Raw genomic sequence first — 53,931 nt, 5'->3', positions numbered from 1 at the left:
CGCCGCGCTGCTGTGGCGGGGGTTCCTGGCCGTAGGTGCCGCCCTGGTCGTACCCGCCGGCCGGTTGGCCGCCGTAGCCGCCCTGGTCGTAACCGCGGTCGTCGTAGCCGCCGCGCTGCTGTGGCGGGGGTTCCTGGCCGTAGGTGCCGCCCTGGTCGTACCCGCCGGCCGGTTGGCCGCCGTAGCCGCCCTGGTCGTAACCGCCGGCCTGCTGGCCGCCATACCCTGCGGTCGGCTCGGCGGCCCGACCGCCGTACGGGGCCGAGTCGGGCTGGCCGCCGTACCCCTGCCCCTGCTCCGGCTGGTAGACGCCTGTGGCGTACGGATCGGCCGGTGCCGGGTACTGGGTGTTGTCGCCGGTGTAGCGGCCGGTCGGCTCGTCGTACCGCTCGCCGTAGGGCGCTCCGCCGGCGGGAGCCGGCGGGTAGGCGGCGGTCCCTGCCGGGCCGTTGTAGTCGCGGCTGCCGTAACCGCCGCCGGAGGCCGGCGCGTTGCCGTAACCAGCGCCGGAACCGGGCGCGTTGCCGTAGCCGCCGCCGGAGGCCGGCGCGTTGCCATAGCCGGCGCCGGAACCGGGCGCGTTGCCGTAGCCGCCAGCGGGAGCCGGAGCGCCGCCGCCGTAGCCGGCGCCGGAACCGGGAGCGGCGCCGTAGCCCTCACCGGCGCCGTAGCCGCCCTCGGAGCCGGCTGGGGTGCCGTAGCCGCCGCCGGAGGCGGGAGCGTTGCCGTAACCGCCACCCGACGCCGGTGCGTTGCCGTAGCCGCCGGCCCCGTAGCCGCCGGGTGCCTGCTCGTCGCCGTACCCGGCGCCGCCCCAGCCCTGCTGGCCCGCGCCGCCGTACGCCTGCGCCGGCGCACCGTACGGGTCCGGTGGGACGTCGTCGACCACCGGGCGGTGCATCATCGTCGGCGCCTCGCTCAGCGCCGCGCCGCCGACCATGGTCGGGTCCGCCCCGCCACCGGGTCGGCCGCCGACCATCCGGGTCTGGTCGTCGGGGCTGCGGAAAGCGCCCCGCGACGGCGGCACCACACCGCCGCCACCAGCCGCGGCCGGGGCGTCGTCGTCATCGCCGCCGCTCTCCCTGCGCTTCATCCAGAGCATCACGATCGTGCCCACACCGGCGGCCACCAGAAGACCACCGAGCAGAATGATCAGGTACGGGCCGCTGCCGCCGTCGTCGCTGTTGGAGGCGTTCGCCGGAGCGCCCGGGCTGGCCTCATCGGTAGCCTGGTCCCCAGCACCCGCGTCGGCCGGGTCCTCGCTGGGGGTGGCGTCGGCGGTGGCGGACGGCGTGGCGCTGGGCGTCACCTCGACCTTGATGGCGAGGCTGATCCGTTGGCCGGTGATGGCCTGCCCGGCGGCGGCGGTCAGCGTCTTGCGGGCCTGCACGTTGTCGAAGGTGGCACCCAGGTCGATCCGACCCGGCGCGATCGGGGCACTCGTGGTGCCGGTGAAGCGGAAGTTGCCGCTCCCGTCGCTCGTGGTGTCGAAGCGCTTGCCGGTGCTGTCCAGCAGCATGACCACCGCGTTCGGCACGGCCTTGCTGTCGGCCTGGACGACCACCTTGCCGGAGATCGACTGCACGGTCTGCGTCTGCGGCGGTGGCGGCGCGGCGGCCGCCTTGACGGTCACCCGGAGCGTGCGGGAATTGCCGTCTCCCGATACCGTGATCTTCGCCGAGCTGCCGTTGGCCGCGGGCGCGTTGGCCGCTGCCGACAGGGTCAACGTCACTGCCTTCGGGTCGGTCGAGTCACCGAAGTTGACCGGCCCGCACCCGCCGCAGGAGACGCCGTCGGGCAGGTCGGTGATGTCGAGGTCGGCGGACTTCTCGTCCGGGTCCGGTCGGACCACCACGTTGACGGTGCTGCTCTTGCCCGCGTCGATCGTGACCGAGTTGTCCGCCGTGCTGATCTTGGCGGCCAGCGCTGGTGGGGCGGGGACGGCGAGCAGAGCGCCGGCAACCAGCGCTACGACCACACCGGCCCGCTGCTTCCAGGCATATCGGTGTGTTGACACGTCCACCGCCTTCCGGGCTGACTTCCCTCTGGCCGGCGGGGCGCCGGGCCGGGGATCATCACGGTACGAATACGCCGTCGGCAACTATGCCTTGTCCAACTGGATCGGCGCGACCCAGGGCCGACGTCAGGTGCGCGACCTGCGGGTCGTATCGTCCCGTCGTGTCCTCTCCGCACAGTAAGTCCGCTGCCGTTACGGCGGCGTTGTCGGCGCTCGACGAGGGGCGTACACCCGAACGGCCGGTGTTCCGTGAGGCGGTCCGGTCGCTGTTGGCCATCCTCGCGGAGCGCGCCCCCGGCCGATCGGTGGAGGTGCGCGTCCCACCATACGGTGCGATCCAGTGCGTACCCGGACCTCGACACACCAGGGGAAACCCGCCGAACGTGGTCGAGATGGCTGCGGGGACGTGGTTGGAGCTGGCTACCGGGCGGATCGGCTGGGCGGAGGCGGTCACCGAGGGTCGTGTCCAGATGAGTGGTGTCCGGGCGGACCTCTCGGCGTATCTGCCCCTCTAGTCGTCCGATGTCCCACTCATCGTGACGCTCGGCATGGGAAACGTGACTATCTGTGTCGACGGCGATTCGCGTACACTGTCAGGCGATGACAGTGGTCCCGGCAGACGAGTGTGGATCCGCCCGTGATCCCGCCCAGCCGGTCCAGACCAGCATGAGGGAGCGGTAGGTGCCCCGAGGCGACGGCCGGCTGAGCCACGACCTTGACCCCCAACGACCTGGCCCCCAAGACGCCTGTGGTGTCTTCGGTGTCTGGGCGCCCGGCGAAGAGGTCGCCAATCTGACCTATTTCGGCCTCTACGCCCTCCAGCACCGCGGCCAGGAGGCGGCGGGCATCGCGGTGAGCGATGGTTCCGGCGTGGTGGTCTACAAGGACCTTGGCCTGGTGGCCCAGGTCTTCGACGAGCCCACCCTGGCGAGCCTGCGTGGCCACCTGGCGATCGGGCACGCCCGTTACTCCACGACCGGCGCGTCCAACTGGGAGAACGCCCAGCCGACGATCCGGTCCACCACCTCCGGCACGACCATCGCGTTGGCCCACAACGGCAACCTGGTCAACACCGCCGAGCTGGAGAAGGAGGTCGCCGACCGCGGCCTCGTCGCGGACGGTTCGACGAACGACACCTCCCTGGTGACGATGCTGCTCGCCGGCCGACCGGATCTGTCGGTCGAGGCGGCCGCACTGGAGGTGCTGCCGCAGCTGCGCGGCGCGTTCAGTTTCGTCTTCATGGACGAGTCGACCCTCTACGCGGCCCGTGATCCGCACGGCGTACGCCCGCTGGTGCTCGGCCGGCTCGAGCGCGGGTGGGTGGTGGCCAGCGAGACGGCCGCGCTGGACATCGTCGGTGCGAGTGTGGTCCGCGAGGTCGAGCCGGGCGAGCTGATCGCGATCGACGAGAACGGCCTGCGCTCCACCCGCTTCGCCGCGCCGGAGCCGAAGGGCTGCCTCTTCGAGTACGTCTACATCGCCCGCCCGGACGCCACGATCGCCGGGCGCAACGTCCACGCGGCACGGGTGCAGATCGGCCGGCAGTTGGCCAAGGAGCACCCGGTCGAGGCCGACCTGGTGATCCCGGTGCCGGAGTCGGGCACCCCGGCCGCGATCGGCTACGCGGAGGCGTCCGGCATCACCTACGGTGCCGGCCTCATGAAGAACCCGTACGTGGGTCGTACCTTCATCCAGCCGTCCCAGACCCTGCGCCAGCTCGGCATCCGCCTCAAGCTCAACCCACTGCGGGAGAACGTCCGGGGCAAGCGGCTGGTGGTCGTGGACGACTCGATCGTGCGCGGCAACACCCAGCGCGCCATCGTCCGGATGCTGCGTGAGGCGGGGGCGCTGGAGGTGCACGTCCGGATCTCCTCCCCGCCGGTCAGCTGGCCGTGTTTCTACGGCATCGACTTCGCCACCCGGGCGGAGCTGCTGGCCAACGGGTTGGACAACGACGGCATCCGGCGTTCCATCGGCGCCGACACGCTGGGTTATGTCTCGCTTCCCGGCCTGATCGCCGCGACCGAGCAGCCGAAGACCCGGCTGTGTCGGGCGTGTTTCGATGGGGAGTACCCGATCGAGCTGCCGGCCGGCAACCTGATCGGCAAGCACGTGCTCGAAGGAGTGGGCCGCCGGGTCGCCAACTCGGCCCCGGAAGCACCGCACGCCAACGGCTCGTTCGTCGCCACTCCGGGTGGCGTTACCGCAAACCGCCCGTAGCACCAACCGGCGCGGCCCGGCCACCGCCGGCGCGGCACCGAGAACCAAAGGGGAGAACCGTGACGCACGTGTCCGAGCGCAGCGGCGCAGGAAGCAGCCCGACGGGCGCCGGCGGCGACCGACAGCCCTGGACTGGCGGTGCCGGCCGACAGGCTCGCAAACGCTCGGTCTCGTACGCCGACGCCGGAGTCTCCATCGACGCGGGCGATCGCGCGGTGCAGCTGCTCAAGTCGAAGGTGCGCGAGACCCGGCGCCCCGAGGTGATGGGTGACCTCGGTGGGTTCGCCGGCCTGTTCCGGCTGGACACGAAGAAGTACAAGAGCCCGATCCTGGCGTCCTCCACCGACGGGGTGGGCACCAAGCTGGTGATCGCCCAGCAGATGGACATCCACGACACGGTCGGCATCGACCTGGTCGCGATGGTCGTGGACGACCTGGTGGCCTGTGGTGCCGAGCCGCTGTTCCTGCTCGACTACATCGCCACCGGCGAGGTCGTCCCGGACAAGGTCGCCGAGATCGGCGCGGGCATCGCCGACGGCTGCCGTTACGCCGGCTGCGCGCTGCTGGGCGGGGAGACCGCCGAGCACCCCGGCGTGCTCCGCCCGGACGAGTACGACATCTCCGCGACCGGTGTGGGCGTGGTCGAGGAAGCCGACATCCTCAGCCCGGAGCGGGTCGAGGTGGGTGACGTGGTGATCGCCATGCGCTCGTCCGGCCTGCACTCCAACGGCTACTCGCTGGTCCGGCACGTGCTGCTCGGCGCGGCTCGGATGCGACTGGACATCGTGATCGACGACTTCGGTCGGCAGCGCACCCTGGGTGAGGAGCTGCTCACCCCGACCAAGATCTACGCCAAGGACTGCCTCAAGCTGATCGCCGAGGCCGAGGTGCGGGCGCTGTCCCACATCACCGGCGGCGGCATCCCCGGCAACCTGGTCCGGGTGCTGCCGGAGCACGTCGACGCGGTGGTCAACCGGTCCACCTGGAAGCCGCAGCCGATCTTCGACCTGATCCAGTCGAAGGGTCGCATCGACGACCACGACATGGAGTCGACCTTCAACATGGGCGTCGGCATGTTCGCGATCGTGTCGGCCGAGGACGCTGACCGGGCGTTGGCCACGCTGACCGGCCGTGGGGTCGAGGCGTGGCAGGCCGGCGAGATCATCGAGGGCACCGGCAACGTGCAGATGGTCGGTCAGCACACCCGAGGTTGATCACGCGCTGGTGGTCGTACGGGCACCTGATCAGGGCTTCACCCAAGTGGCCAATGCCGCCTAGCCTGAAGGGCTCGGGCTAGGCGGAGGAGGGTGATGGCTGCACGGGGGCAGGCGTTCAGCGGGATGCGCGGTCTGGCGGCAGTCCCGTCGTACGTCGTCATGCAGCCGACCACCCTCTGCAACCTGGACTGCGCGTATTGTTATCTGCCGTTTCGGGCCCTCGACCGCCGGATGCCGGTGGCGGTGGCCGCCGCGGTCGCGACAGCGGTCAACCCCTGGGCGACGGCCGGCCGGTTCTCCGTGGTCTGGCACGGCGGTGAGCCGCTGGCGGCCGGCCGGGAGCACCTGGCCGACCTGATGGCGCCGTTCGGGCCCGAGGTCGAGCATCACGTGCAGACCAATGCCACGTTGATCGACGACGACTGGTGCGCCTTCTTCGCCCGGCACGAGATGCGGGTGAGCGTGAGCGTGGACGGGCCGCGGGCGCGCAACGGCGACCGCGTCAACCGGGGTGGCCAGCCGGCGTACGACCGGATCCTGCGGGGTGTCGCCGCGCTGCGGCGGCACGGGCTGCCCTTCTCCGCGCTGGCCGTGGTCTCCCGACCGGAGCCGGGGCTGGCCACCGAGCTGTACGACTACTTCCTCGACCTGGGCTGCGACGTGTTGGGCATCAACATCGAGGAGACCGAAGGGGTCAACACCCGCGACAACAGCCACGACCCGGCGGCGGTGACCGGCTTCTGGGCCGAGCTGGTCGCGGCCTGGCGGCGGGAGCCCCGGATCCACCTGCGCGAGATCGAGTGGTCGCTGCGTTACGCCGCGGCCGTGCTCGACGACACGACCGACGGGGTGCTGCCCCGGCACCTGGACCCGATCCCGACGATCGGTCACGACGGCTCGGTGATCGTGCTGTCCCCGGAGCTGGGCGGTTTCACCGACCCCCGCTACGGCGACTTCAGCAGCGGCAATGTCCTGACGACCCCACTGGCGGAGATCCTCGCGGGTGCGGCGGCCACGCCCTGGGTCGGCGAGTTCCTGGCCGGTGTGGAGGCGTGCCGGGCCTCCTGCCCGTACTTCGGCTTCTGCGGGGGCGGTCATGCCGCCAACCGATACTTCGAGCTGGGGCGTTTTGACGGTACCGAGACCGAGCACTGCCGCAACAGCAAGATCCGCCTATTGGAGGGAGTGTTGGAGCATGCCCGAGACCACCAGTCACCGGCGCCCTGAGCGCGAAGCGGACGACGGCGTCACCGAACGGGTGCGGGAGGCGGGCCCTGCTCTCGTTGCCCTGCTGCAGGAGGCCGAAGACGCGCGGAGGCTGCGCTCCGAGGTTTCGGGAGGCGACGGCACCAGCGCGGTCTGCGCCTGGAACCACTTCGAGAACATCCCGACGTTCTACAACTGGAACAACCGCCCACGCTGAGGTAAGCCGCGATCGGGGGCCTGTCGAGCGACCGGAGTGTCGGTCGGGTCAGGCCCCTGATCGTCGGCAACTGCACAGGACGTGCGTGAGCACGCGGGAGTGCCGCGTGCTCAGTTGCGTCGAGAGGGTCAGCGGGTCGGACGGACCCAGGGATCCGGATCGTCGTCCGCGTGATCCTCATCATCGTCGTCGACGAACTCTTTAGAGTCGTCGTCGAAGTGGTGCTCAGACTTACCAGCACCCGCCAGTTCGCGCTGCAAGGCGGTGAGGTCGGTGTTCGGGGAGTGGTACTTCAACTCCCGGGCCACCTTCGTCTGCTTGGCCTTAGCACGGCCGCGCCCCATGGCTCGACCCCCTCGCACAGAATGCGGGGCAGCCCGAAGGCGGGCCCCGATGACGTCAGGCATCTCTCGTGGCTCTTACGGTACATGGGGATGCCACCGTTCGGCACCTCGGGTTACCGTCAGCCGGCTCTGCGCGTCGCGTCGATCCGGCCGTCACCCAGTGTACCGGGTAAGGAGCGGATCGGTTAGCACCCGTGACACCGGACAAACCGCATCAAAGTTGACCCGACTTCAGCTTACCCACCCGTGCCGGCCACGGAGGCCCGGAGGCGGATCCGGTCGACCCGCCTCCGGGAATGCTCAGCGCAGGTGGATCCCGCGCAGCCGGCCGATGTCCGCCATCCGCCGCTCCGCCAGCCGGTCGGCGGCCACCGCCGGCGGCACACCCTCGGCGTCGGCCATGCGCAGGATCTCGCGGGTGGTGTCGTAGATCCGGGTCGCCCGTAGCTTCGCCCGCTCGAAGTTGAAGCCCTCGATCTCGTCGGCCACCTGGATGACGCCGCCCGCGTTGACGACGTAGTCCGGCGCGTAGAGGATGCCCCGATCGGCCAGCAGCTTCTCGATGCCCGGGTGGGCGAGCTGGTTGTTGGCCGCACCGGCCACCACCTTGGCGCGCAGCGCCGGCACGGTGTCGTCGTTCAGGGCGCCACCCAGCGCGCAGGGCGCGTACACGTCGATGTCCGCGGCGGCCAGCGCGCTGGAATCGTCGATCAGGGTGACCTGCGGGTGGTTGGTGCGCACCCAGGCCAGCGCCTTCGGGTTGACGTCGGTGGCGACCACCTCGGCGCCATCGTCGAGCAGGTGCCCGGTGAGGTACTTGCCGACCTTGCCCAACCCGGCCACACCGACCCGCCGGCCCCGCAGGCTCGGGGTGCCCCAGAGGTGCTCGGCGGCCGCCCGCATGCCCTGGAAGACGCCCCAGGCGGTGAGGATCGACGAGTCACCGGCGCCGCCGTGCTCCACGCTGCGCCCGGTCACGTAGCGGGTCTCCCGGGCCACGACGTCCATGTCCGCCACGTACGTGCCGACGTCGCAGGCGGTGTAGTAGCGACCGCCCAGCGACTCCACGAAGCGACCGTACGCGCGCAGCAGCGCCTCGCTCTTGATCTGCTCCGGGTCGCCCCAGATGACGGCCTTGCCACCGCCCAGGTCCAGACCGGCGAGCGCGTTCTTGTACGCCATCCCGCGGGACAGGTCGAGCACGTCGGCGAGGGCGTCCTCCTCGCTGGCGTACGGGTAGAAGCGGGTGCCGCCGAGCGCCGGGCCCAGCGCCGTGGAGTAGATCCCGATGATCGCCTTCAGGCCGCTCTGCTTGTCCTGGCAGAAGACGACCTGTTCGTGACCTGCCGATATCGGGTCGTCGGTGCTCGCGAATACGCCCATTGTTGGCTCCTGGAGTGGTGTGCGCCCTTGTGGGACGCGGACCTGGCGGACGCCGGCGGGGATGCTGCCGGTGTGATCGAGCCTAGTATCGGCCGCCCTGCGGGCGCTCGACGCGCCGCCGCCGTCCCACGTTGCGGCGCGCGTGGTCCGGTCGCTGACCGCGTACGGCTGCGGTTCGTGGGAGGATCGCGCCGTGCCGTCGCTCTTCGCTTCTTACCTGCGCGTGTACGAACCGTTGACCGCCTTCGACCGAGACCGGCAGAGCTACTGGCGCCGCTATGTCTCGGAGGGGCGGGCGGTGGCCCCGGTCGAGGGTCCCGGTCGGCAGCGGACGGCGGTGATCGAGGCGCTGGGCGCTGGCTGGACCCGGCTGCCGGACCTGCCGGAGGAGGCGTACGTCCTGGAGACGGACGAAAGCCTGCTGGTCTGCCCGTGGAACCTGCGGATCCGGGTCGCTGAGGCCGCCCTCAGCGCTCGGGACGGGGTGCCCTCGGTGCTCGCCGACGCCTTCGTGCCGCCGGTGCTCGCCGGGCAGGCCAGGGCGGTGGTCGACGACTGGCGCAGCGGCGCCCGGGTGCTGGAGCACGGTGTGCCCCGGGTGCACGAGCAGATCGCCACCTGGGGCGTGCCGCTGCGCTGGTTCGTGCTCTTCGAGCCGGCCGAACGGGACCTGGTCACCGAGCCGGGTCGACGGGCGCTGCGCTACCGCACGGAGATCTCCAAGGCCCGCCGTCGGTCGTCCCGGGCGCTGTCGGTGTTGCGCAAGTCGGTGGGCGAGGCGCCGATCACCGAAGCGGTGGAGGAGGCGGCTCGCTGGCTGGAGGAGTTCCATCCCCGGTCGGTTGTCGAACTGGACTACGGCGGCCTGGTCGATCTTCTCTCCAACGAGACTCTCGCGGCGGACGACTCGCCCGAGTTGGTCGCCAACGGCCTGGCGGGGCTCTCGCGCGGTGAGGCCGAGGAGGCTTCCGCCGCGTACGACAAGCTGGTGGCCCGGTGGCGCGCGGTGCAGTTGCTGGAGCGGTGCAATTAAGGACATATGCCCATAGGAGCGCTCCCAAAGTGAGGCGTGCTCGTAGTTGACGCATCACGAACCGTGATCATGAGTCCGAATAAGGTGGTTTCTGCCGTGTAAAAGTCGTAAAAATCGGGCATGGTTCATCCGTCCGTCTAGGGACCTTCATCCGTTCGGCCCATGTCGGACATCGGGGACTAGCCGGACCATGGGAGACGCGTCGGCCGGCGGGACCCCGGCCGATGTCTATACATGTGGAGGAGTGACCGATGGCATCGCGAACGCACGAACCAGAGCCGCTACTCACCCCGGCCGAGGTGGCGTCGATGTTCCGTGTCGACCCGAAGACGGTGACCCGGTGGGCCAAGGCGGGCAAGCTCAGCGCCATCCGCACCCTGGGTGGTCACCGTCGATACCGCGAGTCGGAGGTCAGGGCGCTGTTGCAGGGCCAGATCCCGCAGCAGCGGCAGGGTGACTGAGCGGCACAATTTTTTCCGGTCAGGGGCGGTGGATCTCGATCCGCCGCCCCTTTCCATGCCGGCACACGCCCTCAGCGACGTCGGCCAGCATCACCCTCAGCGCCGGCCCTCAGCCAGCGTCACGCGGATGCCCACGGTGCCGCCCTCGCCGCGGCGTAGCCGACTGCCCAGCAGGCTCAACCGGCCGATCACGCGGTACTTGTGCTTGAGCAGGTCGCGAATCCGGCCGGTGTCACCGCCGCCACAGATCGTCGCGTGGGCCGGCACCTCCGCCCCGTGCGGACGCCCCCGCACGTCGCAGGGCGCCAGGGTCACGTCGCCGTTGTTGCGGATCCGTTTGACCTTGCCGGAGTCGGCCCGGGTCCAGACCGCCAGAGCCTCGCCGTCGCGGACCGCCCAGACCGGGGTCGGCACCGCCCGACCGTCCTTGCGGAAGGTCGTGAGCAGGAGGTATTTCTCGGCGGACAGCCGGTCCAGCATGGTCACGCCGCCAGGATACGACCGTTGTGGGCCGTCCAGTGGCCGGATAGCGTGAACGCCGTGACGGGCGAGCCTCAAATCGGTGACGTGGTCGGTGAGCTGCTGCGGGACACGCTTGCCGTGGCCACCGGGGTGGGCCCTCGACCGCTGGTCGGCGGTCGACTGCCCCGGCCGGTCATCGAGATCATCGAGCGGGACGACGGGCTGATCAACGGCGCGCCGGCCGCGCACTACCTGGACGGGCCGCAGGAATGGCAGCCGTACGACCACCGGGCGGTGGACCGGGTCCGCGGCGAGACGCTCGACATCGGCACGGGCGCCGGCCGGATCGCGCTGCTGCTCCAGGAGCGCGGCGTACCGGTCACCGGGCTGGACACCTCCGCGGGGGCGCTGGCGGTCAGCCGGCGTCGCGGCGTCCGGCGGGTGGTGCACGGCACCGTGGACACGCACGTCGCCGACGGTCACCGGTACGACACGTTCCTGCTGCTCGGCAACAACCTCGGGCTGTTCGAGGGCCGGCAGCGTGCCCCCGCGTTCCTGGCCGCGCTCGCCGCGCTGGCCCGGCCGGGCGCGCAGATCATCGCGCACGGCACCGACCCGTACGGCACCCGCGACCTGCTGCACACCGGCTACCACGAGTGCAACCGCCGTCGGGGCCGGCTCGGCGGACAGTTGCGGCTCCGGCTGCGTTACCGCGAGTTGAGCACCGAATGGTTCGACTACCTGGTCTGTTCGGCTGACGAGTTCGCCGCACTCGTGCACGGCACCGGCTGGCGGCTGACCGATGTGGACGACCGGGACGCCCCCTACTACCTGGCCACCCTGCGCCTCGCCGACTGAGCGACGGCCCCTGCGCGACGCTGCGCGGGGGCCGTCGTACAGCTCAGACCTGGACGGTCGGGGGAAGCTCCTCGGGCGGCATGCCGCCGTCGCCGTCGACCACCTCGTCCGGGGTGCCGTCCTCGTCGAGGTCGACCATGGTGATGTCCACCTTGCCGTCACCATCGGTGTCGAACTGGAACAGGTCGGCCTTGCCGTCGCCGTCGGTGTCCACCACCCACACGTCGGTCTTGCCGTCGTTGTTGGTGTCGGCGCGCAGCAGCTCGACCCGCTCGTCGCCTCGGGTCTCCACGATCTCGGAGTCGGTGACGCTCTCCGGTGCCTGGCTCATGTCGACTGGTTCCTTCCCTTGGTTGACGGGCCGTCATTACCCGATCCCGCGCTCCCCCAAGCATGGGCCGGGTGGTCGAGCTGTCTAGGGTCGCAGCATGAGCGAGCGGAGCGGGCGAGACACCCAGCTCGGTGTGGCGGGGACCCCGCGCGCCGACGGGCGGGACAGGGAGGCGTGATGAGCGGACGTTTCGTGGTCGTCGGTGCCGGCACGATGGGGCTCGGCATCGCGTACGTGGCGGCCGGGGCCGGGCACGCCGTCGAGTTGGTCGAGGTGGACCCGGGGCGGGGCGCCGCAGCGCTGAACCGGCTCGCCGAGCTGTGGGAACGAGCCGTGCAGCGCGGGAAGCTGAGCGCCGACGAGGCCGCCGCGCACCGGCAGCGGGTCACGCTGCGCCCGACGCTCGCCGAGGTCGCCCCCGGCCCCGACGTGATCGTGGAGGCGGTGCCGGAGCGGCTCGACCTGAAGCGGGCGGTGCTGCACGACGCCGCTGCGCTGCGCCCGGCGCTGCTGGCCAGCAACACCTCCAGCATCGCCATCGGTGAGCTGGCCGCCGGGCTGGACGCGCCCGAGCGCTTCCTCGGCCTGCACTTCTTCAACCCGGTCTGGGCGATGGCGCTCCTGGAGATCGTGGTCGGCCCGGCCACCGCCGAGGAGACCACCGCCGCGGCTGTCGCGCTCGCCGGCCGGTTGGGCAAGGACCCCGTCGTCGTACGCGACCTGCCCGGCTTCGCCACCTCCCGCCTCGGGGTGACCCTCGGGCTGGAGGCGATCCGGATGGTCGCCGACGGGGTGGCCAGCCCCGCCGACATCGACAAGGCGATGGTGTTGGGATACCGGCACCCGATCGGGCCGTTGGAGCTCACCGACCTGGTCGGCCTCGACGTGCGGCTGGACATCGCCCGTACCCTCCAGGCCGCGTACGGGGACCGTTTCGCGCCGCCGTCGCTGCTCGTGGAGATGGTGGACGAGGGGCGGCTGGGCAAGAAGTCGGGGCACGGCTTCTACCGGTGGAACGACGGGGTCAAGCAGTGAGCGCGCTCGCGGGCCCCACGGGCGCCAACGAGAGGTGGGCGGGGCAGTGAGCGGGCTGCGGATCGAGGAGCGGCCGGACCGGCTGGTGGTGACCCTGGACCGGCCGGAGAAGCGCAACGCCATCGACGCCGACCTGATCGCCGAGCTGCACCAGGTCTGCGCCGAGTTGGAAGCCCGTCCCCGGCTGCTGCTGCTCACCGGTGGCACGGCCGGCATCTTCGCCGGTGGCGCCGACATCGCCCAACTCCGGGAGCGGGGCCGCACGGACGCCCTGGCCGCGATCAACTCCGCCGCCTTCGCGCGGATCCGGGCGCTGCCGATGCCCACGGTGGCCGCCGTCGACGGCCCGGCGCTGGGTGGTGGGGCGGAGCTGGCGTACGCCTGCGATCTGCGGGTGTGCACGGCGCGGGCGGTCTTCGGCCAGCCGGAGGTGCGGTTGGGCATCCTGGCCGGCGCGGGCGCGACCCACCGGCTACCCGCGTTGATCGGCGAGGGTCGGGCCAAGGAGCTGCTCTTCACCGGGCGGCGGGTGGACGCCGCCGAGGCGCTGCGCATCGGTCTGGTGAACCGGGTGGTGGACGAGCCCGACGAGCTGCTCACGGTGGCTCACGCGCTGCTGGACGAGATCGCCCTGGGCTCGTCGTTGGCGCTGCGGTTGACCAAGCTGGCGGTGGACGCCCCCGCCGCCGCGCACCCCCACCTCGATCTGGTCAGCCAGGCGGTGCTCTTCGAGGACGAGGAGAAGCACCGGCGGATGACCGAGTTCCTGGAGCGCCGCCGGCCGCGCTGACTCCGGGAAACGAAACGGCCGCACCGACGCTCGCGCCGGTGCGGCCGTTTCCTGCTTCTGGTGGTGCTACTGCCGGATCTGCACTCCGCTGTCGGCCAGCGAGCGGATCACCGAGGCCGACTCGCCGAAGCCGATGATCAGTACGGCGTCCGCGCCGAAGTCCTTGATCTCCTTGGCGCCGCCGGAGAAGTCCACCGGGGGAGCCTTGGCGTCGGCGGGCGGCTCGTAGGTGAGCAGCTTGAGGCGGTCGCCGGAGATGCCGGCCTTCTCCAACTCGTCGCGGACCGTGCCCTGGAGGCCCTCACCGTAGGAGTCCTTGCGGGCAACGATGACGATCTTCTGCGATCCGTCGCGGAGGATGACGTCGGCGAGCGCCCGGCCCTGGAGGCTGTCCGGCGGTGCGGTGCGGAAGTAGAGGCCGCCGTCGTCCACGTCGGTCAGGCTGCTGTCGGTGTTGGACGGGGAGAAGAGGATCTTCCCGGCCTGCACCACGTCCGGCAGCACCGCCCGGGAGATACCCGAACCACCCGCGCCGATGATCACGCTGACGCCACCCGTCACGTGCCGGGCCACGGTCGCCTTGGCCACCACCGGGCTGGTGCCGTCGTCGCCCTCCACCCACGTCACCGGCTTGCCCAGTGCGCCACCGGCGGCGTTGATCTCCCTGATCGCCAACGCGGCGCCGGCCGCCATCGGCGGGTAGGCGATGGCCAGGTCACCGGTCTTCGGCAGCAGGCCGCCCAGGATCAGCGGCTTCTGGTCGGGGTCGGCGGTCGGCCGCTGCTTCTTCGGCTTCGGCGGCGTCTTGGTGCTCGCCGCCGACTCGATGCCCGCGCCGACGAACTCGGTCTTGCCGTCGTTGATCTGCTGCCCGTCGAAGGTCAGCGTGGCGTAGCTCGCGGTGGCCGGCTCGCCCTTGTCGGTGAAGCCCGCCCGAGTCAGCGAAACGCCGCGGTACTCGATGTCCTGCCCGGCACGGGCCAGCGCGAGGCAACTGGCCGCGTCCTCGCAGCGCTGCCCGTCGTTGGTCACGGCGACGATCTGCTTCGCGATGGCAGCCGGGTCGGTGCTCCCGGCCAGCTGGGCGGCGAGCACGGCAACCACCACCGCGTCGTACGTCTCGGCGGAGTACACGTAGTCCGTCAGCGCCGGATTGACGGTCCGTAGCCGGCTCTTGAAGTCGTCGGGCAGCGGAACGAGTGGCGTGGTGCCCTTCATCCCGTCGACGAGACTTGCACGTTCCTTCAACTCCGCGGGATAGGAGTTGAGCATGTTGCCGTCCGTGCCATAGAGGCGCACCTGTTGGGCGCTGGGCTCCTTGGCCTTGTCATCCCCGCAGGCGCTTGTGGCGAGCAGGATCGTCGCGCAGGCAGCCAGTGTGGCCACCCGCGAACGGCGTGATACGAGCATGGTCGTCCTTCCTCCGGCGAAGGTCCGCTGCGCACATTAGCGTGCCGTGGCCGTCGGCGGGACCGTGGAGGTGGCGTAATGCGCAGGTAGCTCGCGTTGAATACGGACAGTGACGATCTTCCGGGTCGCTTGACCGGCCGTCCTACTGTGCGCTGCGTGATGGACCTACCACAGCAGACGTTCGACGACGCGACCGCCGTGCTCCACTCGGCGCTGACCGGAGATGGGGACGCCGTGGTGGGAGCATTCGACGCGGTCGTCGACCGGGCCGGCCTCAGCGGCGCGTACGGGGTGGCCTGGTGCCTGGCCGCGACGATGGTCGGTGACGCGCCAGCGGCCAGCGGAGCGGCGCTCGACTTCCCGGGAATCGACCAGGCCGACTACGACACCCGCTGGGTGGCCCGCTTCGTCAGCGCGTACGCCAATCGCGACGAACCGACGGGCGAGGCGCTGTTCGGCGCCGCGGCGGCCGACGGGCTGCTCCCCGCCTGCCTCCTCACCCTCGCCGGCTCGACGATCGCCACCCTGCGCAGCCGCGCCGAGCCCGATGGTGTCCGACCCGTGTGATAGCTCTGTACCCATGTCCGAGGCGATGCTGAGCAAGGTGCGCAAGCTGCTCGCCCAGGCTGAGGACCCAGCCTGCACACCCGCCGAGGCGGAGGCGTTCACCGCCAAGGCGACCGAGTTGATCGCCCGCTACGGCGTGGACCGGGCGCTGCTCGCCGTCCGTGACCCGACCACCGACCCGGTCGGCGACCGGGTCCTGGAGATCGTCGCCCCGTACGCCCGCGACAAGGTCGGTCTGCTCGCCGCGGTCGCCGAGCCACTGCGCTGCCGCTGCGTACGCCGCCGGCAGGGCAACGGCTTCACGCTGCACCTGTTCGGCTTCGCCAGCGACCTGGAACGGGTCGACCTGCTCTTCACCTCACTGCTCGTGCAGGCGGCGCACGGCCTGGCCGCCACCGAGGTGCCCGCGGACGACCATCCCGCCGCCTTTCGCCGATCCTGGTTGGCCGGTTTCGCGGAGGTGATCGGGGGTCGACTCTGGGCGGCGGAGACGGCGGCGGCCAGCGAGTCGGGGGCTCCGTCGGTGGCGCTGGTGCTGGCTGACCGGTCCGACCGGGTGCAGCGGCGGCTCACCGAGGAATACCCCCGGCTGCGCACCGCACCGCCCCGCAGGCTGGGCGGCACCGGCTTCGGGTCGGGGGCGGAGGCCGGCCGCCATGCGCATCTGGGTGGTCGCGACCTCGGTGGCGACACTGCCCGGGCACGGCAACTCGGCCATTGACGAGCGCGTGCGGTTCGGCCTCGGACAGCCGGATGTCGGTTCGGCCTCCGACGACCTTTTGGCGTTGAGGGTCAGGCGGGGGTGGTGGGCTGCTGGCGCGACACCGTCGCGACGTAGCGGGTGAGCAACTCGTGCCAGCCGGCGGTGAGCGCCTCGCGGTATCCCTCGGCTGCCTCGCCGTGCCGGTCGAAGTGCCGGTGCTCCAACTCGACCCGGGTGCGCTCCGCCCCCTCGGGATGGAACAACACCTCGACCTCGCTCGCGCGGGCCGGGTCCGGCACCGGCGCCCGGTCGGGGCCGATCTGCCAGACGAAGACCAACCGGCGCGGCGGGTCCCAGGTGAGCACCCGACCCCAGTCGGAGCGGAAGCCGTACGGGCCGATCTCGTAGAGCATCCCGCCAGCCCGCGGCTCCATGCCCAGCTCAGCAAGGGCGTCCGGGCCGGACCAGGTGTATTCGGTGACCCACCAGTCGGTCAGCTGGTCGGTGAAGACCGCGAACGCGTGCTCGGCGGAGCCCGGGACGTGGAGGCTGCACCGTAAGGAGAACCGGTCGCCGTCCTGCCGGATGTCGGCCGGATCAGTCTTTTCCTGTCCCATAGGCCCGGACCATACCGGCTGATGCCCGCGTGTGCAGCTTCGTGTTGCGCCGGGTTTGGACACCGGGTGGCCGATCCGTCACGGACGGGATGCTCCGCCGGAAAGCGGGTACCCGCGCCGAACGGCCCGGACGACCGGACCGGTTTGCGGGCGGGCGGGAGAGCATGAGCGAGAGCGCGCAGCAGCGGGAGCCGGGCCAGGGGGACCCGGATGTCCTGCTCGACATTCCGAGGGTCTCCGTCGACTCGATCCGGCTGGCGGTCGACGGACTGGACGCCGACCTGTCGCTGCGGGCCCGGGTGGCCAACCTGATCCAGGTCGACGCCGGCGTACGGGTGCACCTGAGCGGCGCCGAGCTGGACATCGACGGGGTGCACGCCGAGGCGCAGCTGCGGGTGCGGTTGGAGCAGTTGACCATGATCCTCGGGCAGGCACTCGACACACTCGACCACAACCCGCAGATTATCGAGGCGCTCGCTCGGACGGCTGTCACCGCCCTCGACGACGTGAACCGCGGCGCACCACAGCCGGCCCCCGGGGCCACGGCGGTCGGGGCACGCCGCCCCGGCGGCTTACTCGACGGGCCGGGCCAGCGGGTGGGCGCGGTCGGCGCCGTCTCCGACCCGGGCCGAGCGGGCTCCGATCGACCGGGTGCCGATCGGCCAGGCGATCGTTCTGGTCCTGATCGTTCTGGTCCTGATCGGGCGGGAGTGGGTCGGCCCGGCTCTGCTGCTGAAGGCCCCACGTCTCACGCTGGTGGCCCGGGGCCCAGCGCTGGAGGACCCGGATCTCGGGCCGGTGGCCCGGCGTCGGGGGAACAGGTACGACCGGAGTCCGGCGGAACGCAGGGCCGTCACCCGACAGGCCGGCGGCACGGGGAGCGCCACCACCCCGAAGGGCAGCGGCCGGCAGGTCTGGACGGTGGGCAGCGATCGGCAGGTCCCGGCGATGAGCAGCGGCCGGCAGGTCCGGGCGGCGGACAGCGGCCGGCGGGCCCCGGCGACGGGCAGCGACCCGCAGGGCCGGGCGGTGGGCAGCGATCGGCCGGGGCGGCTTGGGGGACCGAGGGTCCGGCGGGGGCGTCGACCGGGCAACCTCGTAGCCGACCCGATCAGTCGCCCGCCCCGGGCCCGAGCGCGTCCGGAGATGGGGACGGCGGCAGTGGTCCGCTGGGTGGGGCGCAGGCCGCGGCGCAGAGCGCGGCCCAGTTCGCCGAGCAGGCGGGGGAGACACTGCGCCAGGCCGGACGCAGCGTGTGGGAGGCGATCCAGAGCGGCATGGCGCAGCACCGCCAGCAGGGCCGCGACGACTGACAGCCGCAGGGATTTGGCAAAATCGGGGCATTTTGCACGCCTGGATGCCCCGATTTGCAGGAAGTGGAGTGGATCACATTCCGGCGGGCCGAAGGTCGTCGGTGAAAAGACGCCCCAACAGCAAGATCCCCACCTGCGTTTCCGCTGGTGGGGACCTCTGTAGCCCGGCGAAAGGCTATGTGGCCAGGGGCGGGGTCGAACCGCCGACCTTCCGATTTTCAGTCGGACGCTCGTACCAACTGAGCTACCTGGCCGTACTGCTCGGCCCATGTTACCCGGCAACCGGACGAACCGGCGGCAAGGGCGACATGCTCCGATACGCAGAACGCCGCGCGAGGCGCGGCGTCAGCGCTGCGGTCCTGACGGGACTTGAACCCGCGACCTCCGCCTTGACAGGGCGGCGAGCACTCCAACTGCTCCACAGGACCTAGCTTGTGTTGCTCCGGCTTGCGCCGGTCGTGCCCCCAACGGGATTCGAACCCGTGCTACCGCCTTGAAAGGGCGGCGTCCTGGGCCGCTAGACGATGAGGGCGGCCCCGCCATCATTGCACATTGGCAACTTCAAGCGGACTTGCTCCCATCCGGCCCCGCCGGAGGCTTGGAAAGCATACGTGATGCCAGGTCGGTGAACAAAATCGGTATCGGGGTGCCCGGAGATCGGGGCGTAACCGCAGGTCAAAGGGTGTTTCAAAGGTGCCGGCCGGCCTGCGCCGGCCCGGGTGCCGCCCGGAGACAACCCCGCCGGAACTCCAGCTCGGCTCGTCCGACACGTCCTAGTTGAGTCGGGCGATGCCGAAGCGTTTCTTCAGATCGGCGATCACCTGGGGGCAGGCGGCGAGCGTCGCGGCCCGATTGCCGCCCCCGTCGTGCAGCAGCACGATGGCACCGGGACCGGCGGCGGCGTGGATTCGCTTGCCGATCGTGGCGGCGCTCGGCTTGTCCCAGTCCTGTGGGTCGACCGACCAGTGCAGGGGGCGCATGCCGAGGTCCTTCGCCACCCCCAGCACCTCCGACGTCCATCGGCCACCTGGTTGCCGGTAGAAGGACACCTTCGCCCCGGGAGCCGCCGCCTGGATGGCCCTGTTGGTGCGGTCCAGGTCGGCCCTGATCTCGGCGACCGGTCGCCGCGCCAGGTCGAGGTCGTGCCGCCAACTGTGGTTGCAGAGCTGGTGGCCCTCGCGGACGATCCGGCGGACCAACTCCGGGTGTCGCTGCACCTCGCGACCGACGACACAGAAGGTGGCCGTCACCTTGGCGGCCCGCAGTTGATCGAGCACCTTGGGCGTCCAGGCCGGGTTCGGCCCGTCGTCGAAGGTCAACACCGCCGGGCGCGCACCGGTGGTGCGACGCAGGCCGGCGGGGAGCTTGGCCGGCAGTGGTCGCAGCGGAGTCTTGGGCGGCTTGGCGACGGTGGGGTGCGGCGGGGTGGGCGTGGCCGATGGCATCGGCTGCGACGCGCTGGAGCGGGTGATGGTGCGGTCCGGCTGGGCACAGCCGGACAAGACCAGCGCCATGGCGAGGACGGACGCCAGGGCGGCGCGGGCTTGCATCTGCTGGCTCCCGGAGGGGTCGGGGTAGGCGGAGCCTCCGACGGTAGTTCACGCCGCAAACGGGCGACAGTGCGGTCAGTCACGCCTCGACTGGTCCAGCGAGTCACGGACCGCGACGGCGAGCGAGACGGCCTCGGCCAGATCAATCGGCCGCACCACCCCGGCGGGCAGCGCGTCGGCTCGCCAGCCCGGCCCGGCGGCGAGCACCAGCAACGGGCGACGGGGTGCCGCGAGGAGCGCGCTGAGCTGAGCTGGGTCAGCGGTGGCCCGGGTGTGCGACCAGAGCACCACGGCGGCCGGTCCGGTCCGGTTGACCGCCTCGAGGAGGGCGGCGACCGGCACTCGGGCGCCGAGCGTCCGGTAGCTGACCCCGGCCTCCGCGAGCGCGGCGGCCAACGCCTCCAGCGGCAGGGTGTGCTGCTCCTCGTCGGCGCAGGAGAGCAGGATGCGGGCCGGCCCGGTGGGAACCTTGGCCCGACTGGCCGCCGCGAGGGCCTCCGAGACGCAGCGGGACACCAGGTGTTCCACCTCGATCAGGCCGGCGGTGGCGGCGTGGCGTTCGCCGATGCCGGTGAGGACCGGGCGCAGCAGGCCGTCCCAGGTGGCGACGACTCCGCCGGCGGCCAGGGCGTGCGCGATCGTCTCGCTGATCGCCGCCGCGTCCAGCCGCATGGCGGCCCGGGCCAACCCGCGGGCTGCGGGGCCGGCGCGGCCCACCGGGATGGTTCCACCGCCGTCCCGGCCGGGTCGGTGGATCCGAGTGGGGGCGACGGTGTCGGTGGGCGTCGGATCGGGTGCCTGGCGGGCCCAGCGGGCGGCCTCGGCGGGGCTCACCCCCTCGGCGGTGAGGCGGCGCATGATCTCGAGGCGGGCCAGATCCTTGGGCGTGTACCGGCGGTGGTGGCCGGGGATGTGCTCGCTTGGCCCGAGCCCGTAGCGCTGGTGCCAGGTGCGCAGGGTGGTCACCGCGACCCCCAGCCGGCGTGCGACCGCCCCCGCACTCAGCGCCTCATCGACCACCCGACCGCTCCGCCGTGTCATCCGCCGACGGTCCGGACGGGGTCACGGCCGGATCGGATGTGCCCGACGTGGCGCCCGAGGGGTGCAGTAGCCGGTTCACCACCCCGCCCAGCCAGGGGGCGTACGACCGGGGGTCGAGGTCCAACTCGGCTTCGAGTGCGGTGGGGTCGGCCCAGCGCAACTCGGCGACCTCGTCCGGGTCCGGCAGGAGCGGGGCCGCGGGCAGGAAATCACCCCGCAGTACGTGGTCGTACTCGAATTCGACCCGGCCGGTGGCCGGGTCCTCGGCGTAGTAGACGTAGACGCCGACCTCGGTCAGCTCGACCGGACCCGCGCCCAACTCCTCGCGTAGCCGCCGGTTGGCCGCCTCGGCGAGGGACTCGCCGGGCCGGGGGTGGCCGCAGCAGGAGTTGGCCCAGCGCAGCGGGAACCGGGTCTTGACGGCGGCCCGGCGTTGGAGCAGCACCTGGCCGTCCGGGTCGACCAGCAGCACCGAGAAGGCCCGGTGCAGGTGCCCCGGGGGTTGGTGTGCGGCGGCGACGGTCATCTCGCCGCGGGCTCTGCCGGCGTCGTCGACCAACTCGACAAGGTGCTCCTCGCGGCTGCTCATCGACCTTCCCCACTGATCCGGCCGGCGGCGAGCTTGCCGGAGATGAGCACCATCGGCACACCCACCCCGGGTTGGGTGCCGGAGCCGACGAAGACCACGTTCGGCAGGTCGCGGTGCAGGTTCGACGGGCGGAACGGGCCGGTCTGGAAGAGGGTGTGTGCGGCGGCGAAGGGGGTGCCGGCGGCCATCCCCTGCTCCTCCCACTCGGCCGGGGTGATCGCCCGCAGCACCTCGACCCCGGCACCGAAGCCGACGTACCCGCGCTCCTCCAGCGTGCCGATCAGCTGGTCGCTGTAGCGCTGGGTCAGGTCACCGCGCCACTCGAACGGCGCCCGGTGCAGGTTGGGCACCGGGGCGAGCACGTAGTAGGTGTGCCGGTCGGGTGGGGCCACCGAGGGGTCGGTCCGACTCGGGTTGGTCACCAACAGTGACGGATCGGTCATCAGCTCGCCTCGCCGGATGACCTCATCGAAGGTGCCCTTCCACGCGCGTCCGAAATGGATGTTGTGATGGGCGATCTTCGCATAGGCCTGTCGGGACCCGACGTGCAGAACGACGCACGACGGGGAGTAGGTGAGCCGACGCCGTGGCGCGGCGGGGAGCAGGTCCCGGTAGGCGATCGGTAGGTCGGGGTTGAGCACCACGACATCCGCCCGCACCAGTTCGCCGTCGGCGGTGAGCACACCTGTGGCACGGCCGTTCGCCGTCTCCACCCGGGTCACCGTCGTGTCGTACCGGATCTGCACGCCGTGCTTCTCGGCGGCGCCCGCCATGGCCCTGGAGACCGCGTGGATGCCGCCGCGCGGGAAGTAGACCCCGGCCACCGAGTCGAGGTACGCGATGACCGCGTAGATGGCGAGGGCGTCGTGCGGCGCGAGGCCGGCGTACATCGCCTGGAAGGAGAAGATCCGCTGGGTACGCGGGTCCCGGAAGAATTGGTTGATCTTCGTCTGGAGGCGTCGGAAGGCTCCGCCGCTGAGCAGCTTGAGGAGGTTGCCGGTGATCAGGTCGGTCGGCGCGTCGAGGTTGCGCTCGATGAAGTCGGCCCGCTCCAGCCGCCACAGCTCACGCGCGTAGTCGACGAAGCGCAGGTAACCGTCGGCCTCGCGCGGCCCGCAGACCCGGGAGATCTCGGCCGCCATCCGCGTGGTGTCGGTGAGCACGTCCAGTGTCGAACCGTCCGGGTAGTAGGCCCGGTAGGCCGGATCGAGGGGGGTCAGGTCGAGCCAGTCGTGCAGCTCCTCGCCGACCGCGCCGAGCGCCTCGGCGATCAGGTCGGGCATGGTGAGCACGGTCGGGCCGGTGTCGAACTCGTAGCCGTCCACGGCGAGCCGCCCGGCTCGCCCGCCGGGCACCGGCTCGCGTTCCAGCACGGTGACCTGTCGCCCGGTGCCGGCCAGGTGCAGCGCGCAGGCGAGCCCGCCCAGGCCGGCCCCGACGACCACCACCCGGTCCGTCCGTCCTGTCACCGTCCGCACGTGACCACCTCCTCAAGAGAATCGCTCATCAGGCCCGCCGGTTGGTCGCGGCGGTGGCCAGCCCGGTCAGTGCGGTTCGCGCCGTACGGTCCACGGGTGCGGAGTCGAGCGCGGCAAGCGCGTCGCTCACCCGCTCGGCGATCATCCGCTCCACCCGGGCCACCGCGCCGGTCTCGGCCACCAGCTCGGCGAGCCGGTCGACAGGTGTGTCACCGGGGCGCTCCAACGCCTGGAGTTGCGCCGGCGTGGCCAACTCCCGGGCCAGCATGAACAGCGTGGTCGGCTTGCCGGTGCGAAGGTCGTCACCGGCCGGCTTGCCGGTGGCCGCCGGATCGCCGTACACACCGAGCAGGTCGTCGCGGAGCTGGAAGGCCTCGCCGACGGCCAGGCCATAGCGGGTGTACGCGGAGATCAGCGGATCGTCGGCGGGCACCCCGGCCAGGCAGGCGCCGAAGAGCAGTGGTCGTTGGACGGTGTAGCTGGCGGTCTTGTAGTGGGCCACCCGCAGCGCCCGGTCGACCGACCAGTTGGCCGGGTCGTTCTCACCGAGCACGTCCAGATACTGCCCGGCGACGGTCTCCACCCGCATCTGGTCGTAGCAGCGGCGAACCTCGAACAGGCGGGCCGGTGGCACCGTGGCGTGCGCCAGCAACCGGTCGGCCCAGACCATGCAGAGGTCGCCGATGAGGACGGCGACGGCCTCGCCGAACCGCCTGGGATCACCGCGGTGACCGGCGGCGATGTGCTGCTGGGCGAGCGCGACATGTGCGGTGGGGCGGCCGCGCCGGGTGGTGGAGGCGTCCATCACGTCGTCGTGCACCAGGGCGAAGGTGTGCAGCAACTCCAGCGCGGCCAGCGCCGGCAGCACGGGCGGCAGTGCCTCGGCGCCGCCGATCGCCCCGCGCCAGCCCCAGTAGGCGAACGTCGGCCGGATCCGCTTGCCGCCGACCAGGACGGCCTCCCGCGCGGAGGTGGCGAAGCTGCCCATCGACGCGTCGATCTCGGCGAGGGAGTCGACCTCGGCGGTGAGGAAGGTGGTCAGGGTCTCGTCGACCGCCGCGACCAGCTCATGGGTGTACGCGGCCAGAACGGCACCGACCGGGTCGTCCCGGTCGACCGGGACTGCCGCCGCCACACGAGTCGCATTGCCCGCAACTGCGTCGTTGGCCATGCGGCTGAGCGTACCCTAGGCTGCGAGTTGCGTCGATTGGTGCGTCGATAAATGAGGAGGGCCGGTGGACACAGATCTCACCGCTGCCTACGACAGGTGTCGTGAGCTGCACAAACGTCACGGCCGCACCTACTATCTCGCCACCCGACTGCTGCCCGCATGGAAACGGCGACATGTGCACGCCCTCTACGGGTTCACCCGGTACGCGGACGAGATCGTCGACCGCACCGAGGACCTGCCGCCGGCCGAGCGGGCCGCCCGCCTGGACGACTGGGCCAGCCGGTTCGTAGCCGGTCTGCGCGGTGCGCCAGTCGACGACCCGCTGCTGCCGGCCGTGCTGCACACCATCGCGGTCTTCGATCTCGACCGGGACGATTTTGCGTCGTTCCTGAAGAGCATGGCGATGGACCTGACCGTCACGGCGTACCCGACCTACGACCACCTGCTCGACTACATGGAGGGCTCGGCGGCGGTCATCGGCACGATGATGTTGCCGATCCTGGGCAGCTCCGACCCGGCGGCGGCGCGGGAGCCGGCCCGGCAGCTCGGGTTCGCCTTCCAACTCACCAACTTCATCCGGGACGTCGCGGAGGATCTCGACCGGGGCCGCACCTACCTGCCCGACGAGGACCTGGCGAAGTTCGGGGTCACCCGCGACGAGCTGCTCGAGGCCCGCACCAGGGGGCGCGGCACGCCCCGCATCCGCGAGCTGATCGAGTACGAGGTGACCCGCGCCCAGGCGCACTACGCCGCCGCCGCGCCGGGCATCACCATGCTGGCGCCAGCCTCGCAGGCCTGCATGCGCACCGCGTACGCCCTCTACGGCGGCATCCTCGACGAGGTCGCCGCGCAGGACTACGACGTCTTCGTCCGGCGTGCCGTGGTGCCGCAACGGCGACGGATGGCGGTGGTCGGACGGGCGCTGCTCACCTCGACCGGTACGCCGGTCACCATCCCCGGGCCGACTGTCGATCCGGAAACCCGGTGACCGCAGGCACCGCGATCGTCCTCCTCACCCGCGACCTGCGGGTGCACGACCACCCGGCGCTGGCCACCACCTGCGCGGCCTTCGACCGGGTGGTCCCGCTGTACGTGCTCGACCCGGCGCTGGCCGACCGGTCGGCCAACCGCACCCGGTTCCTGCACCAGGCCCTCGCCGACCTGCGCGCCGAACTGCGCGAGCGGGGCGGCGACCTGGTGGTGCGACACGGTGACCCGGTGGCCGAGACGATCCGGCTGGCCGGCGAGGTCGGGGCCACGGCCGTCGCGCTCTCCGCCGACGTCAGCCACCACGCCCGCCGGCGGGAGCGGCGACTGCGCGCCGAGTGCGAGCGGCACCGGCTGCACCTGCGCCTGTTTCCCGGGCTGACCGTGGTCGAGCCGGGCGCCCTGCGGCCCGGTGGCGGCGGCGACCACTACCGGGTGTTCAGCCCCTACCACCGGGCCTGGGCGGCCAACCGGTGGCGGGAGGAGTTGGCCGCGCCACGCCGGGTGACGCTGCCCGGCGGTGTGCGCGTGGGCAGCCTGCCGAAGCCGCCGGCCGGGGACTCGCCGGACGCGGCGGTCGGCGGTGAGCGGGTCGCCCAGCAGCGGCTCACCGACTGGCTGCCGGACCTGGACCGGTACGCCGACCAGCACGACGACATGGCCGGCGACGACACCTCCCGACTCAGCCCGTACCTGCGCTTCGGCTGCGTGTCCCCGCTGGCGGTGGCCAACCGCGCCGGCGACCGGTCCGGGCCGTTCGTCCGGCAGATCTGCTGGCGGGACTTCTACTACCAGGTCACCGCCGCCTTTCCGGAGATCTCGACCGCGGCGTACCGGCGGGGTGCCACCGAGCAGTGGCGCTACGACGACGACGCGCTGGCGGCCTGGGCCGAGGGGCGGACCGGAGTGCCCATCGTCGACGCCGGGATGCGGCAACTGCGGACGCAGGGCTGGATGCACAACCGGGCCCGGCTGATCACCGCCGGCTACCTGACCAAGTCGCTCGGGCAGGACTGGCGGGGCGGTGTCGGAGTCTTCTTCCGCTGGCTGCTGGACGGGGACGTGGCCAACAACTCCGGCAACTGGCAGTGGGTCGCCGGCACCGGCAACGACACCAAGCCGTACCGGGGGTTCAACCCCGTCCGGCAGGCCGAACGGTACGACCCGGCCGGCGACTACGTGCGCCGGTGGGTGCCGGAGCTGGCGACGGTGCAGGGTAAGGCCATCCACCAACCGTGGAAACTGCCCGAGGCGCCCGACTATCCACCGCCGCTCTCGGTGCCGGGCACCGACCCGGTCTGGCTGCGCTGATCAGAGGCAGGAGTGCAACACCTCGACCAGCTCGTCCACCCGGTCGTGCTCGGCGAGGTGCGCCGTCGCGTACGCGAAGGTGTAGCCGCGCTCCGGGTCGGCCCACGCGCTGCTGCCACCGAGGCCGCCCATGCCCCAACTGCCGTCCGGCTCCCACTGCATACCCAGCGTCCAGTGGGCCGGGCGGTCCAGCACCAGGTCCGGCCCGTCGTACTGGACCCGGGTCGCCTCCGCCACCAGCTCCGCGCCGAACAGCCGAACCCCGTCCAGGACACCGCCGGCCAGCAGACCGGTGTAGAGCCGACCCAGGCCGCGAGCGGTGGCGTGCAGGTTGACCGCCGGCATCTCGGCAGCCCGCCACAGCGGGCTGTTCACCACGGCGAGATCCTGCCCACCGGCCGGGTTGCCCATCGCGCGCGCCCGCAGTGAGCCCGGCTCGCCGAGCGCCCGGGTCGGCCACCCCGGGTCGCCGTAGCGCAGGTCGGCGCAGCGTCGCTGGTCCGCCTCGGTCAGCCCGAACGCCAGGTCGAGCTGCCACCGGTCGGCGATCTCCTCGGCCAGGAACCGGCCCACCGACCGCCCGTCGACGCGACGGACCACCTCGCCCACCAGGTGCCCGTACGTCCAGGCGTGCTCGCCGGCCACCGAGCCGGGTGACCACTCGGGGTCGGCGGCGGCCAGGTCGCCGGCGAGCAGCGCCCAGTCGGCGATCGCGGTGGCGGGCCGGGGCACCGGAAAGGTCGGCAGCCCGGCGGTGTGCGACAACACCTGGCGCACGGTGGCGGGGGTGCGGAACTCCGGCCAGTACCTGTCGACGGGCGCGTCGAGGTCGACAGACCCCCGGTCGACGAGCATCAGCAGACAGAGCGCGGCCACCGGCTTGCCGACCGAGTAGACGTTGACGAGCGTGTCCGGCCGCCACGGCTCGGCGCCGGTCCGGGTCCCGCCGACCAGGTCGACGACCGGCTCACCGTCGTACCAGATGACCAGGCCGGCGCCGGTCTCCCGGCCGGAGGTGAGCAGGTCGTGGAAGCAGTCCCGGACCGGAGCGAAGCGTGCGTGCATCCCGCCACCGTAAGGGGCCGGCACGGGTGAGCGTGTCGACTTTTCTCCGGGCCCCGGTGGTTGCGGTGGTGTCGCTGGGGGATGCTGTTCCGGTGGCAGAGCCGGAGCTGGTGGATGTGGTCGTGGTGGGGCTCGGGGTCGGCGGCGAGGAGGTCGCCGAGCGACTCGCCGAGGCCGGCCTGAGTGTCGTCGGCGTCGAGCGGGACCTGGTCGGTGGGGAGTGCCCGTACTGGGGCTGCATCCCGAGCAAGATGATGATCAGGGCCGCCAACGCGCTCGCCGAGGCCCGCCGGGTGGATGGGCTGGCCGGGACGGCCCAGGTCCAACCGGACTGGGCACCCGTGGCCAAGCGGATCCGTGAGGAGGCCACCGACACCTGGGACGACACGGTCGCGGCGGAGCGGTTCACCGGCCTGGGCGGTCGGCTCGTGCGCGGCAGTGGCCGCTTCGACGGCCCGGCCCGGGTCCGGGTCGGTGACCAGGTCTTCCAGGCCCGCTACGGGGTCGTGTTGGGCACCGGCACCCGTCCGTCGGTGCCGCCGATCGACGGCCTGGCCGACACCCCGTACTGGACCAACCACCAGGCGATCGAGGCCGACCAACTGCCGGAGTCGCTGCTGGTGCTCGGCGGCGGCGCGATCGGCCTGGAGCTCGCCCAGGTCTTCGCCCGCTTCGGAGTGCGGGTCACCGTGGTGGAGGCACTTGACCGGGTGCTGGCCGTCGAGGAGCCGGAGGCGTCCGACGTCGCCGCCGCGGCGCTGCGCGCCGACGGCGTGGAGATCCACACCGGGGTACGCGCCGAACGGGTCGACCACGACGGCACCCGGTTCGTCCTGCGCGGTGGCGGCGGGGCGGAGTTCACCGCCGACCGGCTGCTGGTGGTGACCGGGCGCAAGGCGCACCTGGAAGAGCTGGGGTTGGACACGATCGGCGTGGACGCCAACCAGCGTTACCTGTCGGTCGACGACCGGTTGCACGTCACCGACCGGGTCTGGGCGGTCGGCGACCTGACCGGCGAGGGCGCCTTCACCCACATCGCCATGTACCAGGCGAGGATCGTGATCGCGGACATCCTGGCCCTGGCCCGGCAGACGAAGGCCGGTGCGGACGCCAGCGGCACGTCCAGCGTGGTCGGTGGCGCGATGGGGGCGTCCAGCTCGCTGGCCGCGAGCGGGTCGAGCGGGTCGGCCGGCACCGTCCCGCGAGCCGACTACCGTGCGCTGCCCCGGGTGACCTTCACCGATCCCGAGGTGGGCGCGGTCGGGCTCACCGAGCAACAGGCCCGCGAACGCGGCATCAACGTGCAGGTCGGCTTCACGAAGCTCGGCAGCTCCACCCGGGGCTGGATCCACCAGGTCGGCGACGACGGGTTCATCAAGCTCGTCGCCGACGCCGACCAGGGCGTGCTGATCGGCGCGACGTCGGTCGGCCCGGCCGGCGGCGAGGTGCTCTCCGCACTGGTGGTGGCGGTGCACGCGGCGGTGCCGCTGAGTCAGCTCCGCCACATGATCTACGCGTACCCGACCTTCCACCGGGCCATCGAGGCCGCCCTGGGCGACCTGTCCTGACGCCCGCGCCGCGCCGCGCCGCGCCGCGCCGCGCCGCGCCGGGCCGGGCCGTCCGCGGGTGATCCACTCGACTTCAGGAAAGTCGCGGTGTCCGGGGTCTCTCGACACCGCGACTTCCTGAAAGCCGAGTCGATCAAGACCCGGACGGTGCGACCTGGTGTCGAGAGGGCCCGGACACCGCCGCCCGGCCCCGATGTCGCGCGCCGGAATGGGGCCGGATGGGAAGAATGCGGCAGCTATCCGGCAAACGCCGAGCATTTTGCTGTTCATTTCTTTCATTGTGGTGACGTACGATTGCGGCTGTGACCAAGCGGTTGACTGAAGTTGCCAAGAAGGCGGGCGTCAGCGAGGCCACCGTCAGCCGGGTGCTCAACGGCCGCGACGGGGTCTCCGAGGCGACCCGCACCGCCGTGTTGACCGCGCTCGACGTGCTGGGTTACGAGCGGCCGACCAAGCTGCGCGGCGAACGCGCCCGGCTGGTCGGGCTGGTGTTGCCCGAGTTGCAGAACCCGATCTTCCCGGCGCTGGCGGAGGTCGTCACCGGGACCCTCGCCCAGCGTGGCTACACCCCGGCCCTGTGCGCCCGGACCATCGGCGGCGTGTCCGAGATGGACTACGTGGAGATGCTCCTCGACCATCAGGTCTCCGGGGTGATCTTCGCGGGTGGCTCGTACGCGCTCGCCGACGCCCGGCACGACCACTACCGTCGACTGACCGACCGGGGCCTTCCCGTCGTGCTCGTCAACGCGGGCGTGGACGAGTTGGGCTTCCCTCGGGTCTCCACCGATGACGCGGTCGCGGTGGAGCAGGCGTACGGGCACCTGCGCTCGCTCGGGCACGAGCGGATCGGGATGGTGCTCGGCCCGGAGGGGCACGTGCCGTCCCGCCGTAAGTTGGACGCGATGATCCAGGCCGCCGGCTGGGGTGCGGCCGACGCCGAGTGCGTCGAGCGGTCCAGCTTCTCGATGGAGGGTGCCCGGGTCGCCGCGACGAAACTCGTCGAGCGTGGCGTGACCGGCATCATCTGCGCCAGCGACGTCCTGGCGTTGGGCACGATCCGTGCGGCCCGGCGGTTGGGTCGCTCGGTGCCGGCCGACGTGTCGGTGGTGGGCTTCGACGACTCCGCGTTCATGACGTGCACCGACCCGCCGTTGACCACGGTGCGGCAGCCGATCGAGACGATGGGGCAGGCCGCCGTGGATCTGCTGGTCACCCAGATCGAAGGCGCCGGCGTGCTGCACGACGAGTTGCTGTTCGAGCCCGAGTTGGTGGTTCGCGGTTCGACCGCTCCCGCCCCGGGTCGCTAGGGCCGCACCCACACGACGCTTCGGCCGTCGACCGCTCCTGCGGTCGGCGGCCGTTTTCGTCGTTGCGCACCAGGACCGGCATCGAACTTGCCGAATGACCCGCCAAAAGGGATCAAAAGCCAACAAACGGGTCTGCTTTCACGGCTTTGCAAACATCTGCCGTAATCACGTCGTGTCCTTTCGGAACAGGGTCGATACCTTGCCGAAATGAGTCCCCCTCGCTACAGTGACTCCACTCACACCTGGCTCCGACGCAGCTACTGGGCGTCAGGTCGTATCACCGCAGATCAGCGAAGGTCATTGGAGTCACCCGTTCCCGAAGGGATGGACAGATGTCCGTACCGCAATACCGAAAGGCTGCGGCGGTTGCGCTCGTGGCCGGTCTGGGGCTCAGCCTCACGGCGTGCTCCACGAAGAGCGACGACAAGGACACGACCGCCGGCGGCAAGGTCACCATCACGGTCGACTGCCAGCCCGTCGGCGCCCAGAAAGAGCTGTTGAAGAACTGGAACGACGACGTCGCCGAGTTCCAGCGGCAGAACCCGGACATCGTCGTCAAGAGCGTGAGCGTCGGCGAGCAGTGCAACAACCCGCCGGACTTCACCGCCCGCCTCGCCGGCGGCACCGTGACCGACGTGTTCTACGGCTACATGACCGACCTCCAGCAGGTGCTGGACTCGGGCCAGGCGATGGACATCACCCAGTACGCCAACAAGGACACGATCCCCACCTGGGACAGCGTCGACCCGGCGCTCAAGGAGGTCTTCACCGACGGCGGCAAGCTCTACGCCGTCCCGGTGAAGAACTACTCGATGGGCCTGGTCTACAACAAGGCCCTGTTCCAGCAGGCCGGGCTCGACGCCAACAACCCGCCGAAGACCTGGGCCGACGTCCGGGCCGCCGCCAAGAAGATCTCCGCACTCGGCAACGGCATCGCGGGCTACTCGGAGTACAGCGCCGGTAACACCGGCGGCTGGCACTTCACCTCCCTGCTCTACTCGCAGGGCGGCCGCGTGCTGACCGAGGACGGCAAGAAGGCCGACTTCAACAACGCCCAGGGCAAGCAGGTCCTGCAGAACATCAAGGACATGCGGTACGGCGACAACAGCATGGGCGCCCGCCAGCTGCTGCAGTGGGGCGACCTGCTGACGAACGCCGGCGCGGGCAAGGTCGGCATGTTCATCGGCGCTCCGGACGCCACCCAGGCGATCGTCACGCAGTTCCAGGGCAAGTTCCAGGACTGGGCGATGAGCCCGCTGCCCGGCCAGGACGGCGCGGCGAAGGGCACGCTCGGTGGCGGCGAGGGCTACTTCTTCAAGAAGGACCTGACCCCCGAGCAGGTCAAGGCCGGCATGAAGTGGATCGCGTACCAGAAGTTGACGCCGGGCAAGGGTCAGTTCGACTACGTCCGGGCCAAGCCGCAGAACTACCCGGTGGGTCTGCCCCAGCCGCTGCTCTTCGCCAACGGCAGCGAGGCGCAGAAGCAGGAGCTGGAGCTGCGCAAGGCGAACGCGAACGTCGACACGGCGAACTTCGCGCTCTTCGAGGCCACCCCGGTGCCGATCAAGGGTGAGCCGCGTAACGCACAGGCGGTCTACGCGGTGCTCGACGCCGCGATGTCCGGTGTGCTGACCAACCCGAACGCGAACATCGACGCGCTGCTCAAGACCGCCGAGCAGAAGGTCAACCAGCTCCTCGCCGCGGAGAGCTGACAGTTCGTGTGGGGGCCGGGACGCCGACCGGCCCCCACACCATCCGCGCCACACCATCTGCGCCACACCATCTGCGCCACATCGTCGACGTCACCGACTCACCCAGGAGTTGCCTTGGCGATCACCACCGTCCCGGAGACCCCCAGGAAACCGGGCCGCCCGCCGTCGCCGTACTCGGCGGGGCCGCAGCGCACCAGCCTCGGCCGCAAGTTACGGGACAACCTCACCGGTCACGCGTTCCTGATCGGCGCGGTGCTCTGCTTCGTCGTCTTCTCCTGGTACCCGATGGTCCGCGGCCTCGTGATGAGCTTCCAGCGGACCCGGCGCGGCGAGACCACCTGGGTGGGTTGGGACAACTACTCCCGTCTCATCGCCGACCCGAGCTTCTGGCCGGCCTGGCAGAACACGCTCTACTTCACGGCGCTCGCGCTCGTCCTCGGGTACGCGGTGCCGTTCTTCGTGGCGGTCCTGCTCAACGAGTTCCGGCACGCCAAGGGGTACCTGCGGATCCTGGTCTACCTGCCGGTGATGCTGCCGCCGGCCTCGGCGCTGTACCTCTTCAAGTTCTACGCGTACGACCCCAGTGAGGCCGGGCTCTTCAACGCGATCCTGAAGGCGCTGCACCTGCCCACCTCGCAGTGGATGCAGTCGCCGGAGATGACGATGCCGGCGATGGTGATCGCGTCGACCTGGATGAACATGGGCGGCGCGGTGCTCATCTACCTGGCGTCGTTGCAGAGCATCCCCGGCGAGCTGTACGAGGCGGCGGAACTCGACGGCGCGGGCATCTGGAAGCGGATCCGCCACGTGACGATCCCGCAGACCCGGCTGATCCTCGCGCTCCTGGCGATGATCCAGATCGTCGCCACGATGCAGCTCTTCATCGAGCCCCTGATCCTCGCCAACGGCGCGGGCGCGGAGGACTCCGCGACCACTGTGGCGTACCTCATCTATCAGCACGGGTTCTTCCAGAACGACCTCAACGGCGCCGCCGCACTGGGCGTGATCATGCTCGTGGTGCTGGCCGGCTTCTCCGCCGTGTACCTGCGGCTGACTGCGAAACAAGACTAGGACGGCGAGGAATGGCACAGGAATCCGGCACCCGGACCCTCATCTCCCAGGCCCAGATCAGCCGGGGGCGCGGCAAGGTCATCTACTGGACGCTGCTGGTCGTCGTCGTGGCGGGCTTCACGCTCGTCTTCCTCGGCCCGCTCTACTGGATGGTGACCGGCGCGCTCAAGTCCGGTCAGGAGATCGCGCAGACCCCACCGACGCTGTTTCCGAAGGACCCCCAGCCGCAGAACTACATCGACGCCTGGAACAACCTGGAGCTCGCCAAGCTGCTGTTCAACACGTTCTACTACGCGATCGGCGCGGTGCTGTTCCAGCTCGTCCTCGACGCGGCTGCCGCGTACTCGTTGTCCAAGCTGCGGCCGATCTTCGGCAACGTGATTCTCGCGCTGATGCTGGGGACGCTGATGATCCCGGCGATGGTCCTCATCGTCCCGCAGTACGTGACAGTGATCGACCTGCCGATCGTGCACATCAACCTGCTGGACTCGCCGTTCGCGATCTGGCTGCCCCTGGTGGCGAACGCGTTCAACATCTTCCTGTTGAAGCGGTTCTTCGACTCGATTCCGGAGGAGTTGATGGCGGCCGCCCTGGTGGACGGGGCGACGTCGCTGCGTACGCTCTGGTCGATCATCCTGCCGATGTCCCGCCCGATCCTCGGCGTCGTCGCGATTCTGGCCATGACGGCGGTCTGGAAGGACTTCCTCTGGCCGAAGCTGGTCATGCCGTCGCCGGAAACTCGCACGGTCAGCGTCGGCATCTACTCCTTCGCGGGTGGAACGCCCGAGAACGTGGTGATCGCCGCGTCGGTCATCGCCGCGATCCCGACAGTCATCGTCTTCCTGATCTTCCAACGCAACATCATGTCCGGTCTGACCACGGGCAGCATCAAGGGATAGCCGGCAACGTAACCTCCCGCGCGGCGAACAACGACAGTTCGCCCGAACACATGACCAGGTCCGGCGAACCCGCCGACGTACTGACGCAGAAAGCAGGTGCTCGTGTCCACAGCTGACAGAAGTCCGTGGTGGCGTGGAGCCGTGATCTACCAGGTGTATCCCCGGAGCTTCGCCGACGGCAACGGCGACGGCATCGGTGACATCGCCGGCATCCGGTCCCGGCTGAACCACCTGTCCGCGCTCGGCGTCGACGCGATCTGGTTCAGCCCCTGGTATCCCTCCCCGATGGCCGACGCCGGCTACGACGTGTCCGACTACCGCGACATCGACCCGGTCTTCGGCAGCCTGGCCGAGGCGGAGGCGCTGATCGCCGAGGCACACGCGCTGGGCATCCGGAGCATCGTCGACGTGGTGCCGAACCACTGCTCCGACGCGCACCCCTGGTTCCAGGCGGCGCTCGCCGGCGGGCCCGGCGCGCCGGAACGGGACCTGTTCTGGTTCCGGCCGGGCCGGGGCCCGAACGGCGACCAGCGGCCCACCGACTGGATCGGCGAGTTCGGTGGCGAAACCTGGACCCGCACCACCAACCCGGACGGCACCCCCGGCGACTGGTACCTGCACCTGTTCGCCCCGCAGCAGCCGGACTTCAACTGGGACCACCCGCGGGTGCGGGCGGAATTCGAGGACATCCTGCGGTTCTGGTTCGACCGGGGGGTGGACGGCATCCGGATCGACTCGGCCGGGCTGTTGGTCAAGGACGGGACGCTGCCCGAGGTGCACCCGGACCAGCCACACCCGTTCCACGACCTCGACGGGGTGCACGAGATCTATCGGGGCTGGCGTCGGGTCGCCGACGAGTACGCCGACCGGGCCCTGATCGGCGAGGTGTGGCTGCCGGACCGGCAGCGGTTCGCCAACTACCTGCGCCCGGACGAGCTGCACGCCGCGTTCAACTTCGACTTCCTCGGCTGCGCGTGGGACGCCGCGGCGCTGCGCGAGAGCATCGACGGGACGCTGAGCGCACACGCGCCGGTCGGCGCCCCGGCCACCTGGGTGCTCTCCAACCACGACGTCACCCGGCACGTCACCCGCTATGGTCGGGCGGACACCCGGTTCAGCTTCGCCGCCAAGCGCGAGGGGACCCCCACCGACCTGGAGTTGGGCACCCGCCGGGCCCGCGCCGCCGCGCTGCTCTCGCTGTCGCTGCCCGGCGCCGCCTACGTCTACCAGGGCGAGGAGTTGGGCCTCTACGAGGTCGAGGACATTCCGTACGCGTTGCGCCAGGACCCGATGTGGGAACGGTCCGGTCGGATCGACCCGGGCCGGGACGGCTGCCGCGTACCCCTGCCGTGGGCTGGTGACGAGCCACCGTTCGAGTTCAGTCCCGCCGGTGCCGCGGCGCCCTGGCTGCCCCAGCCGGCCGACTGGAAGGACCGGACCGCCAGCGCGCAGACCGGTGACTCCGCCTCGATGTTGGAGTTGTACCGGGCGGCGATCCAGGTCCGGCGGGCCGACCCGGCGCTCGGTGACGGTGAGCTGACCTGGCTGCCCGCCCCGGACGGGGTGCTCGCGTTCAGCCGCGGCGGTGGCTTCGCCTGCCTGGTCAACCTCTCCGACACTCCGGTGCCGATGCCGGCCGAGGGGGAGTTGCTGCTGGCCAGCGGGCCGCTCGACGACGGGTTGCTGCCGTCGGACACCGCGGTCTGGCTGCGTACCACCGAGTAGGCGGACGGACCCCGCCTGACCTGACTCTGCTCGCGGTGGTGCCGGCGGCTCGTCCCGGCCGCCGGCACCACCTCACCCACGGAAAGGAGGACCGGGGGAACGCGTCACACCGCACCGACACGGGGGGATCTGGCCTGCCTGACGAAAGGGAGAGCGCAGCTCATGGCCAACCACACCACCGGCACCCCGCACCACCTTCGACACCCGACCCGGGCAGGGTTGGCCGCCATCGCCGCCACCCTGCTCGCCGCCACCTCGTTGACCGCCCTCGCGATCACCGGCACGGCGACTCCGGCCGCGGCGGCCGGGTTGTCACCCTTCGACATTTCCGGCCGGGGCGCCACCGTCCCGTTCGTCGAGCAGGAGGCGGAGGAGGCCGCCCACAACGGCTCGAAGATCGGCCCGGACCGGCGCTACGGCACGCTGCCGTCCGAGGCGTCCGGCCGGGAGGCGGTCACCCTCGACGCCGTCGGCGAGTACGTCGAGTTCACCCTCACCGCGCCGGCCAACGCGGTCACCTTCCGCTACAGCCTGCCGGACAGCCCGTCCGGGACCGGCCGGGACGCCGCCATCGACCTGCGGGCCAACGGGTCGCTGCTGAAGTCGGTCCCGGTGACCTCACGGTACGGCTGGTACTACGGCGGGTACCCGTTCAACAACAACCCGGGTGACACCAACCCGCACCACTTCTACGACGAGACCCGGGCGATGTTCGGCAGCACCCAGCCGGCCGGCACGAAGATTCGGTTCCAGGTCTCCTCCACCGCCCAGTCGCCCACGTTCACCATCGACCTGGCCGACTTCGAGCTGGTCGCACCGGCGATCACCAAGCCGTCCGGTGTGCTCGACGTGGTCACCGACTTCGGCGCCGACCCGAGCGGCGCGACCGACTCGACAGCCAGGTTCCAGGCGGCGGTCGACGCCGGCAAGGCCCAGGGCCGGGCCGTCTGGATCCCGACCGGCACCTTCACCCTCTGGGACCACGTGGTGGTCGACGGGGTGACCCTGCGCGGCGCGGGCCCCTGGTATTCGGTGCTCGGCGGCCGGCACCCCACCGACCGGAACCGGTCGGTCGGCATCTACGGCAAGTACGTCCCCGGTGGCGGCTACACCGGCCCGGTCCGCGCGCACGAGGCGAACGGGCCGAGCCGCAACGTCACGCTGCGGGACTTCGCCATCATCGGCGACATCCGCGAGCGGATCGACGACGACCAGGTCAACGCCCTGGGCGGGGCGATGACCAACTCGGTGGTCGACAATCTGTGGCTGGAGAACACCAAGGTCGGGGCGTGGATGGACGGCCCGATGGACAACTTCACCATCCGCAACAGCCGGATCCTGGACCAGACCGCGGACGGGGTGAACTTCCACACCGGCGTCACCAACTCGACGGTGACGAACACGTTCGTCCGCAACACCGGCGACGACGCCCTGGCGATGTGGGCGCAGAGCGTGCCGAACGTCAAGAACTCGTTCACGCACAACACCATCGGCGTGACCCTGCTGGCGAACCACCTGGTCAGCTACGGCGGTCGGGACATCACGATCTCCGACAACGTGACGGCCGACTCGCTGACCAACGGCGGCGGCATCCACGTGGCCAACCGCTACCCGGGTGTGCAGGGCGACACCGCGGTCCGGGGCACCTGGACGATCGCCCGGAACACGCTGATCCGCAACGGCAACTCGGACTACAACTGGAACTTCGGCGTCGGGGCGATCTGGTTCTCCGCCCTCAACGAGTCGTTCCAGCAGGCCACCATCAACATCACCGACACCGACATCCTGGACAGCTCGTACGCGGCGCTGCACTGGATCGAGGGCCAGACCAGCGGCATCAACCTCACGAACGTGCGGATCGACGGCGCCGGCACGTACGCGCTCCAGGTGCAGGCACCCAGCCAGGTGTCCTTCACCAACGTGCGGGCCACCAACATCGCGCAGAGCAACCCGATGCACAACTGCGTGGGCGGTGGCTTCCAGATCACCCAGGGTTCCGGCAACTCCGGCTGGTACACCTCGACCCCGTACTGCGGGCCGTGGCCGGACCCGCGGTGGGGTGGCGGACCCAGCACGCCGCCGCCGACCAGTCCGGCACCCACCACGCCGGCCCCGACCACCGCGGCACCGACCACGCCGCCGCCCACCAGCGGGGGGAACCTGGCGCTGAACCGGTCGGCGACCGCGACCAGCACCAACCAGAGCTACCCGGCGGCCAACGTGGTGGACGGCAACGCGGCCAGCTACTGGGAGAGCGCCAACAACGCCTTCCCCCAGTCGGTCACCATCGACCTGGGTTCGGCCCGGTCGGTCGACCGGGTGGTGCTCAAGCTGCCCAGCGGTTGGGAGCAACGCACCGAGACGCTGTCGGTGCTCGGCTCCACCGACGGCTCGTCGTACGCCACCCTGGCATCGTCCGCCGGTCGGGTCTTCAGCCCCGGCTCGGGCAACACCGTGTCGATCGGCCTGCCGTCCGGTGACCGCCGCTACCTCCGGGTGACAGTCACCGGCAACACCGGCTGGCCGGCGGCCCAACTGTCCGAGGTCGAGGTGTACGGAGGCACGCAGACCACGCCGCCGCCGACCACGGCGCCACCCACTACGGCGCCACCGACCACGGCGCCACCGACCACCCCGCCGCCCAGCGGCAACCTGGCCGCCGGGCGCTCGATCACCGAGACCAGCCACTCCGACGTGTACGCCGCCCCCAACGCGGTGGACGGCAACGCGAACACCTACTGGGAGAGCGCCAACAACGCCTTCCCGCAGTCACTGACGGTGGACCTGGGCGCCAACCGGACGGTGTCCCGGGTCGTCCTGAAACTCCCACCGTCGTCGGCCTGGCAGACGCGTACGCAGACGCTGGCGGTGCTCGGCTCCACCACCGGGTCGTCCTTCAGCACGCTGAAGGCGTCCGCTGGCTACACCTTCAACCCGGCCAGCGGCAACACCGTCACCGTGACCTTCACGGCGACCAGCCAGCGATACCTGCGGCTGACCGTCACTGGCAACACCGGCTGGCCAGCCGGTCAGCTCAGCGAGTTCGAGGTCTATTCCAGCTAGGCCGACGCCCCCCGCCCGGCTCGGGCGGGGCCGCCGGTCGAGAGCGCGGCGCCGGACCCGCCGCACCCGTCCCACACCGCACCGTCCCCCACCTGTCGCGGCACGACGGGCGTACCCCTGCACCCGTCACCGGGCAACGCACCCACACCACCCCCGAAAGAGGTGTAGCCACCCATGTCGAGAAACGGCCCCACCCGAGGCACCCCGCGTACCGGCTCGCCCGGTCCCGTCCCCCGACCGGACCGAGCCGACCGGGCCGGCCGACTGCCGGCCAGGCTGCTCGCTGGCGCGGTCGCCGGACTGCTCCTCGCCGCCGTCCCCGCCCTCACCCCCGCGACCGCGGCCCCGGCGGCGAAGCCGGCACCGGCCCCGGCCGGGTCCGCCCGCGCGGCCCTGCTCGCCGGGCTCTCCGCCACCATGAGCGCCAGCAGCTACAACCAGAACTACGTGGCGAGCAACGCCAACGACGGCAACGCGTCGACCTACTGGGAGAGCGCCAACAACGCGTTCCCGCAGTGGATCCAGGCGGACCTGGGCGCCACGGTCAGCGTCGACCGGGTGGTGCTCAAGCTGCCGCCCGCGGCGGACTGGCAGACCCGCACCCAGACGCTGTCGGTGCTGGGCTCCACCAACGGCTCGTCCTTCAGCACCCTGAAGGCGTCCGCCGGCTACACCTTCAACCCGAGCAGCGGCAACACCGCGACCGTCAGCTTCACCGCCGCCAGCACCCGCTACGTCCGGGTGCAGGTCACCGGCAACACCGGCTGGCCGGCCGCGCAGCTCTCCGAGGTCGAGGTCTACGGCGCCAGCGGCGGCACCGACTCCCAGGCGCCAAGCGCACCCGGCAACCTGGCCTACACCCAGCCGGCCAGCGGGCAGATCCGGCTGACCTGGTCGGCGTCCTCCGACAACGTGGGGGTGACCGGGTACGACGTCTACGCCAACGGTGGGCTGCGCGGCAGCGTCAACGGCTCGACGCTCACCTACACCGACAGCCAGTCGGACAGCGCCACTGTCTCGTACTACGTGCGGGCCAGGGACGCGGCCGGCAACCAGTCGGCGAACAGCAACACGGTGACCCGGACCGGCACCGGCAACCCGCCGACCGGGAGCAACCTGGCGGTCGGCAAGCCGATCACCGCCTCCGGTTACGTGCACACGTTCGTGGCCACCAACGCCAACGACAACAACGTGGCCACCTACTGGGAGGGCAACGGCACCCCGAGCACGCTGACCGTGCAGCTCGGTGCGAACGCCAGCCTCAGCCAGGTCGTCGTGAAGCTCAACCCGGACTCGGCCTGGGGTGCGCGTACGCAGAACATCACGGTGCTCGGGCGGGACCAGGGCTCGTCGAGCTTCACCACCCTGGTCGGTGCGACGAACTACACCTTCAACCCGGGCAGCGGCAACACGGTGACCATCCCGGTCTCCGGCGCGGCGGCCGACGTCCGGCTCTCGATCGCCTCGAACACCGGTGCACCGGCCGGGCAGGTGGCCGAGTTCCAGGTCTTCGGCACCCCCGCGCCGAACCCGGACCTGACCGTGACGGGCATGTCGTACAGCCCGTCGGCACCGGTGGAGACCAGCACCATCACGGTCTCCGCGACAGTCCGCAACGCGGGCTCGACGGCGTCCGGCGCGACGAACGTCAACTTCTACCTGGGCTCCACCCGGGTCGGCACCGCGTCGGTCGGTGGCCTCGCGGCGGGCGCCTCGACCACGGTCAGCGCCAGCATCGGCACCCGTGACGCGGGCAGCTACCCGCTCAGCGCGAAGGTCGACGAGTCGAACACCGTCGTCGAGTCCGACGACACCAACAACAGCTACTCCAACCCCAGCCCGCTGGTGGTCAGCGCGGTCGCCACGTCGGACCTGGTCGCCTCGTCGGTGGCCTGGTCGCCGGGCAACCCGTCGGCCGGCAACACTGTCACCTTCTCGGTGTCGGTGCGCAACGCCGGCACCGTGGCGTCCGCGTCCGGCTCGCACGGCATCACGCTGACCGTGCTCAACGAGTCCGGCACGGTGGTCCGTACGCTGACCGGCTCGTACTCCGGGGTGATCAACGCCGGCGCCACGGTCGGCCCGGTCAACCTGGGCACCTGGACCGCCGCGAACGGCAAGTACACCGTCCGCGTGGTGCTCGCGGCCGACGGCAACGAGCTGCCGGTCAAGCAGACCAACAACACCAGCGACCGTCCGCTCTTCGTCGGTCGCGGCGCGAACATGCCGTACGACATGTACGAGGCCGAGGACGGCGCGGTCGGCGGCGGCGCCAGCGTCGTCGGGCCGAACCGGGAGGTCGGCGACCTGGCCGGCGAGGCGTCCGGCCGGCGTGCGGTGACCCTCAACTCGACCGGCAGCTACGTCGAGTTCACCACCCGGGCCAGCACCAACACACTGGTCACCCGGTTCTCCATCCCGGACGCCCCGGGCGGCGGTGGGATCAACTCGACGCTGAACGTCTACGTCAACGGCACGTTCCACAAGGCCATCGACCTGACGTCCCGGTACGCCTGGCTCTACGGCAACGAGACCAGCCCGGGCAACTCGCCGAGCGCGGGCGGGCCGCGGCACATCTACGACGAAGCCAACGTCATGCTCAACTCGACGGTCCCGGCCGGCAGCAAGATCCGCCTCCAGAAGGACTCGGCCAACACCACCCACTACGCGATCGACTTCATCAACACCGAGCAGGTGTCGCCGATCGCCAACCCGGACCCGACGCGCTACACCACGCCGACCGGCTTCACCCACCAGGACGTGCAGAACGCCCTGGACCGGGTGCGGATGGACACCACCGGCACCCTGATCGGGGTGTACCTGCCGGCGGGCAACTACTCCACCTCGTCGAAGTTCCAGGTGTACGGCAAGGCGGTGCAGGTGACCGGCGCCGGCCCCTGGTACACCCGGTTCAACGCCCCGTCGGGCCAGGACAACACCGACATCGGCTTCCGGGCCGAGAACTCGGCGGCGAACTCGTCCTTCAAGAACTTCGCCTACTTCGGCAACTACACCTCGCGGATCGACGGTCCGGGCAAGGTGTTCGACTTCTCCAACGTGTCGAACATCGTGATCGACAACATCTGGAACGAGCACATGGTGTGCCTCTACTGGGGCGCGAACACCGACTACATGACGATCAAGAACTCCCGGATCCGCAACATGTTCGCCGACGGCATCAACATGACCAACGGGAGCACCAACAACCTGGTCAGCAACAACGACGCCCGGGCCACCGGCGACGACAGCTTCGCGCTGTTCTCGGCGATCGACGCGGGCGGCGCCGACATGAGGGACAACGTCTACGAGAACCTGACCTCGATCCTCACCTGGCGGGCCGCCGGTGTGGCCGTCTACGGCGGCTACGGCAACACGTTCCGCAACATCTACATCGCGGACACGTTGGTCTACTCCGGCATCACCATCAGCTCGCTCGACTTCGGCTACCCGATGAACGGCTTCGGTGCCAGCCCGCCGACCCGGTTCGAGAACATCTCGATCGTGCGGGCCGGTGGGCACTTCTGGGGCTCGCAGACCTTCCCGGCGATCTGGGTCTTCTCCGCCTCGAAGGTGTTCCAGGGCATCCGGGTCAGCGACGTCGACATCGTCGATCCGACCTACAGCGGCATCATGTTCCAGACCAACTACGTCGGCGGGCAGCCGCAGAACCCGATCACCGACACGGTCTTCACGAACATCTCGATCAGCGGGGCCCGTAAGAGCGGTGACGCCTACGACGCGAAGTCCGGCTTCGCCATCTGGGCCAACCCGATGCCGGAGGCCGGGCAGGGGCCGGCCGTCGGGTCGGTCACCTTCAACAACCTGCGGCTGAGCAACAACGCGGTGGACATCCAGAACCCCACGACAACCTTCACCATCAACCGCAACTGAGCTAGCCGGTAGCCGATGCCGCCGGGGGGTGCACTCCTCCCGGCGGCGTCGCGCCGTGTTGGCCCTCGCCCGCCACGAACCGGGCCGCGCCGGCGGCCGCGTCCGTGGCGAGCGAAGCCATCCCGTACGCCAGCTCGGTCGCCAGCGCCTCCGGCTCGGGCAGCCCGCCGCCCGCCAGGACCGCCGCCCGGTCGTTGCGCAGGCAGGTCTGCGGGTGCCGGGCGATCGCCGCCGCCAGCTCCTCGGCCGCGGCCCGCGCCTGGCCGGGCGGCACCACCCGATTGACCAACCCCATCGAGTACGCCTCGTCCGCCGTCACCGGCCGGCCGGTGAGGATCAGATCCATCGCCCGGCTCTCGCCGATCAGTCGAGGCAGCCGCACGGTGCCACCGTCGATCAGTGGCACTCCCCAGCGGCGGCAGAACACCCCGAGCGTCGCGTCGGACTCGGCGACCCGCAGGTCGCACCAGAGTGCCAACTCAAGGCCACCCGCCACCGCGTACCCGGAGATCGCCGCGATCACCGGTTTGCTGAGCGTCATCCGGGTCGGGCCCATCGGGCCGTCCCCCTCCGGCTCGACCCGGTTGCCGCTCGGCGTGCCGAGGGCCTTGAGGTCGGCGCCGGCGCAGAACGTGCCCCCAGCCCCCCAGAGCACGGCCACCGCGGCGTCCGGGTCGGCGTCAAAGGCCCGAAACGCGTCGGCGAGCGCCCGAGCCGTAGGCCCGTCGACGGCGTTGCGAACGTCCGCCCGGTCGAGCACCACCGTGCTGACTGCCCCGACCCGCTCGACCCGCACACCCATCCCGCCAGCATGCCCGCCCCGCCCCACCCCCACAATCCCGCCGATCTTGCACTCCGGTCGCCGATTCGCGAGGTGTGCCCTATCTTGTCGCGACACAAAGTGCAAGATCGGCGGTGTGGGTGGCGCGGCAGGTTTGTTCCCGCCTACCGGTTTGCGACCGCGATCGCCGGGAAGTCGGTACTCGTGCGAGCACTTTTGACGAAAGTTGAGCAGGACTCCCGGCTGGACCGCGCGGGTGACCGGTTGCAGAAGGCCGTCCTGGGGACACTGCGTCCGCGGCGGCTGCGCGACCTGCTGCACGGGGTGACCCTCGGGCATCCACTACACCCGGCGATGGTGCAGGTGCCGGTCGGCGCGTGGATCAGTGCCGCCGTGCTGGACCTGATGGCCGGCCAACGTCGACCCGCCACCGTGCTGGTCGGCCTGGGCACCGTCAGCGCGCTGCCGGCGGCGGTCGCCGGGCTGAACGACTGGGCGGCACTCGCCCGGGACCAGCGCCGGGTCGGCCTCGTGCACGCCGCCGCCAACACCGTCGGCATGACGCTCTACGCCGGCTCACTGGCCGCGCGGCTGTCCGGTCGGCACGGCGTCGGCCGCGCACTCGGCTTCCTCGGGCTCTCCACCGTGAGCCTCGGCGCGTACATCGGGGGTCACCTCGCGTACAAGCAGGGGGCGCAGGTCAACCAGAGCGTCTCCGAGTTGCACCGGATGACCGACGGCTGGCACTCGCTTGCCGACATGGCCACGTTGCCGCAGCGCACCCTGATCACCCGAGAGGTGGACGACGACATCTCGGTGATCCTCTACCGGCACGGTGACGAGGTGACCGTGATGTTGGAGCGGTGCCCGCACCAGAGCGGGCCGCTCGGCGAGGGCGAGGTGCAGGAGATCGACGGCCACGCCTGCGTGGTCTGCCCGTGGCACGGCAGCGCGTTCCGGCTCAACGGCGGCGAGGTCATGCAGGGGCCCTCCGGCAACGACCAGCAGATCCTGCCCACCCGGATCCAGAACGGTGTGCTCCAGACCCGACTGCCCTGAGGCGGTACGCGCCGAGCCCCGGCGAACGGATCAGCCGCGTCGGTGTCGGCCGACCGACGGCCCGTCCGGTACGGAGTCCCCGTCGTGCCCGCCGTCGAAGAATCCGCCTTCGGCGCTGCCGCCAGCCCAACCGTCGTCGGCACCCCAGCCCGACGCACCGGCGGGCGCCGTTCCGCCGCCGGGCGGTGCCATTCCACTGCCGTTCGGTGCGGTACCGCCGTCGCGAGATGCCGTGCCACCACCGTTCGGTGCCGTGCCGTCGTTGCGGGTTGCTGGCGCTTCGACGGCCGCGACCGTCCAGCTGGCGGCCCACGCGGCACCACTGCCCGCCGACCCGGAACCGGTTCGCCGGCCGCCGCTGGTTCGGCCCGCGCGCTCGGCGCCCCGGCTCGTGCTCCCGCCGGCCCGGCCGGTGCTCCGGCCCGCACCGCCCCGGGGCGTACGGGAGGAAGCGAGAGCCGCTCCGGCGGTGGCCGGGCGGCGGCGCAGCCCCAACACGGCGCCGATCTGAGCGCCGACGATGCTCGCCACGGCGAGGACGGCCGAGACGGCCAGCGGACGGTTCACCCGGTCCTCGGTGCCGGCTCGGGCCGCGCCGACGGTCATCGCCGGTGGTTGGCCCGCCTCCGTATCGCTGGGGGGCACCGGGGCCGGCTGCCGCGGTGCGGCCCGTTCGGGCGCCGGCCGGGGCGCGGGTGGTTTCGGCGCCGCGGGCCGGTCGACGAGCCGACCGGTGGCGTGCTGCCGGGCACCCTGGTCGGCGGCCTCCGTGGGCAGTCGAAGCAACTGGCCGGGGCGGATCCGGTCCGGGTCGTCGATCTTGTTGAGCTTGGCGAGCTGTCGGTAGTCGCCGAACTCGTCCAGGTAACGCTCGGCCACCTCGCCGAGGTAGTCGCCCCGCGCCACCCGGTACACCGGGGCGGGCTCGTCGTTGGCCGTCGAGCCACCGGGGGCGGCGGCCCTGCCCGCCAGCCCGCCCGGCGCCAGCGGGGCTGCCGTGTCCGGCGTCGTACCCGCGCGGGTCGGTGCGGCCAGGGTGGCGGTGGCCGGTGCGTTCGTGCTCGCGTACGCCGGGGCGCCGTAGACCGCCGCGGCGCTGGCGGCGGCCGGGCTGGCGGCGAGGATCAGCGCGACCGAGCCGACAAGGGCGGCGGCGGCCTTCTGCTGGCGACTCATCCCGGGCAGCCTCGGTGCCGGGCGGCGCAGGCTCTGCGCCCCCAACTCGACGAGGACGGAGAAGGCGAACGTGGCCCAGCCGAACCAGCCGGCCACCGCCAGTGCCCGCAGGAAGAGCTGGCCGTCGTCCCGGCTGGTCAGCGTGGTACCGATCTCGGCGATGCTGGGAAGGTGGTCAGGCAGGGGATTGCCAGCGAAGGCCAGCAGCGCGATCGGCGCGCCAACCAGCAGCGCGCACAGCACGGCCAGCGCGCCGACGCCGGTGAGGATCCGTCCGGTCCGTCGTACGACGGACCCACCCGATACGGGCATGGCTGCCTTCCTTCCTACGGTGCTGCTGCGGTGATGGCCCGCGCGGTCGCCTCGCCGGTGACGGTGACCGTCTTGTCCTGGATGAACGGCCCGACCATCGAGCGGTTGTAGGTGATCGTGACGGTGACCCGGATCAGGGTTTGCCCGGCGACCTCGGGGAAGCTCACGGTGTGGCCGCTGGTGCCGGTGGCGGCGGCCAGGTAGTTGGCGACCGCCGCGATCGCCTCGGTCTGGTCGATCCGCGGCACCCCGCCATCGATCGCGGTCGCCCGATCGATGGCCTGACCACCGGCGCGGGCGGCCTCGGCGGCCAGGTTCTCGGCACGTTGCAGGGTGCGTAGCTGGCCGGCGCCGTCGAAGGAGAGACCCACGATGGCCAGTACGCCGATCATCGCCACCGCCAGGAAGATGCTCACCCGGCCGTGGTCGCCCGAGAGGCGGCGGGCGTCCGCGGTCATTCCCGCCCCCGGTAACGGTCCAGTGGCGAGGTGAACGTCGCGCTCACCTGCTTCTCGCTCGGCATTCCGGGCAGGACATCGAGGGCGATGTCCTGGAGCGACACCAGGCAGGTCACCGTCACCGTCACCGTGGCGTCCGCACCGACCGTGCTGCTGAAGGCGTCGTCGAAGCTGGTGGGTTGGCCAGCCACCGAGCCGGTGAGTTTCGGGTTCGGGTCGTTGGCACAGGCCAACCCGTGCCAGTCCAGTTGGTCCTGGACGGCCTTCAGCGCCGCTGTCCGGGCCGTGGTCGAGTCCCGGGAGATCGACGCGGCGCGGGCGGCGTCGTGTGCCGCGGCGTCGATCGTCTCCGCCGCCACCGCGGTACGCCCGACGACGCCGGCCAGCACCATCAGCGCGATGAACGCGGGCGCGAGCACCGCCACCTCGATGGAGACCGAGCCCCGCTCGGCGGTGTGTTTCACGGCTCGGTCACCCTCTCCACCGTCCCGTGGGCGCTCTGCCGCACCGCGAAGTCCACGCCCGGCACCACCGACAGGGACCGGCCGCTCACCGTGCAGGTGACCTCGACCTCGTCGATGATCACGCAGGTCGGGTCGGCGCTGTCCCAGCCCACCAGCCAGCCGCCGGCGGCCTGGAGGAAGCGGGTCGCGCTGTCCACGCCGGCACCCTCGGGCGCCTGGTAGGGCCGTTGCGCGTTGACGCCGCTCTGCGCGGCGTGCAACGCGGTCGAGCGGGCGAGGAAGACGGCCGCGACCTGGACCGAGGCGAAGAGCAGCACCATGATCAGCGGCATCAGCACGGCCAGCTCCACCGGATTCGCGCCCCGCTCCCGGTCGCCGCCCGCGAGGCGGCGCCGGGTGGCGCTGACCACCCGGTGCCACCTGGGGACCGCGGCTCGGTGCATCCCGGTTACCCGCCCGCGCCTTCGCCGGTGCCGGCGCCGGGGCCTGTGCCCGGGTGGTCCGGGATGTTGTCCATCCAGTTGTTTGCCTTGGTCAGGGCCAGGGCGGTGACGGCGATGGCGACGGCGACCAGACCGGCGATGATCACCGCGGTGGGCACCGGGCTGTCACCGCGTTCACTGTCGCGGCGCAGCTCGGCCAGCCGCGTCGTCACCACGACGTGCAGGTAGCTGAGGATGGACATGGCGTTACTCCTTCAGGGGGAGGGCTTTCAGACACGGGCGATGAACGGATAGAGCACGAAGCCGAGCAGCACGAAGACGAGCAGTGCGCCCGGAATGTCGAGTCGACTTGTCACCCCCTCGGCGCGGGCGAGGTTGTCGGTGCGGATCTGGTCGCGTAACGAGTCGGCCCGGCTGCGCAGGGTCTCGTGCACCTGTGCCCCCTCGCTGCCGGAGGAGCGCATGATCGCGCCGACGTCGCCCAGCTCCGGAATGCCGATCTTGTCGGCGAGGTCGCGCAGCTCGTCCCACGGCGCGTGCATCTGCATCTGGGCGATCCGCAGCGACTCCTGGAGCCGGTCGAACACCCAGCCGTCGCAGACCGCCGCGGCGCGCTCCAGCGACTGCACCGGCCCGTGCGCGGCGGAGAGCTGCAACGCCACCAGGTCGAGGTAGGTGCAGACGGCCGCCCGGAACTCCTCCCGGGCGGCCTCGGCCTTGGTCAGCACGGCCCGGTGTGCCAGCAGCCCGCCGATCAGTGCCAGGCCGAGGCTGCCGAGCACCGGTACGACGAGCGGGAACGACATGCCGAGCACCAGCAGCGCCACCCCGAGCAGGGTCGGCGTGGCCAGCCCGATCAGGGCGGAGAGCAGCACCGACAGCGCGTACTGCTCGGGGGTCTGGCCGATCAGGGCGAGCGCCCGGTGCGGCGGGCGCAACCAACGGGACAACCCGGTCAGCGAATCCAGTCGCCGGGAGGCGGAGGTGGTGGCGCGACCGGTGCCCGGCGGCTGGTGCAGCCGGCGCAGCGCCGGCCCGAGCGCCGGGGTCGCCGGCACCAACTCCCGGACCACCAGGAACACGCCCAACCCGACGCCGGCACCACCACAGACGGCGACAACCAACGGCCAGTTCACGATCATGTTCATGCGATCACCTCGGCCGGGTCGGGCGCCGGCAGGAACCGGGACGGCCGCCGCGGCTGGCTCATCGACCGCACCCAGGCGAGCAGGCCGATGAAGGCCGCGCCGAGGGCGGCCATCACCACCTGACCCACCGGCGTGCCGTACGGCTTGATGTACTCGGCGTTGAGCAGCCCGTACGCCAGGGTGGCCAGGGTCATCCCGGTGAGGAAGCGGACCGCGAACCGGGGTTGGGTCCGCTTGGCCTCGATCTCCCGACGGGTGGCCACCTCTGCGGACGCCGCGCCGGCGATCGAGCCGAGCACGTCACCCAGCCGTTCGCCCCGGTCCGAGAGGTGCAGGATCAGCGCCGCCACCACCTGGTCGCCAACCGGGTCGGCGATCTCGTCGGCGAACGCCAGCAGCGCGGACCGGGCCAACCAGCCGGCCTGGAGACGAGCGGCGAGTAGTCGCACCTCGTCCTCGATGCCGGGTGGCACGCTGCCGATCGTGCCGATGATCGACTGTTGGAGACCCTGCCCGGTGCCGGAGACGTCCTTGAGTCGGCGGGTCCACTCACCCACCGCCTCGATTCGGGCGATCGCCCGCTGCTCGGACTTGCCCACCCCGAACAGCCACGGGGTGCCGGGCACGGCCACCGCCACCAGCAGGCCCACCACCGGCAGCCCGGTCAGCAGGAACGCCAACGCGCCAGCGCCCAGCGCGGCGACCAACAGCGCCTGGTAGGCCCGCTGCTCGGCCGGGGCGGCGCCCGGCCCGCGCCACAGTCGACCCAGCCCCTGCCCGCCTCCCGGACGAGGCCCAGGGGGTCGGCGGGTGCCGACAAGTGCGACCACCGCCAGCAGCAGACCGGCCACGCAGGCGGCCCCGGAGACCACCGCGATCACCTCAAGGCTGCCCACCATCAGGTCACCGCCGGGCCAGTCGGGTCTGCCGGGGCCGCCGCCAGGCACCGGCACCGGCCTCGACCCAGCGGGTCAGCAGCCGCGCGTCGTAACCCACCCGCAGCAACTGGTCGCGGACCCGCTCGGGCAGGTGCCGGGGGACCGCCCGGCCATCCGGGCCGGGCCCGAAGACCGTGGTGGTGGTGATCCGTCCGGCTTCACCGGGCCCGATCACCTCCTCCACGTGCGAGACGAACCGGTGTTTACGCCCGCCGATGGCGGTCTCGTCCTCGACGGTGACGTAGACGATCAGGTCGAGGGCGTTGCCGGCCATCCGACGGGCCTGGTCGACTGTCATCTCACGGCCGTGCGCCAGCGCCAGCTCGACGATTCGTTCGCCCACCCCGGCAGCCGTGCGAGCGTGGATCGTGCACATCGAACCCCGGCTGGTGGTCATCGCCTGGAGCATCGGCACGATCTCCCGGGACCGCACCTCACCCACGATGATCCGCAACACGCCCATCCGCAGCGACAGCGGGATCAGGTCGGCGATCGTCACCTCACCGGCCGGACGCCCGTCGAAGCCGCGCTCGCCGTGCCCCTCCCGGGCCTCGAAGCTCATCACCGCCCGGTGCCGCTCCCGGCGGCGGGCCGGCAGCAACTCCCGGCTCTCCTCCAACAGCACGTACGGCTCGTCCGGCGGGATCTCGTTCATCAACGCCCGGATGATCGTGGTCTTGCCGGCACCGGCCAGCCCGGCGACCATGATGTTCAACCCGGCGCGCATCGCCGCGCGGAGGAAGTCGCGCAGCAGCGGGTCGATCATCTCGTCCAGGTCACCCCGGGCGCCCGCGATGTCGTCGAGGCTCACGTCCAGGGTGTTGTGCTTGCGGATGACCGCGTACGGGCGGTGGCTGACCAGGAACACCGCCGCCAGTCGACTGCCGTCGGGCAGTTGCAGGTCGAGGGTGGGCTTCACGGTGGACAGGGACCGCTCGGTCGCACCCGCCCGGCGGGCCGCCGCCTGGAGGATCTCCACCAGCTCGGCGTCGCTGTCGGCGATCGGTTCGGCCCAGTCCACCCCGCCGCCGTGCCGGGCGATGCGTACCTGGTCGCAGCCGAGGATGTGCACCTCCTCGATGGTGTCGTCGACAAGCAGCGTCTGCAGCCGACCCAGCCCCACCAGCTCGGCGGTCACCTGGTCGAGCAGCAGACGCTCCTCGCCGGCGGCCATCGGGGTGCCGGCCCGGCGGACGAAGTCCGCGTACGCGGCGACCACCATGACGGCCAGCCGGGCCCGCTCGGTGTCCTCCTCGTCGACGGTGAACTCCCGGCCGCGCTGCCACAGGGTGAGCCGTTCGGTGAGTTCCCGGCGTAGCTCCCGGACCACCTGGAAGTCCATCCGGGGTCGGGGCGTGGACGCCGGCGGTGGCGTGGCGGTCGGTGTCGGCTGCGGCATCGGCACGGACTGGTGGTGCCGGCCGTTCGGCGCGGCCAGCGGCGGCTCGGTGGAGGTCGCGCCCGGCGGCTGTTGGCGAGGATCCGCGGAGACCGGCTCAAACCGCATCCGGGACCCCCTGCTGCACGGGCCAGGCCAGCCGGGCCTGCCGCCGCTCCAGGAGCGCGCCGATCGGCACCTCCAACGCGGCGGCGGCGCGCATCAGCGGCCGTCCGGTCCGCACGGTCCCGCCCAGGGCGAGCACCCCGGCGGTACGCGGATCGTGTGGCAGCCGTGCGATCACCGGCAGTTTCAGGGCCCGACTGATCTCGGCTCGCCCGTGCCCGCCGCCGACCAACAGCAGCCGCAGGGTGCCGGCTGGCACCCGGTGCTCGGCGAAGTCCCGTTCGATCGCGGTGATCACCGCCCGGGTGCCGGAGAGGTCCGGCAGTTGCGCCCGGCTCACCAGCAGCACCACCGAGGCTGCCCGCAGCACGGGCCACGGTGGTGCGGCCACGTGCAGCCGGCCGCAGTCGACAAGCACGTCGTAGCCGGGGATGCCGCGGTCGAGGGTGTTGAAGTAGTCGGCGAACCGCTGCCAGAGCGGGGTGACGCTGCCACCCTGGGCCGGGTCGACGATCCCGGGCAGCAGCAGTCGTTCCCGCCGGGGTGCGTCCAGGTCGACAAGTTGCGACCAGAACGCGGTCTCCAGGTTGCCGTCGCGCAGCTCCCCGACGGCCAGTTCGCCGATGCCGCGGGGGCCGTCCAACTGGCCGCCGAGATAGCCGGCGAGGATCGACCCGCCGGCCGGGTCGCACTCGGCGAGCACCAGCCGTCGGTGCCAGGCCAGCGTGCAGGCCAGCGCGGACGTCGTGACGCCGGGCGAACCCTTCGCCGACACCAGCGCGATGATCGCCATGCTCAGGCCGCCTCGGTCAGCACGACGGCGATGCGCGCCTGCGCGGTGAGGGCCACCACCGCGGGCACGTCCCGGGTGGAGAGCGCCAGGTACAGCACCTTGTCGGTGTTGGCCGGGCTGACCATGTCGATCACGATGGCCGGGAACCGGGTGCCGGCGGCGGTCGGGTCCCCGTTGGCGCTGCGGTCCGGGGTGCTGATCAGCAGGACCTTGTCCCCGGGGTGCAGTTGCCGAGCCGGCACCTGGGCGGTTTTCAGGCCCAGCGCGATCTGCTGCTGGTCGGGGCCGAGCAACGGATCGTCGGTGACCTGCCCCAGGGTGAGCAGGGTGCCCGGGACCAGCTTCACGGCGGCCCGTTTGCCGACCACCTCGTCGAGCCGGCCGGCGGGCACCGGGCGCAGCCCCTGCCCGCCGGCGACCTGCACGGTGACCAGGTCGGTGGCGCTGATCTCCCGACCCACCTCCACCGGCCGGGCGACCGCGAGATAGCTGCCGGTGGCCCGGACCGAGGTGACCGCGAACGCCGCGCCCAGCCCACCCAGGGCGATCAAGAGTACGGCGAGACCGAGCAACCCCGGGCGGACCCGACGCTGTCGGACCACCCTGGGCGGGCTGACCGGTGCGTCCACCGACCCGGTCCCGTTGTGCGTCGCGAGACTCATCGGGTCACCACCTGGAGTTCGTTGATCTGGATCTGTACGACGCCGCTGTTCCGGGTCACCAGGATTTCTCCGCTCTCCCCACCGCCGTTCCAGGTCACCTTCCAGTGGGTGGTGGCGGTGACGTCGTAGGTGCCGGCCTGCTGGTAGCCCTTGTGGTAGCCGCAGGTCGGGGAGGTGCGGCCGGCAAGCTCGTCGTCCGTCGCGACGTACGGGGTGCCGGCACCGGGGCAGGACACCCGCTCGCCGTTGCCCATGTCCCAGACGATCTCGCTAACCTCCGCGGTGATCTTGACTGTGACCTCCCGGTCGGTCTCGTCGGCGGAGATCGGGCCGAAGTAGCCGGGGTCCTTGTCGTCGGACCACATCCACACCGGCAGGCCGACCAGGCCGGGGCCGTTCTTCTTGCGGGGTGCGACCGCCAGCGGCGCCGGCTTCAGCGTGATCTTCGCCAGGGCGCGGCGGGCCAGCTCCTCCGGGTCGGGCGGCGCGCCGAAACCGGGCGGCGGCTCGCGCAGCACCACTGTTATGTTGCCCACGTCCGCGCCGCCGTTGCAGGTCTGCACGTACCAGTGCTGGCCCTCGGGCGCCTCGTCCTGCGGCTCGGCCAGCTTGTAGTAGCAGCCGTCGCCGCTGTCGAACCAGCCCTTGAACTCGTCGTAGCAGGGCACCGTCCGCCCGTTCCACCGGCAGCCGACGCCGCCACCGCCGCCACCGTCGTCGTCCCCGCCACCGTTGTCCCCGCCGCCACCGGGACCGCCCGGATTGCCGGGTTCGTCGTCCCAGACGCTGCAGTCGGGCTGGTCGGGCGGGCAGCTCGCCCCCGGGCCGGCACGCCGAGCGGCGGCGGCCGGCACTGTCGTGCCGACCACCAGGAGGAGCGCGAGCCCGATCCCGGCGAGGGCCCGCCGAGCTGTCGCGACCCCGGGAGTACGCGCCGGAGCGCCCCTTCCCGCCCAGGTCAGCATGGCTGGTCCCGGTGCAGCGCGCCCGCGTTGATCAGCCATCGGCCGTCGGGATATCGGGTCGCCGTGGCGGTGGAGAGGTGCCTACCGCCGCCGCTGCCCGGCACCACGCGCTTGTTCTTGGCGTAGACCAACCGGTAGTCGGTCATGTCCAGGCAGTCCTGGATCTCGACGGTGGCCGGGTTCGCATCCAGGCTGGCGGCGGCCACGGTCGGGTCGGACTTCAGCGTCCCGGTTCGCACAGCACCGTGCTCCTTAGCATCACGAATGGACAACCGCACCCGGGTCAGAAGTGGATCAGCGAGAAATCGGGACAGTTCCGGCGCGTGCGGATCACTGCGCCCACTCGCCGCCCGCGAGGCCGCCAGATAACCGGAGTACGCGTCAAGCGCCGCCTTTTCGGCAGCGCGCCGTTCGACGTCCGGATCTGTCCGTTGCCCGTCGTCCTGGGCTGCCGCCGGCCCTTCGACGGCCTCCGGCCCGCCGGCGCAGGCGGTGACCGGCACCACCGCCACGACCGCCAGCAGGCAGATTGCCGCTCGTCTGAGCTGCCGTCCGCGCACCGTCGAGCCTCCTCGTGGTCGCCCGGCGCGGTGACGGATCACCGCCGCAGGGCATG

49 protein-coding genes, 3 tRNA genes and 1 pseudogene are annotated in these 53,931 nt (G+C 71.3%); 24 read left to right on the top strand and 29 right to left on the bottom strand.

Annotated features, from left to right (window positions below; translation table 11 throughout):
• Window positions 1-2,017: carboxypeptidase regulatory-like domain-containing protein (locus tag AB0B57_RS14195; protein ID WP_357068932.1), on the bottom strand; the 2,017-nt coding region annotated here is incomplete at its 3' end.
• 161 nt (window positions 2,018-2,178) lie between these two features.
• Between AB0B57_RS14195 and AB0B57_RS14190 the strand changes: the two genes are divergently transcribed.
• From AB0B57_RS14190 to amcA, 5 genes are all read left to right on the top strand, one after another.
• Window positions 2,179-2,532 (top strand): sterol carrier family protein, encoded by a 354-nt coding sequence (locus AB0B57_RS14190; RefSeq protein ID WP_357068930.1) that lies wholly within the window; start codon window positions 2,179-2,181, stop codon window positions 2,530-2,532.
• Between the two features lie 166 nt (window positions 2,533-2,698).
• A complete protein-coding gene (gene purF / locus AB0B57_RS14185) occupies window positions 2,699-4,237 on the top strand; it encodes an amidophosphoribosyltransferase (RefSeq protein ID WP_357068928.1) in 1,539 nt (512 codons plus the stop codon).
• A 59-nt stretch (window positions 4,238-4,296) separates the two neighbouring features.
• Complete coding sequence (purM, locus tag AB0B57_RS14180; RefSeq protein ID WP_357068926.1) at window positions 4,297-5,451, top strand: phosphoribosylformylglycinamidine cyclo-ligase; 1,155 nt, start codon at window positions 4,297-4,299, stop codon at window positions 5,449-5,451.
• A 126-nt stretch (window positions 5,452-5,577) separates the two neighbouring features.
• Window positions 5,578-6,681 carry a cyclophane-forming radical SAM peptide maturase AmcB gene (gene amcB / locus AB0B57_RS14175; RefSeq protein ID WP_357068976.1) on the top strand — a complete coding sequence of 368 codons (1,104 nt, stop codon included), beginning with the start codon at window positions 5,578-5,580 and terminating at the stop codon, window positions 6,679-6,681.
• Window positions 6,650-6,877 carry a multiple cyclophane-containing RiPP AmcA gene (amcA, locus tag AB0B57_RS14170; RefSeq protein WP_357068924.1) on the top strand — a complete coding sequence of 76 codons (228 nt, stop codon included), beginning with the start codon at window positions 6,650-6,652 and terminating at the stop codon, window positions 6,875-6,877. The genes amcB and amcA overlap by 32 nt, the downstream gene beginning before the upstream one ends.
• Window positions 6,878-7,005: 128 nt before the next feature.
• Here amcA and AB0B57_RS14165 read toward each other — a convergent pair whose 3' ends face one another.
• Window positions 7,006-7,221 carry a DUF3073 domain-containing protein gene (locus AB0B57_RS14165; protein WP_030332207.1) on the bottom strand — a complete coding sequence of 72 codons (216 nt, stop codon included), beginning with the start codon at window positions 7,219-7,221 and terminating at the stop codon, window positions 7,006-7,008.
• 300 nt (window positions 7,222-7,521) lie between these two features.
• Window positions 7,522-8,604, bottom strand: a complete 1,083-nt coding sequence (locus tag AB0B57_RS14160) for a Glu/Leu/Phe/Val dehydrogenase (protein ID WP_357068922.1) — start codon at window positions 8,602-8,604, stop codon at window positions 7,522-7,524.
• Window positions 8,605-8,797: 193 nt separating this feature from the next.
• Here AB0B57_RS14160 and AB0B57_RS14155 point away from each other — a divergent pair, with 193 nt between their 5' ends.
• Entirely contained in the window at window positions 8,798-9,637 is an 840-nt protein-coding gene (locus AB0B57_RS14155) for a hypothetical protein (RefSeq protein ID WP_357068974.1), read from the top strand.
• A 251-nt stretch (window positions 9,638-9,888) separates the two neighbouring features.
• Window positions 9,889-10,098 carry a BldC family transcriptional regulator gene (locus AB0B57_RS14150; protein WP_007073996.1) on the top strand — a complete coding sequence of 70 codons (210 nt, stop codon included), beginning with the start codon at window positions 9,889-9,891 and terminating at the stop codon, window positions 10,096-10,098.
• 96 nt (window positions 10,099-10,194) lie between these two features.
• Here AB0B57_RS14150 and AB0B57_RS14145 read toward each other — a convergent pair whose 3' ends face one another.
• Window positions 10,195-10,584 carry a PPOX class F420-dependent oxidoreductase gene (locus AB0B57_RS14145; protein ID WP_357068919.1) on the bottom strand — a complete coding sequence of 130 codons (390 nt, stop codon included), beginning with the start codon at window positions 10,582-10,584 and terminating at the stop codon, window positions 10,195-10,197.
• Between the two features lie 54 nt (window positions 10,585-10,638).
• Between AB0B57_RS14145 and AB0B57_RS14140 the strand changes: the two genes are divergently transcribed.
• Window positions 10,639-11,418, top strand: coding sequence for a class I SAM-dependent methyltransferase (locus AB0B57_RS14140; protein ID WP_357068917.1), 780 nt, complete (start codon window positions 10,639-10,641; stop codon window positions 11,416-11,418).
• 43 nt (window positions 11,419-11,461) lie between these two features.
• Here AB0B57_RS14140 and AB0B57_RS14135 read toward each other — a convergent pair whose 3' ends face one another.
• Window positions 11,462-11,749, bottom strand: coding sequence for a hypothetical protein (locus tag AB0B57_RS14135; RefSeq protein ID WP_357068915.1), 288 nt, complete (start codon window positions 11,747-11,749; stop codon window positions 11,462-11,464).
• Window positions 11,750-11,926: 177 nt separating this feature from the next.
• Between AB0B57_RS14135 and AB0B57_RS14130 the strand changes: the two genes are divergently transcribed.
• Together AB0B57_RS14130 and AB0B57_RS14125 are read left to right on the top strand one after the other, a co-directional pair.
• Window positions 11,927-12,784: a 3-hydroxyacyl-CoA dehydrogenase family protein gene (locus AB0B57_RS14130; protein ID WP_357068913.1), complete on the top strand. Its 858-nt coding sequence runs from the start codon at window positions 11,927-11,929 to the stop codon at window positions 12,782-12,784.
• Window positions 12,785-12,830: 46 nt separating this feature from the next.
• On the top strand, window positions 12,831-13,574 hold the full coding sequence (locus AB0B57_RS14125; RefSeq protein ID WP_357068911.1) for an enoyl-CoA hydratase/isomerase family protein: 744 nt from the start codon (window positions 12,831-12,833) through the stop codon (window positions 13,572-13,574).
• A gap of 66 nt (window positions 13,575-13,640) precedes the next feature.
• On the opposite strand, the gene AB0B57_RS14120 is transcribed toward AB0B57_RS14125, so the two are convergent.
• Window positions 13,641-14,984 (bottom strand): ABC transporter substrate-binding protein, encoded by a 1,344-nt coding sequence (locus tag AB0B57_RS14120; RefSeq protein ID WP_357068909.1) that lies wholly within the window; start codon window positions 14,982-14,984, stop codon window positions 13,641-13,643.
• 156 nt (window positions 14,985-15,140) lie between these two features.
• On the opposite strand from AB0B57_RS14120, the gene AB0B57_RS14115 reads away from it, so the two are divergent.
• Both AB0B57_RS14115 and AB0B57_RS14110 read left to right on the top strand, forming a co-directional pair.
• The gene (locus tag AB0B57_RS14115; RefSeq protein WP_357068907.1) at window positions 15,141-15,551 is read left to right on the top strand and encodes a hypothetical protein; all 411 of its coding nucleotides are present in this window, start codon (window positions 15,141-15,143) and stop codon (window positions 15,549-15,551) included.
• A 13-nt stretch (window positions 15,552-15,564) separates the two neighbouring features.
• The gene (locus AB0B57_RS14110; RefSeq protein WP_357068905.1) at window positions 15,565-16,272 is read left to right on the top strand and encodes a DUF2786 domain-containing protein; all 708 of its coding nucleotides are present in this window, start codon (window positions 15,565-15,567) and stop codon (window positions 16,270-16,272) included.
• A gap of 71 nt (window positions 16,273-16,343) precedes the next feature.
• Here the strand turns inward: AB0B57_RS14110 and AB0B57_RS14105 are convergent, their stop codons facing one another.
• Window positions 16,344-16,871: an SRPBCC family protein gene (locus tag AB0B57_RS14105; RefSeq protein WP_357068903.1), complete on the bottom strand. Its 528-nt coding sequence runs from the start codon at window positions 16,869-16,871 to the stop codon at window positions 16,344-16,346.
• 164 nt (window positions 16,872-17,035) lie between these two features.
• Between AB0B57_RS14105 and AB0B57_RS14100 the strand changes: the two genes are divergently transcribed.
• Window positions 17,036-18,184 (top strand): hypothetical protein, encoded by a 1,149-nt coding sequence (locus AB0B57_RS14100; RefSeq protein ID WP_357068901.1) that lies wholly within the window; start codon window positions 17,036-17,038, stop codon window positions 18,182-18,184.
• 180 nt (window positions 18,185-18,364) lie between these two features.
• Here AB0B57_RS14100 and AB0B57_RS14095 read toward each other — a convergent pair.
• The 8 genes from AB0B57_RS14095 to AB0B57_RS14060 all read right to left on the bottom strand — a co-directional run bounded on the left by AB0B57_RS14095 (window position 18,365) and on the right by AB0B57_RS14060 (window position 24,013).
• Window positions 18,365-18,438, bottom strand: a tRNA-Phe gene (locus AB0B57_RS14095).
• A 100-nt stretch (window positions 18,439-18,538) separates the two neighbouring features.
• A tRNA-Asp gene (locus AB0B57_RS14090) sits at window positions 18,539-18,612 on the bottom strand.
• A 31-nt stretch (window positions 18,613-18,643) separates the two neighbouring features.
• Window positions 18,644-18,716 (bottom strand) — tRNA-Glu (locus AB0B57_RS14085).
• Window positions 18,717-18,957: 241 nt separating this feature from the next.
• A complete protein-coding gene (locus AB0B57_RS14080) occupies window positions 18,958-19,734 on the bottom strand; it encodes a polysaccharide deacetylase family protein (RefSeq protein WP_357068899.1) in 777 nt (258 codons plus the stop codon).
• A 75-nt stretch (window positions 19,735-19,809) separates the two neighbouring features.
• A complete protein-coding gene (locus AB0B57_RS14075; protein ID WP_357068972.1) occupies window positions 19,810-20,754 on the bottom strand; it encodes a MerR family transcriptional regulator in 945 nt (314 codons plus the stop codon).
• Window positions 20,744-21,364: an isopentenyl-diphosphate Delta-isomerase gene (gene idi, locus AB0B57_RS14070; RefSeq protein ID WP_357068897.1), complete on the bottom strand. Its 621-nt coding sequence runs from the start codon at window positions 21,362-21,364 to the stop codon at window positions 20,744-20,746. Before idi ends, AB0B57_RS14075 begins: the two co-directional genes overlap by 11 nt.
• Entirely contained in the window at window positions 21,361-22,842 is a 1,482-nt protein-coding gene (crtI, locus tag AB0B57_RS14065) for a phytoene desaturase family protein (protein ID WP_357068895.1), read from the bottom strand. The genes idi and crtI overlap by 4 nt, the downstream gene beginning before the upstream one ends.
• A gap of 28 nt (window positions 22,843-22,870) precedes the next feature.
• Window positions 22,871-24,013, bottom strand: coding sequence for a polyprenyl synthetase family protein (locus AB0B57_RS14060; RefSeq protein WP_357068893.1), 1,143 nt, complete (start codon window positions 24,011-24,013; stop codon window positions 22,871-22,873).
• Between the two features lie 64 nt (window positions 24,014-24,077).
• Here AB0B57_RS14060 and AB0B57_RS14055 point away from each other — a divergent pair, with 64 nt between their 5' ends.
• Together AB0B57_RS14055 and AB0B57_RS14050 are read left to right on the top strand one after the other, a co-directional pair.
• Entirely contained in the window at window positions 24,078-25,001 is a 924-nt protein-coding gene (locus AB0B57_RS14055; RefSeq protein WP_357068891.1) for a phytoene/squalene synthase family protein, read from the top strand.
• Window positions 24,998-26,311, top strand: coding sequence for a deoxyribodipyrimidine photo-lyase (locus AB0B57_RS14050; RefSeq protein ID WP_357068889.1), 1,314 nt, complete (start codon window positions 24,998-25,000; stop codon window positions 26,309-26,311). The genes AB0B57_RS14055 and AB0B57_RS14050 overlap by 4 nt, the downstream gene beginning before the upstream one ends.
• On the opposite strand, the gene AB0B57_RS14045 is transcribed toward AB0B57_RS14050, so the two are convergent.
• A complete protein-coding gene (locus AB0B57_RS14045; protein ID WP_357068887.1) occupies window positions 26,312-27,376 on the bottom strand; it encodes a serine hydrolase domain-containing protein in 1,065 nt (354 codons plus the stop codon).
• Between the two features lie 92 nt (window positions 27,377-27,468).
• Between AB0B57_RS14045 and AB0B57_RS14040 the strand changes: the two genes are divergently transcribed.
• The 8 genes from AB0B57_RS14040 (at window position 27,469) to AB0B57_RS14005 (ending at window position 42,612) form a co-directional block, all read left to right on the top strand.
• On the top strand, window positions 27,469-28,944 hold the full coding sequence (locus tag AB0B57_RS14040; protein ID WP_357068885.1) for an FAD-dependent oxidoreductase: 1,476 nt from the start codon (window positions 27,469-27,471) through the stop codon (window positions 28,942-28,944).
• A 302-nt stretch (window positions 28,945-29,246) separates the two neighbouring features.
• Window positions 29,247-30,251 (top strand): LacI family DNA-binding transcriptional regulator, encoded by a 1,005-nt coding sequence (locus AB0B57_RS14035; RefSeq protein WP_357068883.1) that lies wholly within the window; start codon window positions 29,247-29,249, stop codon window positions 30,249-30,251.
• A 332-nt stretch (window positions 30,252-30,583) separates the two neighbouring features.
• Window positions 30,584-31,963, top strand: a complete 1,380-nt coding sequence (locus tag AB0B57_RS14030) for an extracellular solute-binding protein (RefSeq protein ID WP_357068881.1) — start codon at window positions 30,584-30,586, stop codon at window positions 31,961-31,963.
• Between the two features lie 114 nt (window positions 31,964-32,077).
• On the top strand, window positions 32,078-33,034 hold the full coding sequence (locus AB0B57_RS14025) for a sugar ABC transporter permease (RefSeq protein ID WP_357068879.1): 957 nt from the start codon (window positions 32,078-32,080) through the stop codon (window positions 33,032-33,034).
• Between the two features lie 11 nt (window positions 33,035-33,045).
• Window positions 33,046-33,933 carry a carbohydrate ABC transporter permease gene (locus tag AB0B57_RS14020; RefSeq protein WP_357068878.1) on the top strand — a complete coding sequence of 296 codons (888 nt, stop codon included), beginning with the start codon at window positions 33,046-33,048 and terminating at the stop codon, window positions 33,931-33,933.
• Window positions 33,934-34,074: 141 nt separating this feature from the next.
• Window positions 34,075-35,658 (top strand): glycoside hydrolase family 13 protein, encoded by a 1,584-nt coding sequence (locus AB0B57_RS14015; protein WP_357068876.1) that lies wholly within the window; start codon window positions 34,075-34,077, stop codon window positions 35,656-35,658.
• A 162-nt stretch (window positions 35,659-35,820) separates the two neighbouring features.
• On the top strand, window positions 35,821-38,721 hold the full coding sequence (locus AB0B57_RS14010) for a discoidin domain-containing protein (protein ID WP_357068874.1): 2,901 nt from the start codon (window positions 35,821-35,823) through the stop codon (window positions 38,719-38,721).
• A 174-nt stretch (window positions 38,722-38,895) separates the two neighbouring features.
• Complete coding sequence (locus AB0B57_RS14005) at window positions 38,896-42,612, top strand: discoidin domain-containing protein (RefSeq protein ID WP_357068872.1); 3,717 nt, start codon at window positions 38,896-38,898, stop codon at window positions 42,610-42,612.
• 1 nt (window position 42,613) lies between these two features.
• Here AB0B57_RS14005 and AB0B57_RS14000 read toward each other — a convergent pair whose 3' ends face one another.
• Entirely contained in the window at window positions 42,614-43,414 is an 801-nt protein-coding gene (locus tag AB0B57_RS14000; protein WP_357068870.1) for a crotonase/enoyl-CoA hydratase family protein, read from the bottom strand.
• Window positions 43,415-43,597: 183 nt separating this feature from the next.
• On the opposite strand from AB0B57_RS14000, the gene AB0B57_RS13995 reads away from it, so the two are divergent.
• Window positions 43,598-44,452, top strand: coding sequence for a Rieske 2Fe-2S domain-containing protein (locus AB0B57_RS13995; protein ID WP_357068868.1), 855 nt, complete (start codon window positions 43,598-43,600; stop codon window positions 44,450-44,452).
• Window positions 44,453-44,920: 468 nt separating this feature from the next.
• On the opposite strand, the pseudogene AB0B57_RS13990 reads toward AB0B57_RS13995, so the two are convergent.
• The 12 genes and pseudogenes from AB0B57_RS13990 to AB0B57_RS13935 form a co-directional block, all read right to left on the bottom strand.
• Window positions 44,921-45,940 (bottom strand): annotated as a pseudogene (locus AB0B57_RS13990) (LysM domain-containing protein); the annotation flags it as partial.
• Between the two features lie 14 nt (window positions 45,941-45,954).
• The gene (locus AB0B57_RS13985) at window positions 45,955-46,398 is read right to left on the bottom strand and encodes a pilus assembly protein TadG-related protein (protein ID WP_357068866.1); all 444 of its coding nucleotides are present in this window, start codon (window positions 46,396-46,398) and stop codon (window positions 45,955-45,957) included.
• A complete protein-coding gene (locus AB0B57_RS13980; protein ID WP_357068864.1) occupies window positions 46,395-46,862 on the bottom strand; it encodes a TadE/TadG family type IV pilus assembly protein in 468 nt (155 codons plus the stop codon). The genes AB0B57_RS13985 and AB0B57_RS13980 overlap by 4 nt, the downstream gene beginning before the upstream one ends.
• A complete protein-coding gene (locus AB0B57_RS13975) occupies window positions 46,859-47,305 on the bottom strand; it encodes a TadE family protein (protein WP_357068862.1) in 447 nt (148 codons plus the stop codon). Before AB0B57_RS13975 ends, AB0B57_RS13980 begins: the two co-directional genes overlap by 4 nt.
• 5 nt (window positions 47,306-47,310) lie before the next feature.
• Window positions 47,311-47,547, bottom strand: coding sequence for a hypothetical protein (locus AB0B57_RS13970; protein ID WP_357068860.1), 237 nt, complete (start codon window positions 47,545-47,547; stop codon window positions 47,311-47,313).
• 27 nt (window positions 47,548-47,574) lie between these two features.
• Window positions 47,575-48,444 (bottom strand): type II secretion system F family protein, encoded by an 870-nt coding sequence (locus AB0B57_RS13965; RefSeq protein WP_357068970.1) that lies wholly within the window; start codon window positions 48,442-48,444, stop codon window positions 47,575-47,577.
• A gap of 5 nt (window positions 48,445-48,449) precedes the next feature.
• A complete protein-coding gene (locus AB0B57_RS13960) occupies window positions 48,450-49,352 on the bottom strand; it encodes a type II secretion system F family protein (protein ID WP_357068858.1) in 903 nt (300 codons plus the stop codon).
• A gap of 4 nt (window positions 49,353-49,356) precedes the next feature.
• Window positions 49,357-50,898 (bottom strand): ATPase, T2SS/T4P/T4SS family, encoded by a 1,542-nt coding sequence (locus tag AB0B57_RS13955; RefSeq protein ID WP_357068856.1) that lies wholly within the window; start codon window positions 50,896-50,898, stop codon window positions 49,357-49,359.
• The gene (locus tag AB0B57_RS13950; RefSeq protein WP_357068854.1) at window positions 50,888-51,688 is read right to left on the bottom strand and encodes a ParA family protein; all 801 of its coding nucleotides are present in this window, start codon (window positions 51,686-51,688) and stop codon (window positions 50,888-50,890) included. The genes AB0B57_RS13955 and AB0B57_RS13950 overlap by 11 nt, the downstream gene beginning before the upstream one ends.
• A 2-nt stretch (window positions 51,689-51,690) precedes the next feature.
• Window positions 51,691-52,350, bottom strand: a complete 660-nt coding sequence (locus AB0B57_RS13945; protein WP_357068852.1) for an SAF domain-containing protein — start codon at window positions 52,348-52,350, stop codon at window positions 51,691-51,693.
• Window positions 52,347-53,315, bottom strand: coding sequence for a hypothetical protein (locus tag AB0B57_RS13940; protein WP_357068850.1), 969 nt, complete (start codon window positions 53,313-53,315; stop codon window positions 52,347-52,349). Before AB0B57_RS13940 ends, AB0B57_RS13945 begins: the two co-directional genes overlap by 4 nt.
• Window positions 53,309-53,875, bottom strand: coding sequence for a hypothetical protein (locus tag AB0B57_RS13935; RefSeq protein WP_357068848.1), 567 nt, complete (start codon window positions 53,873-53,875; stop codon window positions 53,309-53,311). Before AB0B57_RS13935 ends, AB0B57_RS13940 begins: the two co-directional genes overlap by 7 nt.
• Window positions 53,876-53,931 lie beyond the last annotated feature (56 nt).

Origin of the sequence: Micromonospora sp. NPDC049101, from assembly GCF_040648675.1 — a bacterium.
Taxonomy (GTDB): domain Bacteria; phylum Actinomycetota; class Actinomycetes; order Mycobacteriales; family Micromonosporaceae; genus Micromonospora.
The sequence above is the reverse complement of the archived record's forward strand: the minus strand, read 5'-3'. Positions and strand labels throughout refer to the sequence as shown.

Bases quoted from the DNA above. Each gene is read 5' to 3' on its own strand.
- amcB (WP_357068976.1), top strand. From the start codon at position 5,578: ATGCGCGGTCTGGCGGCAGTCCCGTCGTACGTCGTCATGCAGCCGACC.
- amcA (WP_357068924.1), top strand. From the start codon at position 6,650: ATGCCCGAGACCACCAGTCACCGGCGCCCTGAGCGCGAAGCGGACGAC.
- AB0B57_RS14165 (WP_030332207.1), bottom strand. From the start codon at position 7,221: ATGGGGCGCGGCCGTGCTAAGGCCAAGCAGACGAAGGTGGCCCGGGAG.
- AB0B57_RS14160 (WP_357068922.1), bottom strand. From the start codon at position 8,604: ATGGGCGTATTCGCGAGCACCGACGACCCGATATCGGCAGGTCACGAA.
- AB0B57_RS14150 (WP_007073996.1), top strand. From the start codon at position 9,889: ATGGCATCGCGAACGCACGAACCAGAGCCGCTACTCACCCCGGCCGAG.
- AB0B57_RS14135 (WP_357068915.1), bottom strand. From the start codon at position 11,749: ATGAGCCAGGCACCGGAGAGCGTCACCGACTCCGAGATCGTGGAGACC.
- AB0B57_RS14130 (WP_357068913.1), top strand. From the start codon at position 11,927: ATGAGCGGACGTTTCGTGGTCGTCGGTGCCGGCACGATGGGGCTCGGC.
- AB0B57_RS14120 (WP_357068909.1), bottom strand. From the start codon at position 14,984: ATGCTCGTATCACGCCGTTCGCGGGTGGCCACACTGGCTGCCTGCGCG.
- AB0B57_RS14110 (WP_357068905.1), top strand. From the start codon at position 15,565: ATGTCCGAGGCGATGCTGAGCAAGGTGCGCAAGCTGCTCGCCCAGGCT.
- AB0B57_RS14105 (WP_357068903.1), bottom strand. From the start codon at position 16,871: ATGGGACAGGAAAAGACTGATCCGGCCGACATCCGGCAGGACGGCGAC.
- AB0B57_RS14100 (WP_357068901.1), top strand. From the start codon at position 17,036: ATGAGCGAGAGCGCGCAGCAGCGGGAGCCGGGCCAGGGGGACCCGGAT.
- AB0B57_RS14080 (WP_357068899.1), bottom strand. From the start codon at position 19,734: ATGCAAGCCCGCGCCGCCCTGGCGTCCGTCCTCGCCATGGCGCTGGTC.
- idi (WP_357068897.1), bottom strand. From the start codon at position 21,364: ATGAGCAGCCGCGAGGAGCACCTTGTCGAGTTGGTCGACGACGCCGGC.
- AB0B57_RS14060 (WP_357068893.1), bottom strand. From the start codon at position 24,013: ATGGCCAACGACGCAGTTGCGGGCAATGCGACTCGTGTGGCGGCGGCA.
- AB0B57_RS14045 (WP_357068887.1), bottom strand. From the start codon at position 27,376: ATGCACGCACGCTTCGCTCCGGTCCGGGACTGCTTCCACGACCTGCTC.
- AB0B57_RS14030 (WP_357068881.1), top strand. From the start codon at position 30,584: ATGTCCGTACCGCAATACCGAAAGGCTGCGGCGGTTGCGCTCGTGGCC.
- AB0B57_RS14020 (WP_357068878.1), top strand. From the start codon at position 33,046: ATGGCACAGGAATCCGGCACCCGGACCCTCATCTCCCAGGCCCAGATC.
- AB0B57_RS14010 (WP_357068874.1), top strand. From the start codon at position 35,821: ATGGCCAACCACACCACCGGCACCCCGCACCACCTTCGACACCCGACC.
- AB0B57_RS14005 (WP_357068872.1), top strand. From the start codon at position 38,896: ATGTCGAGAAACGGCCCCACCCGAGGCACCCCGCGTACCGGCTCGCCC.
- AB0B57_RS14000 (WP_357068870.1), bottom strand. From the start codon at position 43,414: ATGGGTGTGCGGGTCGAGCGGGTCGGGGCAGTCAGCACGGTGGTGCTC.
- AB0B57_RS13985 (WP_357068866.1), bottom strand. From the start codon at position 46,398: ATGACCGCGGACGCCCGCCGCCTCTCGGGCGACCACGGCCGGGTGAGC.
- AB0B57_RS13975 (WP_357068862.1), bottom strand. From the start codon at position 47,305: ATGCACCGAGCCGCGGTCCCCAGGTGGCACCGGGTGGTCAGCGCCACC.
- AB0B57_RS13970 (WP_357068860.1), bottom strand. From the start codon at position 47,547: ATGTCCATCCTCAGCTACCTGCACGTCGTGGTGACGACGCGGCTGGCC.
- AB0B57_RS13960 (WP_357068858.1), bottom strand. From the start codon at position 49,352: ATGGTGGGCAGCCTTGAGGTGATCGCGGTGGTCTCCGGGGCCGCCTGC.
- AB0B57_RS13955 (WP_357068856.1), bottom strand. From the start codon at position 50,898: ATGCGGTTTGAGCCGGTCTCCGCGGATCCTCGCCAACAGCCGCCGGGC.
- AB0B57_RS13950 (WP_357068854.1), bottom strand. From the start codon at position 51,688: ATGGCGATCATCGCGCTGGTGTCGGCGAAGGGTTCGCCCGGCGTCACG.
- AB0B57_RS13945 (WP_357068852.1), bottom strand. From the start codon at position 52,350: ATGAGTCTCGCGACGCACAACGGGACCGGGTCGGTGGACGCACCGGTC.
- AB0B57_RS13940 (WP_357068850.1), bottom strand. From the start codon at position 53,315: ATGCTGACCTGGGCGGGAAGGGGCGCTCCGGCGCGTACTCCCGGGGTC.